Source organism: uncultured Limimaricola sp., assembly GCF_964022235.1.
GTDB lineage: Bacteria > Pseudomonadota > Alphaproteobacteria > Rhodobacterales > Rhodobacteraceae > Limimaricola.
In genome coordinates, this window is the sequence record NZ_CAXHZL010000001.1 from 109781 (window position 1) to 164029 (window position 54249).

General features: G+C 67.4%; 59 protein-coding genes and 1 tRNA gene (2 of these 60 only partly in view). 38 read left to right on the forward strand and 22 right to left on the reverse strand.

From position 1 onward, the window contains the following. From lspA to AADJ02_RS00650, 14 genes are all read left to right on the forward strand, one after another. Positions 1-500: the 3' portion of a signal peptidase II gene (lspA, locus tag AADJ02_RS00585; RefSeq protein WP_341211059.1), read on the forward strand. The gene continues 25 nt to the left of window position 1, outside the view; 500 of the gene's 525 nt are visible here — the last part of the coding sequence; its start codon lies beyond the left edge, outside the window; it ends in the stop codon at positions 498-500. A gap of 56 nt (positions 501-556) precedes the next feature. After that, positions 557-793, forward strand: coding sequence for a DUF3035 domain-containing protein (locus tag AADJ02_RS00590; protein WP_341211060.1), 237 nt, complete (start codon positions 557-559; stop codon positions 791-793). Between the two features lie 85 nt (positions 794-878). After that, positions 879-2258, forward strand: coding sequence for a pitrilysin family protein (locus AADJ02_RS00595; protein ID WP_341211061.1), 1380 nt, complete (start codon positions 879-881; stop codon positions 2256-2258). Beyond that, on the forward strand, positions 2255-3613 hold the full coding sequence (locus AADJ02_RS00600) for a pitrilysin family protein (protein WP_341211062.1): 1359 nt from the start codon (positions 2255-2257) through the stop codon (positions 3611-3613). The genes AADJ02_RS00595 and AADJ02_RS00600 overlap by 4 nt, the downstream gene beginning before the upstream one ends. A 41-nt stretch (positions 3614-3654) precedes the next feature. After that, positions 3655-5598 carry a DNA mismatch repair endonuclease MutL gene (mutL, locus tag AADJ02_RS00605; protein ID WP_341211063.1) on the forward strand — a complete coding sequence of 648 codons (1944 nt, stop codon included), beginning with the start codon at positions 3655-3657 and terminating at the stop codon, positions 5596-5598. Between the two features lie 99 nt (positions 5599-5697). Next, positions 5698-6189, forward strand: a complete 492-nt coding sequence (locus tag AADJ02_RS00610) for a hypothetical protein (protein ID WP_341211064.1) — start codon at positions 5698-5700, stop codon at positions 6187-6189. Positions 6190-6373: 184 nt separating this feature from the next. Beyond that, entirely contained in the window at positions 6374-6595 is a 222-nt protein-coding gene (locus tag AADJ02_RS00615) for a DUF6732 family protein (protein ID WP_341211065.1), read from the forward strand. Next, on the forward strand, positions 6592-7767 hold the full coding sequence (locus AADJ02_RS00620) for a sirohydrochlorin chelatase (protein WP_341211066.1): 1176 nt from the start codon (positions 6592-6594) through the stop codon (positions 7765-7767). Before AADJ02_RS00615 ends, AADJ02_RS00620 begins: the two co-directional genes overlap by 4 nt. Positions 7768-7828: 61 nt before the next feature. After that, on the forward strand, positions 7829-8464 hold the full coding sequence (locus AADJ02_RS00625) for a precorrin-8X methylmutase (RefSeq protein ID WP_341211067.1): 636 nt from the start codon (positions 7829-7831) through the stop codon (positions 8462-8464). Continuing rightward, positions 8461-9678 carry a precorrin-6y C5,15-methyltransferase (decarboxylating) subunit CbiE gene (cbiE, locus tag AADJ02_RS00630; RefSeq protein WP_341211068.1) on the forward strand — a complete coding sequence of 406 codons (1218 nt, stop codon included), beginning with the start codon at positions 8461-8463 and terminating at the stop codon, positions 9676-9678. The genes AADJ02_RS00625 and cbiE overlap by 4 nt, the downstream gene beginning before the upstream one ends. Beyond that, entirely contained in the window at positions 9675-10388 is a 714-nt protein-coding gene (cobI, locus tag AADJ02_RS00635) for a precorrin-2 C(20)-methyltransferase (protein WP_341211069.1), read from the forward strand. The genes cbiE and cobI overlap by 4 nt, the downstream gene beginning before the upstream one ends. After that, positions 10379-12178: a precorrin-3B C(17)-methyltransferase gene (gene cobJ / locus AADJ02_RS00640; protein ID WP_341211070.1), complete on the forward strand. Its 1800-nt coding sequence runs from the start codon at positions 10379-10381 to the stop codon at positions 12176-12178. Before cobI ends, cobJ begins: the two co-directional genes overlap by 10 nt. A 69-nt stretch (positions 12179-12247) precedes the next feature. Further along, positions 12248-13015, forward strand: coding sequence for a precorrin-4 C(11)-methyltransferase (cobM, locus tag AADJ02_RS00645; RefSeq protein ID WP_341211071.1), 768 nt, complete (start codon positions 12248-12250; stop codon positions 13013-13015). Between the two features lie 73 nt (positions 13016-13088). Further along, on the forward strand, positions 13089-13439 hold the full coding sequence (locus AADJ02_RS00650) for a hypothetical protein (protein WP_341211072.1): 351 nt from the start codon (positions 13089-13091) through the stop codon (positions 13437-13439). Positions 13440-13443: 4 nt separating this feature from the next. Here AADJ02_RS00650 and AADJ02_RS00655 read toward each other — a convergent pair whose 3' ends face one another. Further along, complete coding sequence (locus tag AADJ02_RS00655; RefSeq protein ID WP_341211073.1) at positions 13444-14637, reverse strand: PatB family C-S lyase; 1194 nt, start codon at positions 14635-14637, stop codon at positions 13444-13446. 102 nt (positions 14638-14739) lie between these two features. Here AADJ02_RS00655 and def (AADJ02_RS00660) point away from each other — a divergent pair, with 102 nt between their 5' ends. Genes def (AADJ02_RS00660) through fmt form a run of 4 tightly spaced genes read left to right on the forward strand, consistent with a single transcriptional unit; the run spans position 14740 to position 17118 of the window. After that, entirely contained in the window at positions 14740-15261 is a 522-nt protein-coding gene (gene def / locus AADJ02_RS00660) for a peptide deformylase (protein WP_341211074.1), read from the forward strand. Next, a complete protein-coding gene (def, locus tag AADJ02_RS00665; RefSeq protein WP_341211075.1) occupies positions 15261-15731 on the forward strand; it encodes a peptide deformylase in 471 nt (156 codons plus the stop codon). Before def (AADJ02_RS00660) ends, def (AADJ02_RS00665) begins: the two co-directional genes overlap by 1 nt. Next, positions 15728-16219, forward strand: coding sequence for a peptide deformylase (gene def, locus AADJ02_RS00670; protein WP_341211076.1), 492 nt, complete (start codon positions 15728-15730; stop codon positions 16217-16219). The genes def (AADJ02_RS00665) and def (AADJ02_RS00670) overlap by 4 nt, the downstream gene beginning before the upstream one ends. Continuing rightward, entirely contained in the window at positions 16219-17118 is a 900-nt protein-coding gene (gene fmt, locus AADJ02_RS00675) for a methionyl-tRNA formyltransferase (RefSeq protein ID WP_341211077.1), read from the forward strand. The genes def (AADJ02_RS00670) and fmt overlap by 1 nt, the downstream gene beginning before the upstream one ends. Positions 17119-17176: 58 nt before the next feature. On the opposite strand, the gene AADJ02_RS00680 is transcribed toward fmt, so the two are convergent. After that, entirely contained in the window at positions 17177-17674 is a 498-nt protein-coding gene (locus AADJ02_RS00680) for a L,D-transpeptidase family protein (RefSeq protein WP_341211078.1), read from the reverse strand. Next, the gene (gene ribA / locus AADJ02_RS00685; RefSeq protein ID WP_341211079.1) at positions 17671-18750 is read right to left on the reverse strand and encodes a GTP cyclohydrolase II; all 1080 of its coding nucleotides are present in this window, start codon (positions 18748-18750) and stop codon (positions 17671-17673) included. The genes AADJ02_RS00680 and ribA overlap by 4 nt, the downstream gene beginning before the upstream one ends. A 157-nt stretch (positions 18751-18907) precedes the next feature. Between ribA and AADJ02_RS00690 the strand changes: the two genes are divergently transcribed. The 6 genes from AADJ02_RS00690 (at position 18908) to AADJ02_RS00715 (ending at position 22952) form a co-directional block, all read left to right on the forward strand. Continuing rightward, positions 18908-19594 (forward strand): response regulator transcription factor, encoded by a 687-nt coding sequence (locus AADJ02_RS00690; protein WP_341211080.1) that lies wholly within the window; start codon positions 18908-18910, stop codon positions 19592-19594. A gap of 231 nt (positions 19595-19825) precedes the next feature. Then, positions 19826-20149, forward strand: a complete 324-nt coding sequence (locus tag AADJ02_RS00695) for a hypothetical protein (RefSeq protein WP_341211081.1) — start codon at positions 19826-19828, stop codon at positions 20147-20149. Positions 20150-20216: 67 nt separating this feature from the next. Further along, complete coding sequence (locus tag AADJ02_RS00700; RefSeq protein WP_341211082.1) at positions 20217-21005, forward strand: exodeoxyribonuclease III; 789 nt, start codon at positions 20217-20219, stop codon at positions 21003-21005. A gap of 85 nt (positions 21006-21090) precedes the next feature. Then, positions 21091-22017 carry a co-chaperone YbbN gene (locus tag AADJ02_RS00705; RefSeq protein WP_341211083.1) on the forward strand — a complete coding sequence of 309 codons (927 nt, stop codon included), beginning with the start codon at positions 21091-21093 and terminating at the stop codon, positions 22015-22017. A gap of 27 nt (positions 22018-22044) precedes the next feature. Next, positions 22045-22686, forward strand: coding sequence for an LON peptidase substrate-binding domain-containing protein (locus AADJ02_RS00710; RefSeq protein ID WP_341211084.1), 642 nt, complete (start codon positions 22045-22047; stop codon positions 22684-22686). Between the two features lie 113 nt (positions 22687-22799). Further along, entirely contained in the window at positions 22800-22952 is a 153-nt protein-coding gene (locus tag AADJ02_RS00715) for a Trm112 family protein (RefSeq protein WP_341211396.1), read from the forward strand. A gap of 25 nt (positions 22953-22977) precedes the next feature. On the opposite strand, the gene AADJ02_RS00720 is transcribed toward AADJ02_RS00715, so the two are convergent. After that, the gene (locus AADJ02_RS00720; RefSeq protein WP_341211085.1) at positions 22978-24189 is read right to left on the reverse strand and encodes a UbiH/UbiF/VisC/COQ6 family ubiquinone biosynthesis hydroxylase; all 1212 of its coding nucleotides are present in this window, start codon (positions 24187-24189) and stop codon (positions 22978-22980) included. 215 nt (positions 24190-24404) lie between these two features. Between AADJ02_RS00720 and AADJ02_RS00725 the strand changes: the two genes are divergently transcribed. The 3 genes from AADJ02_RS00725 to AADJ02_RS00735 all read left to right on the forward strand — a co-directional run bounded on the left by AADJ02_RS00725 (position 24405) and on the right by AADJ02_RS00735 (position 29944). Then, positions 24405-25583 carry an aminotransferase class I/II-fold pyridoxal phosphate-dependent enzyme gene (locus tag AADJ02_RS00725; protein ID WP_341211397.1) on the forward strand — a complete coding sequence of 393 codons (1179 nt, stop codon included), beginning with the start codon at positions 24405-24407 and terminating at the stop codon, positions 25581-25583. Between the two features lie 16 nt (positions 25584-25599). Next, complete coding sequence (locus AADJ02_RS00730) at positions 25600-29124, forward strand: DNA translocase FtsK (RefSeq protein WP_341211086.1); 3525 nt, start codon at positions 25600-25602, stop codon at positions 29122-29124. A gap of 214 nt (positions 29125-29338) precedes the next feature. Continuing rightward, on the forward strand, positions 29339-29944 hold the full coding sequence (locus tag AADJ02_RS00735; RefSeq protein WP_341211087.1) for an outer membrane lipoprotein carrier protein LolA: 606 nt from the start codon (positions 29339-29341) through the stop codon (positions 29942-29944). Positions 29945-30023: 79 nt separating this feature from the next. Here the strand turns inward: AADJ02_RS00735 and AADJ02_RS00740 are convergent, their stop codons facing one another. The 3 genes from AADJ02_RS00740 to AADJ02_RS00750 all read right to left on the reverse strand — a co-directional run bounded on the left by AADJ02_RS00740 (position 30024) and on the right by AADJ02_RS00750 (position 32183). Then, positions 30024-30506 (reverse strand): cupin domain-containing protein, encoded by a 483-nt coding sequence (locus AADJ02_RS00740; RefSeq protein ID WP_341211088.1) that lies wholly within the window; start codon positions 30504-30506, stop codon positions 30024-30026. Between the two features lie 134 nt (positions 30507-30640). After that, a complete protein-coding gene (locus tag AADJ02_RS00745; protein WP_341211089.1) occupies positions 30641-31225 on the reverse strand; it encodes a transglycosylase SLT domain-containing protein in 585 nt (194 codons plus the stop codon). Between the two features lie 73 nt (positions 31226-31298). Then, complete coding sequence (locus AADJ02_RS00750; protein ID WP_341211090.1) at positions 31299-32183, reverse strand: AEC family transporter; 885 nt, start codon at positions 32181-32183, stop codon at positions 31299-31301. Between the two features lie 83 nt (positions 32184-32266). Between AADJ02_RS00750 and hspQ the strand changes: the two genes are divergently transcribed. The 4 genes from hspQ to AADJ02_RS00770 all read left to right on the forward strand — a co-directional run bounded on the left by hspQ (position 32267) and on the right by AADJ02_RS00770 (position 34484). Further along, positions 32267-32593, forward strand: a complete 327-nt coding sequence (hspQ, locus tag AADJ02_RS00755; protein ID WP_341211091.1) for a heat shock protein HspQ — start codon at positions 32267-32269, stop codon at positions 32591-32593. A gap of 77 nt (positions 32594-32670) precedes the next feature. Next, positions 32671-33177: a GAF domain-containing protein gene (locus AADJ02_RS00760; RefSeq protein WP_341211092.1), complete on the forward strand. Its 507-nt coding sequence runs from the start codon at positions 32671-32673 to the stop codon at positions 33175-33177. Between the two features lie 43 nt (positions 33178-33220). Beyond that, a complete protein-coding gene (locus AADJ02_RS00765) occupies positions 33221-33799 on the forward strand; it encodes an XRE family transcriptional regulator (RefSeq protein ID WP_341211093.1) in 579 nt (192 codons plus the stop codon). A 61-nt stretch (positions 33800-33860) separates the two neighbouring features. Continuing rightward, the gene (locus AADJ02_RS00770; RefSeq protein ID WP_341211398.1) at positions 33861-34484 is read left to right on the forward strand and encodes an RluA family pseudouridine synthase; all 624 of its coding nucleotides are present in this window, start codon (positions 33861-33863) and stop codon (positions 34482-34484) included. Here the strand turns inward: AADJ02_RS00770 and AADJ02_RS00775 are convergent. The 3 genes from AADJ02_RS00775 to AADJ02_RS00785 form a co-directional block, all read right to left on the reverse strand. Beyond that, the gene (locus AADJ02_RS00775) at positions 34481-35074 is read right to left on the reverse strand and encodes an alpha/beta hydrolase (RefSeq protein ID WP_341211094.1); all 594 of its coding nucleotides are present in this window, start codon (positions 35072-35074) and stop codon (positions 34481-34483) included. The two genes, AADJ02_RS00770 and AADJ02_RS00775, sit on opposite strands and share 4 nt — an antisense overlap. Next, on the reverse strand, positions 35071-36009 hold the full coding sequence (locus tag AADJ02_RS00780; protein ID WP_341211095.1) for a ring-cleaving dioxygenase: 939 nt from the start codon (positions 36007-36009) through the stop codon (positions 35071-35073). The genes AADJ02_RS00775 and AADJ02_RS00780 overlap by 4 nt, the downstream gene beginning before the upstream one ends. A gap of 174 nt (positions 36010-36183) precedes the next feature. Beyond that, a complete protein-coding gene (locus AADJ02_RS00785) occupies positions 36184-37632 on the reverse strand; it encodes an aldehyde dehydrogenase family protein (protein ID WP_341211096.1) in 1449 nt (482 codons plus the stop codon). A gap of 117 nt (positions 37633-37749) precedes the next feature. Between AADJ02_RS00785 and AADJ02_RS00790 the strand changes: the two genes are divergently transcribed. Further along, positions 37750-38403 carry a peroxiredoxin gene (locus AADJ02_RS00790; protein ID WP_341211097.1) on the forward strand — a complete coding sequence of 218 codons (654 nt, stop codon included), beginning with the start codon at positions 37750-37752 and terminating at the stop codon, positions 38401-38403. 48 nt (positions 38404-38451) lie between these two features. Here the strand turns inward: AADJ02_RS00790 and AADJ02_RS00795 are convergent, their stop codons facing one another. The 9 genes from AADJ02_RS00795 to AADJ02_RS00835 form a co-directional block, all read right to left on the reverse strand. After that, positions 38452-39015, reverse strand: coding sequence for a L,D-transpeptidase (locus AADJ02_RS00795; RefSeq protein WP_341211098.1), 564 nt, complete (start codon positions 39013-39015; stop codon positions 38452-38454). Between the two features lie 143 nt (positions 39016-39158). Then, positions 39159-39815: a hypothetical protein gene (locus AADJ02_RS00800; protein ID WP_341211099.1), complete on the reverse strand. Its 657-nt coding sequence runs from the start codon at positions 39813-39815 to the stop codon at positions 39159-39161. A 179-nt stretch (positions 39816-39994) separates the two neighbouring features. Further along, positions 39995-42127 carry a polyribonucleotide nucleotidyltransferase gene (gene pnp / locus AADJ02_RS00805; protein ID WP_341211399.1) on the reverse strand — a complete coding sequence of 711 codons (2133 nt, stop codon included), beginning with the start codon at positions 42125-42127 and terminating at the stop codon, positions 39995-39997. Positions 42128-42314: 187 nt separating this feature from the next. Further along, a complete protein-coding gene (gene rpsO, locus AADJ02_RS00810; protein WP_341211100.1) occupies positions 42315-42584 on the reverse strand; it encodes a 30S ribosomal protein S15 in 270 nt (89 codons plus the stop codon). Positions 42585-42745: 161 nt separating this feature from the next. Then, positions 42746-43753: a calcium-binding protein gene (locus AADJ02_RS00815; protein WP_341211101.1), complete on the reverse strand. Its 1008-nt coding sequence runs from the start codon at positions 43751-43753 to the stop codon at positions 42746-42748. Between the two features lie 90 nt (positions 43754-43843). Continuing rightward, positions 43844-44416 carry a cob(I)yrinic acid a,c-diamide adenosyltransferase gene (locus AADJ02_RS00820; RefSeq protein ID WP_341211102.1) on the reverse strand — a complete coding sequence of 191 codons (573 nt, stop codon included), beginning with the start codon at positions 44414-44416 and terminating at the stop codon, positions 43844-43846. Beyond that, entirely contained in the window at positions 44416-44619 is a 204-nt protein-coding gene (locus AADJ02_RS00825) for a twin transmembrane helix small protein (RefSeq protein ID WP_341211103.1), read from the reverse strand. The genes AADJ02_RS00820 and AADJ02_RS00825 overlap by 1 nt, the downstream gene beginning before the upstream one ends. Positions 44620-44711: 92 nt before the next feature. Then, positions 44712-45542 carry an SDR family oxidoreductase gene (locus tag AADJ02_RS00830; RefSeq protein ID WP_341211104.1) on the reverse strand — a complete coding sequence of 277 codons (831 nt, stop codon included), beginning with the start codon at positions 45540-45542 and terminating at the stop codon, positions 44712-44714. 102 nt (positions 45543-45644) lie between these two features. Further along, on the reverse strand, positions 45645-46148 hold the full coding sequence (locus AADJ02_RS00835) for an SH3 domain-containing protein (RefSeq protein WP_341211105.1): 504 nt from the start codon (positions 46146-46148) through the stop codon (positions 45645-45647). A 141-nt stretch (positions 46149-46289) separates the two neighbouring features. On the opposite strand from AADJ02_RS00835, the gene parC reads away from it, so the two are divergent. Continuing rightward, positions 46290-48617, forward strand: coding sequence for a DNA topoisomerase IV subunit A (gene parC, locus AADJ02_RS00840; RefSeq protein ID WP_341211106.1), 2328 nt, complete (start codon positions 46290-46292; stop codon positions 48615-48617). Between the two features lie 63 nt (positions 48618-48680). Here the strand turns inward: parC and AADJ02_RS00845 are convergent, their stop codons facing one another. After that, complete coding sequence (locus AADJ02_RS00845) at positions 48681-49337, reverse strand: Fe2+-dependent dioxygenase (protein ID WP_341211107.1); 657 nt, start codon at positions 49335-49337, stop codon at positions 48681-48683. Further along, entirely contained in the window at positions 49337-50179 is an 843-nt protein-coding gene (locus tag AADJ02_RS00850) for a hypothetical protein (RefSeq protein ID WP_341211108.1), read from the reverse strand. The genes AADJ02_RS00845 and AADJ02_RS00850 overlap by 1 nt, the downstream gene beginning before the upstream one ends. A gap of 204 nt (positions 50180-50383) precedes the next feature. On the opposite strand from AADJ02_RS00850, the gene tuf reads away from it, so the two are divergent. Further along, positions 50384-51559, forward strand: coding sequence for an elongation factor Tu (gene tuf / locus AADJ02_RS00855; RefSeq protein ID WP_341211109.1), 1176 nt, complete (start codon positions 50384-50386; stop codon positions 51557-51559). 89 nt (positions 51560-51648) lie between these two features. Here tuf and AADJ02_RS00860 read toward each other — a convergent pair whose 3' ends face one another. Beyond that, positions 51649-52338 (reverse strand): hypothetical protein, encoded by a 690-nt coding sequence (locus AADJ02_RS00860; RefSeq protein WP_341211110.1) that lies wholly within the window; start codon positions 52336-52338, stop codon positions 51649-51651. Between the two features lie 142 nt (positions 52339-52480). Between AADJ02_RS00860 and AADJ02_RS00865 the strand changes: the two genes are divergently transcribed. From AADJ02_RS00865 to AADJ02_RS00880, 4 genes are all read left to right on the forward strand, one after another. Beyond that, positions 52481-52556: transfer RNA gene (locus AADJ02_RS00865), tRNA-Trp, on the forward strand. A gap of 79 nt (positions 52557-52635) precedes the next feature. Continuing rightward, positions 52636-52836, forward strand: coding sequence for a preprotein translocase subunit SecE (secE, locus tag AADJ02_RS00870; RefSeq protein WP_341211111.1), 201 nt, complete (start codon positions 52636-52638; stop codon positions 52834-52836). Between the two features lie 190 nt (positions 52837-53026). Further along, positions 53027-53560 carry a transcription termination/antitermination protein NusG gene (gene nusG, locus AADJ02_RS00875; protein ID WP_017929995.1) on the forward strand — a complete coding sequence of 178 codons (534 nt, stop codon included), beginning with the start codon at positions 53027-53029 and terminating at the stop codon, positions 53558-53560. 70 nt (positions 53561-53630) lie between these two features. Next, positions 53631-54249, forward strand: partial view of a glycosyltransferase family 4 protein gene (locus AADJ02_RS00880; protein ID WP_341211112.1) — the start only. Its footprint extends 647 nt past the window's final position; 619 of the gene's 1266 nt are visible here — the first part of the coding sequence; it begins with the start codon at positions 53631-53633; its stop codon lies off the right edge, out of view.

Genomic DNA, 54249 nt, shown 5'->3' on the forward strand with positions numbered 1-54249 from the left:
TTTGGGTGTTTCTCGCCGATCAGGCGACGAAATACCTCGTGGTGCACGCGCTCGGGCTGATGGAGCGCCTTCAGATGGAGGTGATCCCCGGCATCCTGAGCTTTCGCATGGCGTGGAACAGAGGTGTCAACTTCGGACTTTTCGCGGGCTTCGACATGCGCTGGGTGCTGGTGGGGCTGGCGCTCGCCATCTCGGCGGCGGTCCTCGTCTGGATCGCCCGCGACGGCGGCGGGCGCATGGCGCGGATCTCGGCGGGGCTCTTGGTGGGCGGTGCGCTGGGCAACGTCATCGACCGGGTGCTCTATGGCGCGGTGGCCGACTTCCTCAACGTCAGCTGCTGCGGCATCGAAAACCCCTATGCCTTCAACATCGCCGACATTGCGATCTTTCTGGGCGCGGTGGGGCTGGTGCTGTTCGGCGGCGACAAACCTCAGTCCGACCGGCGGCCCGGCCCGGGCGGGGTGTCACCGCGCCGCAAGCGCGGCACAAAGAGCCCGTGACCCGGCGCATGACCTGCGATAGTCAGGGGGTCGGACAAGACCGACGGGGACGACACATGCGACTGGCACTGGCCGCGGGGCTGACCGCGCTGATACTCGCGGGCTGCAGCCGGGGCGATGGTCCCGCGGGCCCCGATCCGGCCCTCGTGGTGCCCCAGCAGCCGCTCACGATCCCGGCGCGCCTCGATCTGCCGCCACCCGCGCCGGGCACGGTGAACCGCGCCGATCCCGATCCGAGCGAGGTCGCCCTGCGTACCCGTTCGCGCCAGACCGCGCTGCAGCCGCCTTTCTGATCGCTCGCGGCCCCTCACGAAGCCGTGGCGGCGCTTGCGGCGGCGGCGCGGCACCGTAGGTTGGGCGCAGCGAAGGAGGCACTTCATGCTGCGCAGACTGGCCCTGGCCACCCCCGTCATCCTTGCCTTGCCCGTGCTGGCATCGACCGTGTCGGCCCAAGAGGCCGCCCCGGTGATCGCCACGGGTGACGCGGTGACGACCTACACGCTCGACAACGGCCTCGAGGTGGTGGTGATCGAGGATCACCGCGCCCCCGTGGTCACCCAGATGCTGTGGTACCGCGTGGGCTCCGCCGACGAGCCCGAAGGCGCCTCTGGCGTCGCGCATTTCCTCGAACACCTGCTGTTCAAGGCCACCGACGATCTGGAGGCGGGCGAGTTCTCGGCCACGGTCGCGGCCAATGGCGGCTCGGACAACGCCTTCACCTCGACCGACTACACCGCCTATTTCCAGCGCGTCGCCGCCGACCGCCTGCCGCTCATGATGCAGATGGAAGCCGAGCGGATGAACGATCTCGCGCTCACCGACGAGGACATCGAGACCGAGCGGCAGGTGATCGTCGAGGAGCGGAACCAGCGCACCGAGAGCAACCCCGGCGCTCTGGCGCGCGAGCAGATGGTCGCCGCGCAATACATCAACCACCCCTATGGCCGTCCGGTGATCGGCTGGATGCACGAGATCGAGGGCTTGGGCCGCAAGGAAGTGCGCGACTTCTACGAGACCTATTATTCGCCCAACGACGCGATTCTCGTGGTGGCGGGCGACGTGCTCCCCGAGGAGGTGCTGGCGCTCGCCGAAGAGCATTATGGCCCGATCCCGGCCGAACCCGACCTGCCCGAGCGCATCCGCCCGCAAGAGCCGCCGCAGCGCGCAGCGCGCCATCTCGTTTACGTCGATGAGCGCGTCTCCCAGCCCTATGTCACCCGCAGCTACCTCGCGCCCGAGCGCGATTCGGGCGATCAGGAGACGGCGGCGGCGCTGACCTATCTGGCCGAGATCCTTGGCGGTTCGTCCTTTACCTCGGTGTTGGGCGAGGAGCTGGTGTTCGAGCGCGACATCGCGCTGCACGCAGGTGCGGGCTACGACGGCATGTCGCTCGACGACGCGACCTTCTCGCTTTCGATCGTGCCCAAGCCCGGCGTGACGCTCGACGCCGCCGAAGCGGCGCTCGATGAGGTGGTGGCAGGGTTTCTCGACACCGGCCCCACGCCCGAGCAGATGGAGCGCATCCGCACCCAGCTTCGGGCCTCCGAAATCTATGCCCGCGATTCGGTCGAAGCTCTGGCGCGGCGATATGGTGCTGCTTTGAGCCAGGGACTGACGGTGGAGGACGTGGGCGCGTGGCCCGAGATCCTGCAATCCGTCACCGCCGAGCAGGTGGTCGAGGCCGCCCGTGCGGTGTTCGACCCCGACCAGAGCGTGACGCTGCACGTTGCCCCGACCCGCGAGGAGGAGCCGAAATGATCCGCACCCTGAGCCTGACCCTCGCCTTCTGCGCCGGATTTGCCGGTGTCGCCCGGGCCGAGATCGAGATCGAGGAAGTGACCTCGCCCGGCGGTATCGAAGCTTGGCTGGTCGAGGACCATACCATTCCCTTCACCGCGCTGGAGCTGCGCTTCGAAGGCGGTACCGGTCTCGACGATCCCGAGCGGCTGGGCGCGGTGAATCTGATGACCGGCCTTCTCGAGGAAGGGGCAGGCGAGATGGACGCCCGCGCCTTCCAAGCCGCGCGAGAGGATCTCGCGGCGAGCTTTTCCTTCGACGTCGGCACCGACACGCTTCGGGTGTCGGCCCGAATGCTGAGCGAGAACCGCGACGCGGCGGCGGATCTGCTGCGCGCCGCATTGGCCGCGCCGCGCTTTGATCCCGTGGCGATCGAGCGGGTGCGCGGGCAGGTGCAGTCGATCCTGGCACAGGACGAACAGAACCCGCGTCGCCTCGCCAGCCGGGCCTTTTACGAGGCGGCCTTTGGCGATCACCCCTATGGGCGCCCCGACAACGGCACGCCCGAAAGCGTGGCGGCGCTGACCCGTGAGGATCTGCTCGAGGCGCATGAGGCGGCGTTGACCCGCGACCGCGTGCATGTGGCTGCCGTGGGCGACATCACGCCCGAAAAGCTGGGCGCGCTCATCGACGAGCTGTTGGGCGATCTGCCGCAGACCGGCCCGGACCTCCCCGATCATGTGGATTTCGGACTGACCGGCGGCATCGATGTGATCGATTATCCAACCCCGCAATCCACCGCCCTGTTCGGCCAGCCCGGTCTCAAGCGCGACGACCCGGATTTCTTCGCGGCCTATGTGCTCAACCACATTCTCGGCGGCGGCGGCTTCGAGAGCCGCCTGATGACCGAGGTGCGCGAGAAGCGCGGTCTAACCTACGGCGTCAGCACCGATCTGGTGCCTTTGGAAAACGCCGAGTTCTGGATTGGCTCGCTGGCCTCGGCCAATGACAAGATGGCCCAAGCGATCGAGGTCATCCGCGACCAGTGGGCGCGCATTGCCAGCGAGGGCGTTACGCAGCAGGAGCTGGACGCGGCCAAGACCTATCTCACTGGGGAGTATCCGCTGCGCTTTGACGGCAACGGGCCGATCGCCGACATTCTTGTCGGCATGCAGCTCACCGGCCTGCCCAAGAGCTATGTGACCGAACGCAACGCCTTCATCGAAGCGGTAACGCTGGAGGAGGTGAACCGGGTCGCCGCCGAGCGCGTGGACCCGCAGGCGTTGCACTTCGTGGTGGTGGGTCGCCCCGAGGGGCTGGAGCCCGACACGGCCCCGCGAATCACCCTGCCGGAGGTGGTGCCGCCCGCCGAGTGAGGCCTCGCGCCGAGGTCGCGGGGCGTGCTAGTCTCGCGCCCATGACGCTGCACACCCCTGCCGACCCCGCCCCGCGCCCCGTGATCCGCCAACTCGACGAGGCGGCGATCAACCGCATCGCCGCGGGCGAGGTGGTCGAGCGTCCGGCATCGGCGGTCAAGGAACTGGTGGAGAACGCGCTCGACGCAGGGGCGCGGCGCATCGAAGTGACCATCTCCAACGGCGGCAAGAGCCTGATCCGGGTGCGCGACGACGGCTGCGGCATGACGGCGGAAGAGCTGCCTCTGGCACTGGCGCGCCACGCCACCTCCAAAATCGACGGCTCGGACCTGTTGGAGATCCACAGCTTCGGCTTTCGCGGCGAGGCGCTGGCCTCCTTGGGGGCGGTGGGGCGGCTGACGCTCACCTCGCGGGTGGCGGGGCAGGAGGCGGCGACGATTTCGGTCACCGGCGGGCGCCTGGGGGCGGTGGCACCCGCCGCGCTCGACCGGGGCACGGTGGTCGAGCTGCGCGACCTGTTTCACGCGACACCGGCCCGGCTCAAGTTCATGCGCACCGACCGCGCTGAGGCGCAGGCGCTGGCCGAGGCGCTGCGCCGGCTTGCCATGGCCGAGCCGCATGTCGCCTTCGTGTTGCGCGACATCACTGACGGGCGCGAGCGCGAGATCTTTCGCGTCGATGCCGAGGCGGGCGATCCGGTCACCGCGTTGGGCAACCGCCTTGCCGCCATCCTTGGCCGCGAGTTCCATGACAACGCGCTGCCTGTCGACGGCAGCCGCGAGGGGCTGCATCTCACCGGCTTTGCGGCGCTGCCGACCTATTCGCGCGGCGCGGGTGTGAGCCAGCACGTCTTCGTCAACGGCCGTCCGGTGACCGACCGGCAACTTACCGGAGCCCTGCGCGCGGCCTATATGGATTTTCTGTCGCGCGACCGGTTTCCCGCCGCCGCGCTCTTCGTCGAATGCGCGCCGCAGCTCGTCGACGTCAACGTGCACCCGGCCAAATCCGAGGTGCGGTTTCGCGACGCCCAAGCGGTGCGCGGGTTGATCGTCTCGACCCTGCGCGCGGCGCTGTCTGAGGCAGGGCACCGCGCCTCGACCACCGTGGCGTCGGAGACATTGTCGATGATGCGCCCCGGCCCGGCGGCGCGTTCAGGCGATGCGGGCGGGCTGATCGACGAGGAGGACCGCCCCGCGCGGGGGGCTTCCGGTGCCCCGGCCCGCATCTACCAGATGGACCGCCCTTCGATGCGCGCGATGAGTGTGGCCCGCGTCGCTCAGGCGCCGGGCATGGCCGAATCGAGCTTCGGCTTCGAAACCGCGCACGGCCTGCCGGATGCGCGTCTGTCGGGCACCGATCTGCCCTCGGCACGCGTCGAGGAGGCGGGCCGGCAGCCGGGGGCCGAAGCGCTGCCGCTGGGCGCGGCGCGCGCGCAGCTTCACGGCAACTGGATCGTGGCCCAGACCGAAACCGGCATGGTGCTGGTGGATCAGCACGCCGCGCATGAGCGGCTGGTCTACGAGCGATTGAAGCGGCAGATGGCCGAAACCGGTGTCGCGGCGCAGGCGCTGCTGGTGCCCGAGATCGTCGATCTCGGGGCCGGCGCGGAGCGGCTGCTGGAGGTGGCCGAGGACCTGTCGAAGCTTGGCCTGAGCATCGAGGCCTTCGGCCCGGGCACGGTCGCGGTGCGCGAGACACCCGCGATGCTGGGCCGGATCGACGCGGGCGCGCTGCTGCGCGACATTCTCGATGAGTTGGAGGATCTCGACGCCAGCACGGCGCTTCCGGCGCGGCTCGACGCGATCCTGAGCCGCGTCGCCTGCCATGGCTCGGTGCGATCGGGTCGACAGATGCGCGCCGAAGAAATGAACGCGCTGCTGCGCGAGATGGAAGCCACACCGGGATCGGGGCAGTGCAACCATGGCCGGCCCACCTATGTCGAATTGAAGTTAACGGATATAGAGAAGCTGTTCGGGAGACGCTAAGAGCGATTGTCGAACGGGGCTTCACGGCTATTTGATCAGTATACTGCGAGTATGAGGAGTGGCGCGATGCGAACGGGTATGAACACGGGAGCTGCCGTGATGGCCTTGTTCCTGGCAGGCTGCGGCGAGGTCGAGCCTCTGGTGATGCCGCTGCTGGAATCAGTGGCGCTGCCACCGGTCATGCCGCCTGTGGCTCATGTCCGGATGTTGCCCGATCCCGCACCCTTCGAGCCGGAATACGCTGAACGGCCTTTCCAGATGGGGCCGATGTCCGTGATCGCCCCGGGCCGGGATGGTCACATGGCAACTTGGCGGTTGATCCCCTGCCAAGAAGGCCGCGCAATCTGCGTCAATGGCCACGCCGGGCGGCTTTCGGTTGCGGGTGACACCTATGTGGTAAGCGGCGTGCACGGCATGAGCTTTCATCTGGAAACCGGCGGCGGCGGCTTCGTGACCCGCAGCGGTGGCGGCAAGTTCGCCGATCTGCAGGCCCCGCTGGCCTGGGAGCATTTCCCCGAGGTCGAAGTGGCGACGCTGGCCCGTGCTGAGGCACTGGCCGTGAACCCGGGTCGCCCCATGCCCATGAAGTGACGCATCGGGGGGTTTCGTCGGATCGTGGCGACCGATAAGGAAGGGGCCGACGAAGCCCGAAGTGGCCGGAACGGTTGGTGGTGCGGCGGTCGACCCAGACAGGGGATCTGAGCATCACGTCGTCCTCGACCCGTCCGCATGATGCGGAGGGGCCGCCGGCCATTGCCAGATCGAGAGGTCCGCGATGCGCCACATTCTCCTGCCGACCACCGCCCTCATGGCCGCACCCGGCACGGTTCTTGCCCACACCGGCCACGTGGCCGATCTTGCCGGTCACGACCACTGGGTCGCCGGTGCCGCCATCGGCCTTGCCATCGCGCTGGGCCTGTGGGGCGCGCTCAAGGGCGGGCGCAAGGACGATGAGACCGAGGCGGCCGAACCGCAGGGCGACGAGGCGCAGGCATGAGCGTCTCCGCCCCCGCCTCGTCCTTTGCCTCCGGCCCCAAGACCGGCGTGATGATCTGCGGCCATGGCTCGCGCAGCCAATCGGCGGTCGATGAATTCGCGATTCTCGCCGAAAAGCTGCCCGCGCTTTTGCCGCCCGACTGGCCGGTGGAATACGGCTATCTCGAATTCGCCAACCCGGTGATCCGCGACGGTCTCGACCGGCTGCGCGAACAGGGCTGCACCCGCATCCTCGCGGTGCCCGGCATGTTGTTTGCCGCGATGCATGCCAAGAACGACATTCCCACCGTGCTCAACACCTATGCCGCCAAGCACGGCATCGAGATCATCTATGGCCGCGAGCTCGGGGTCGATCCGCGCATGGTCGCCGCCGCCGCCGACCGCATCCGAAGCGCGCTCGACGCCAATCCCTCCGACGTGCCGATGCACGAGACCTGCCTCGTGGTGATCGGGCGTGGCGCGTCTGATCCCGACGCCAACGGCAACGTTGCCAAGATCGCGCGGCTGCTCTGGGAGGGCATGGGTTTCGGCTGGTGCGAGACGGGCTATTCCGGTGTCACCTTTCCGCTGGTCGAGCCTTGCCTCGAACACGTGGCCAAGCTGGGCTACCGCCGGGTCGTGGTGTTCCCGTATTTCCTGTTTTCGGGCATCCTGATCGACCGGATCTACGGCTTCACCGACCGGGTGGCCGAAGCGCATCCCGAGCTGGAGGTCGTGAAGGCGCCCTATCTGGGCGACCATGGCGAGGTGCTCGCCACCTTTGCCGAGCGCGTGACCGAGCTTGTGGGCGAGGTGGTGCCGCCGACCTGCGGCATGTGCAAATACCGCACGCAGGTCTTGGGTTTCGAGGCCGAGGTGGGTGCGGTGCAGGAGAGCCATCACCACCACGTCGAGGGGCAGGGGGCGAATGCGCCCGGCTCCAACGTGGCCGATTGCGCGCTGTGCGAGGACTTCTGCACCGGCCTGTGCCGTCTGGACGCCGCCGACCGCCATGCCCATGCCCATGCGCACGGCCTGCCGCATGACCACACGCATGATCATGCGCATGACCATCATCACGGCCATCACCACCACGACCATAGCCATGGCCATGATCACGATCACCAGCACGCGGTTTACCCGCAGGCCGACCATCCCCTTGGCCCGCTCAGCGTGTTGAAGTCGCGCAAGTGAGCCACTTTACTCCTCAAATACTCAAATCCCCCGGCCAGCGCCGCGTGGGACGGAGGCCGTGATGCGCCCCTACGAGACCGACCCCTCCAAGATATACGCCCAGAGCTTTGCGACGGTGCGCGCCGAGGCCAAGCTCGACCGTTTTCCCGAGGATCTGCGTCCGATGGTGATCCGCCTGATCCACGCCTGCGGCATGGTCGAGATCGCGGATCGTCTAGCGTTCTCTCCAGCCGCGATGTCTGCAGGCCGCGCGGCGCTGGCGTCGGGCGCGCCCGTGCTGTGTGATTGCGAGATGGTGGCGGCGGGGATCATCCGGCGGCATCTGCCAGGTACCGAGGTTCTGGTAACGCTGAACGACGCGCGTGTGCCGGGTATGGCGACGGATCTGTCGACCACGCGCTCGGCGGCGGCGGTGGAGCTGTGGCGCGAGCACATCGAGGGCGCGGTGGTGGCGGTAGGCAACGCGCCCACTGCGCTGTTCCACCTGCTGGAGCGGCTCGATGCAGGTTGGCCGAAACCGGCGCTGATCCTCGGCTTCCCGGTGGGTTTCGTCGGCGCGGCGGAGTCCAAGGCGGAGCTTGCGAGTAATGCGCGCGGCTGCGAGTTCGTGGCGCTCAGGGGCCGCAAGGGCGGCTCGGCCATGGCGTCGGCGGCGGTGAACGCGCTAGCCAATGGCATTTCGGAGGAACGGGGATGAACGCGGTCGCAGCTCAAGAGCCATGGCTCCACGTCGTCGGCATCGGCGAGGACGGCATGGAGGGCCTGCTGCCCGCGACCCGCGCCGTGGTCGAGGCGGCCGAGATCATCGTCGGCGGAGATCGGCATCACGAGCTTGCCGGTGCGGTAGGAGCCGAGCGCGTGGCCTGGCCCAGCCCCTTCGACGCGCTGATCGACCAGCTCGAGGGTTACAAGGGCCGCCGCGTCGTGGTTCTGGCAACGGGCGATCCGCTGTGGTTCTCGGTCGGTGCGCGGATCGGCCGGGCGATCCCGGCGTCCGAGATCGTATTCCACCCGCAGCTTTCGGCGTTCCAGCTGGCTTCCGCCCGCATGGGCTGGAGCCTCGCGGATGTCGAGACGCTGACCGTGCATGGCCGCCCCGTGGAGCAGATGATCGCCTTCATCCAACCGCAGGCGCGGCTGTTGATCCTGACCACCGGATCGGACACGCCCGGCCAGATCGCGCGGTTCCTGACCGAGCGTGGCTTTGGGCGCAGCCCAATGACGGTGCTGGCTAACATGGGCGGCGAGGCCGAGGCCCGTTTTGACGGCCTGGCGGAGGCGTGGGACCACGAGGTGCCCGCCTTCAACACGCTGGCCGTCGACTGCGTGGCCGCCCCCGATGCCGCGCTGATCCCACGCGTGCCGGGGCTCGACGACAGCCTCTTCGTCTCGGACGGCACGATGACAAAGCGCGAGCTGCGCGCGGCGACGCTGGCCAAGCTGATGCCGATGCGCGGCGCGCTGCTCTGGGACATCGGCACCGGCTCAGGCTCGGTCGCGATCGAATGGATGCGGGCGGCCCGCTATGCCAATGCTATCGGCATCGAGCCGCGCGCCGACCGTCGGGCGATGGCCGCGGCCAATGCGCTGGCGCTTGGCACGCCGCGGCTGCGGCTGGTCGAGGGCGAGGCGCCGGGCGCGCTGACCGGCCTGCCCGCCCCGGACGCGATCTTCATCGGCGGCGGGCTGTCGGCCGAAGTGTTCGAGGCGGCTTGGGCCGCGCTGCGCCCGCTGGGGCGGCTGGTGGCCAACGCGGTGACCCTTGAAAGCGAGGCGGCGCTGATCGGGTTGCACAAGGCGCATGGCGGGTCGCTGGTGCGTATCTCGGTGCAACGGGCCGAACCGGTGGGGCGGCTGACCGGCTGGCGTCCGGCAATGCCGGTGATGCAATGGAGCCTGATCAAGCGATGACCACTCCCGCATCGGGCACGCTCTACGGCGTCGGTCTCGGCCCGGGCGCGCCGGATCTCATCACCCTGCGCGCCGCGCGGCTGATCGAGGGGGCCCGCGTCGTCGCCTATCCGACCCTTGCAGGGGGCGCGAGTTTCGCGCGCGCCATCGCCGCCGATCTCATCGCGCCGACTGCGCGCGAGATCGTCATGGACGTGCCGATGACGGTCGAGCGCGGCCCGGCGCAGGCCGCTTATGACGCAGGAGCCGCGCAGATCGCCCAAGCCTTGGAGGCGGGCGAGGACGTGGTGTGTCTCTGCGAGGGCGACCCGTTCTTCTACGGCTCCTTCATGTATCTTTTTGCGCGGCTCGAGGCGCATCACCGCGTCGAGATCGTGCCCGGCGTTACCTCGCTCACCGCCGCCGCCGCCGCCGCACGTCGTCCACTGGCCGCCCGTAACGAGCGTTTGACCGTTTTGCCGGGGCCGCTCCCCGAGGCGGAGCTGCGCGCCCGGATCGAGGGCGCCGAGAGCGTGGCGATCATGAAACTGGGCCGCCATTTTCCGAAGGTCCGCGCCGTGATCGAAGATCTCGGCCTCACCGCCCATGCCACTTACGTCGAGCGTGCCACGCTGGAGGCCGAAGTGGTTCGCCCGCTGGCCGATGCGCCCGATACCGCCCCTTATTTTTCGATGATCATTCTCACGAAGGGAGCCGATCCTTGGCTGTGACCCCCGTTGTCCTCGCGCTGTCGCGCTCTGGCGAAACCGTGGCCCGCCGCGTGGCCGAAGCCTTGGGCGCCCCCCTGCATGGCCGCGAGGGCCGGGTCGAGGCCGCCGATGCCTTCTTTGCCGATGCGCTGGAGCACGCGCGCGATCTATTCGCCGCCGGAACGCCCATCGTCGGCGTCTGCGCGAGTGGCATCCTGATCCGCGCGGTGGCCCCGATGCTCTCGGACAAGCGCGGCGAGCCGCCCGTCATCTCCGTCTCCGACGACGGCCGTGTCGTCGTCCCCTTGCTCGGCGGCCATCGCGGCGCGAACCGGCTGGCCAAGCGCATCGCCGAGGCCTTGGGCGCCACCGCGGCCGTCACCACCGCAGGCGACGTCTCGCTCGGCGTGGCGCTCGATGAGCCGCCCTTGGGCTACCGCCTCGTGAACCCCCACGACGCCAAGGGCGCGATGGCGGCGCTGCTCTCGGGCGGCGGCGCGACTGTGACCGGCGAGGCCCCGTGGCTGGCCGATCTGCCGCAGGGTGACGCGCTGAGGATCACCGTAGCGGAGGCCCCGCAGCAGGGCCTCGGCCCCGACCACCTGCATTTCGCGCCGCAGCGCGCGGTGCTGGGTCTTGGCTGCGCCCGCAATTGCCCGCCCGAGGAGCTCGCAGCCCTCGTCCGCGAGACCCTCGCCGAGGCGGGCATCGCGCCCGAGGCGGTGCAGGCCGTGGCCTCGATCGACCTCAAGGCTGACGAGCCCGCGATCCTGAATGTTTCACGTGCAATCGGCGTGCCACTGCGCCTGTTCACCGCCGCCGAGCTTGAGGCCGAGGCACCGCGTCTTGCCACCCCGTCGGAGGTCGTCTTTGCCGAGGTCGGCTGCCACGGTGTGTCGGAAGGGGCGGCGCTGGCCCAAGGTGGGCCCGAGGCCACGCTTGCCGTGACCAAGCGCAAGACCGCCAACGCCACCTGCGCGCTGGCCATGACGCCGCAGCCTGCCACCGAATTGCGCGGACGCAGGCGGGGCCGCCTTTCGGTCGTGGGTATCGGCCCGGGCCAATCCGGCTGGCGCACGCCCGAGGCGTCGCGCCTCATCGCCGAGGCCGAGGAACTGGTGGGCTACGGGCTCTATATCGACCTGCTGGGGCCGCTGGCTGCCGGAAAACCGCGCGCCGACTTCCCGCTCGGTGGCGAGGAAGATCGCTGCCGCTACGCGCTGGAGCGCGCCGCCGAAGGGCGCGACGTGGCGCTGATCTGCTCGGGCGATGCGGGCATCTACGCCATGGGCGCGCTGGTGTTCGAGCTGCTGGGCCGCGATGCGGCCAATGGTGGCGTCTCGGACGCCGCGCGCCGCATCGAGGTCACCTGCACACCCGGCGTCTCGGCTCTGCAGGCCGCCGCCTCGCGCGCCGGAGCCCCTCTGGGTCACGACTTCTGCGCCATCTCGCTGTCGGACCTGCTCACCCCGCGTGAGGATATCGTGAAGCGGCTGCACGCCGCCGCCCAAGGCGATTTCGTCATCGCCTTCTACAACCCGGTGTCCAAACGCCGCCGCACGCTGCTGGCCGAGGCGCGCGAGATCCTTCTGCAGCACCGTCCGGCCGACACGCCGGTGCTGCTCGCCTCCTCTCTGGGCCGTCCCGAGGAAGAGATCCGTTACCGCCGCCTCGACGAGCTGCAGGTCGACGAGGTCGATATGCTGACCGTCGTGCTCGTCGGCTCCTCGCAGTCGAAGCTGGTGCAACTTGGGGAAGGGCCGCGCATGGTCACCCCGCGCGGTTATGCCAAGAAGATCGATGCGCGCTGATCAAGGCGGCGGGCGGGTGGCCGCTGGCCGCCGTGAGTATTTGAAGAGCAAAGTCGCAAGGAGCGCGCCATGACCGTCTATTTCATCGGGGCCGGGCCGGGCGATCCGGAGCTTTTGACCCTCAAGGGCGCGCGCCTCATCGCAGCTTGCCCCGTCTGCCTCTATGCCGGGTCCCTGGTGCCCTCGGAGGTCGTGGCTGGCGCGCCCAAGGGCGCGCGGGTGCTCGACACCGCGCCGATGACGCTCGACGAGACCCATGCCGAGATCGTCGCCGCCCATGCGCGGGGGCAGGACGTGGCACGGGTCCATTCCGGCGATCCCTCGCTCTACGGTGCCATCGCCGAGCAGATCCGCAGGCTCAAGGCGGATGGCATTGCCTATGAGATCATCCCCGGCGTGCCCGCCTATACCGCCGCCGCCGCCGCCCTTGGGCAGGAGTTGACGATCCCCGAACTGGCGCAGTCCATCGTTCTCACCCGCATGTCGATGAAATCCACCGCCATGCCGGCGGGCGAGACGCTCGAGAACTTCGCCGCCACGGGCACCACATTGGCCATTCACCTCGGGATTCGTGCACTGCGCGACATCGAGCGGCGACTGACGCCCTTTTACGGGGCCGACTGCCCCGTCGCCGTGGTCTACCGCGCCAGCTGGCCCGATCAGCAGGTGATCCGTGGCACGCTGGCGGACATCCATGCCAAAGTCCGCACCGCCAAGCTCACCCGCACCGCGCTGATCCTCGTCGGCCCGGCGCTGGGGCGCGATCAGGGGTTCCCTGACAGCGCTTTGTACGATCCCGCACAGCCGCACGTCCTGCGCCCCAAAGCGCGCGCCTGAGAGGAATTTTTCGGGAACGTAGCTTGAATTTCATATTCTTCTGCGCAGGATGGAAGGCAGGGGAGGATGCGCGATGACCGATTACCTGACCAAGGACCTCGAAGATGCCATGGAGGCCGCGCGCCGCGCTGCCCAGCGCCGTTCGGCGCGGCTGTGCGTGCATGACGGGGAGGACGTCCATCCGGTGCTGCGCATGTGGGAAACGGGCTTTGCCCTCGCCGCCAAGGACGCGCCGATCCTTCATGGCTTCGTCGACCTCTACGACGGTCCGCGTCATCTCTACCAATGCCTCGTCATGACCTCTCGCGTCGAGGACGGCGAGCGGGTCTACGAGTTCAAGCGCCACAGCCGCGTCGCCGACACCGCCCCCGTCGATTTCGAGCGGACCGAGGCAGAGCCGGCGCTGCGTCTGCCCCGGCACTAAGGCATCACTGCAGGTCCGAAAACGCCTCCTGCAGCCGGGTCACCGCCTCGGCCACCCGCGCGCGGGGCGTGGCGATGTTGAACCGTTGGTAGCTCTCGCCCCCCAGTCCGAAACTGGTGCCGTGGTTCACCGCGATCTTCGCATCGCCCTCAATCCGCCGCAGCACCTCTTCGCGGGTCATGCCGGTGCCCGAGAAATCGACCCATTCGAGATAGGTGGATTCGAGCGTCATCGGCGTCACGCCGGGGATCTGCGCCACGCCCGCCTCGAACAATCGCCGGTTGCCGTCGAGATAGCCGCGCAGCGCCTCCAGCCAGTCCATTCCCTCGGGCGACATCGCCGCTGTCGCCATGGCAAGGCCAAAGCTATTAGGTGACAGGCCCAGCGCCGACATACGCGCTGAAAACCGCGCCTTGAGCGCCGGGTCCGATACGATGACGTTGCCGATATGCGCGCCCGCGATGTTGAAGGTCTTGGTCGTCGCGGTCAGCATCACCAACCGGTCGGCCACGCCTTCGATCCGCGTCATCGCCGTATGCGTAACGCCCGGCATGGTCAGGTCGCAGTGGATCTCGTCGGAGATGAGGATCAGATCGTGCCGCCGCGCGAACGCGGCCCATCCCTCGAGCTCGGCCCGGCTCCAGACCCGACCGCCGGGGTTCTGGGGCGAGCACAAGATCATCATCTTTTCGCGGCCCGTCATCATCGCGTCCCACGCGTCGAAATCGGGCACGTAGCGGCCATGGTCCAGCGCAAGCGGGCATTCGACCACCTCGCGCCCGGCGGCGCGGATCACCCGCGCGAAGGCATGGTAGACTGGAGTGAACAGCACCACGCCGTCGCCCGGATCGGTAAAGGCGTCGACGCAGACGCCGGTGGCGTTGACGAGACCATGCGTGGTGAAGATGTCGCCCGCATCGGGCCGCCAGCCATGGCGGCGGTCCATCCACCAGCCGATCGCCTCGCGCTGGGCGTCGTCGGTGGCGGCGTAGCCATAGATGCCATGCGCGGCCATCTCCTCGACCGCGCGCTGCACACAGGCGGGGGGGCGGAAATCCATGTCCGCGACCCACATGGCGATCCCCTCGCGGGGGCTGACGCCATAGACCTTCTCCATGCTGTCCCACTTGGAACAATTGGTGCCGCGCCGGTCGATGATCTCGTCGAAGTCGGGGGCGGCGGGGCGGTCGAGGCTCATGGCGGTCTCCTGTTGGTCGCGCCCCAGAGGCTGCACGGGCCGGGTAGGGCGTGCAAGGGCCCGCGTGTTGCCTTGCGCGTCGCTTGGCCCTAGATCGGCGCCATGACATTGCGCCCCATCCTCATTCACCCCGACCCGCGTCTCAAGACCGTGGCCGATCCGGTGCCCGCCATCACCGACGAGATCCGCCGTCTCGCCGACGATATGCTCGAGACCATGTACGACGCGCCGGGCATCGGCCTCGCCGCGCCGCAGATCGGCCAGATGAGCCGGTTGCTCGTCATGGACGCCGCCAAGGAAGACGAGGAGACCGCCCGCCCGATGGTGCTGGTGAACCCGAGCGTCACCTGGGCCTCCGAGAGCCGCTCGGTCTACGAGGAAGGCTGCCTTTCGATCCCCGAGCAGTTCGCCGAAGTCGAGCGCCCGGCCGAGGTCGAAGTGCAGTGGCTTGGCCTCGATGGCAAGACCCACACCGAACGCTTCGACGGGCTCTGGGCCACCTGCGTGCAGCACGAGATCGACCATCTCGATGGCCGGCTCTTCATCGATTATCTCAAACCGATGAAGCGGCAGATGATCACCCGCAAGATGGTCAAGCTTAAGCGCGAGCGGGCGCGCGGCTGATGGCCGTGCTCGACATCGTCCTGCATCCCGCCCCGGTGCTGCGCGCCAAGGCGCAGCCCGTCGCGCTGTTCGACGCGACGCTCTCCAAGCTCGCCGCCGACATGATCGAGACGATGTACGACGCCCCCGGTCGCGGGTTGGCCGCGCCGCAGGTCGGGCTACCGATGCGAATCTTCGTCACGGATGTCGACTGGCGCGAGGGCGACCCAGCGCCCAAGGTCTTCGTGAACCCCGAGATCACGCAGGCCTCCCAAGACACCGTGCTGCGCGAGGAGGGTTGCTTGTCGATCCCCGACACGCCTTGCCGCGTCCGCCGCCCGGCCCGCGTGACGCTGAAATGGCAGGATCTGACGGGTCTTGGCCACGAGGCCGCGTTTGAGGGCATCGAGGCCACCTGCATCCAGCACGAGCTCGATCATCTGGACGGCATCCTGTGCATTGACCGCCATGAAGAGGAAGACCTCGAATGACCCGCCCCATCCTGCGCTGGCCGCACCCCGTGCTGCGCCGTCCCGCCGCCCCGGTCGAGGCGATCACGGACGAAATCCGTGGCCTCTGGGACGAGATGATCGAGGCCATGGACGCCATGCCCGGCGTCGGCCTCGCCGCGCCGCAGATCGGCGTGGGCCTGCGTCTTGCGGTGGTCGATGCCTCGGACGGGCGCGGAAAGGCGGTGCGCATGGCCAACCCCGAAGTGCTGCATGCCAGCGCGCAGCTGCGCGAGCATGAAGAAGCCTCGCCCAACCTGCCCGGCGTCTCCGCCGTCATCTCGCGCCCCCGCGCCGTCACCGCGCGGTTTCTCAATGCGGCGGGCGAGATCGAGGAGCGCGACTTTGTCGGTCTCTGGGCGACCTCGCTGCAGCACCAGATCGACCATCTGGACGGGCGCATGTATTTTGACCGGCTGAGCCGGCTCAAGCGTGACCGTCTGGTCGCCAAGGCAAGGAAGCTCTCCTGATGCGCGTCGTCTTCATGGGCACCCCGGAGTTCTCGGTCGTGGCGCTTAATGCGCTCGTGCGCGCGGATCATGAGATCGTCTGCGTCTACACCCAGCCCCCGCGCCCGGCGGGGCGCGGCAAGAAGCCCCGACCCTCGGCCGTACAGGCCCGCGCCGAGGATCTGGGGATCGAAGTGCGGCATCCGGTCTCGCTCAAGAGCGCCGAGGCGCAGGCCGAATTCGCAGCACTGGGCGCCGATATCGCCGTGGTCGTGGCCTACGGGCTGATCCTGCCGCAGCCGGTGCTCGATGCACCAACGCGGGGCTGTCTCAACATCCACGCCTCGCTGCTGCCGCGCTGGCGCGGCGCCGCGCCGATCCAGCGTGCGATCATGGAGGGCGACAACGAGACCGGTGTGTGCATCATGCGGATGGAGGCCGGGCTCGACACCGGGCCGGTGCTCTTGCGCGAGGCGACGCCGATCGGCGCGACCGACACCGCATCCGACCTGCACGACCGGCTGGCGCGGATGGGCGGCAGGCTCGTGGTCGAGGCATTGCGCGAGATCGACACGCTGCGGCCCGAGACGCAGTCTGATGCGGGCGTCACCTATGCCGCCAAGATCGACAAGGCCGAGGCCCGCATCGACTGGAGCCGCACCGCCGCCCATGTCGCGCGGCACGTCAACGCGCTGTCGCCGTTTCCCGGCGCGTGGTGCATGGCGGGCGAGGAGCGGCTGAAGATCCTGCGCGCCGTCTCGGGACCGGGCGACGCTGCGCCGGGCGCGGTGATCGGCCCCGCCACCATCGCCTGTGGCGGCGGGGCGGTGGAGCTTCTGGAGATCCAGCGCGAAGGCAAGAAACCGATGCAGGCCGAGGCGGCGCTGCGCGGGCTGAGCCTGCCCGAGACGCTCAACTGACCAGCGGCCTGATATCGGGGCCAGTGGCGGGTGTTGAGTATTTGAAGAGTAAAGTGGCCTAGCGCACGATCAGCCGCGCGCCGGGCACGATATGCCGGGCAAGCCAGATCAGGTCGGAGCGCGCGAAGGCCACGCATCCTTCGGTCGGATAGCCTGCGCGGCGACGCTGGTGCAGAAAGATCGCCGAGCCGCGCCCGGTCGCGCCCTCCTCGTTCCAATCGGTGATCAGCACGATGTCATAGAGCGGATCGGCCCGGCGCATCACCTCGTGACTGGCGGGGTAGGGGGCGCGCACGAGGCTGTTGTAGGCCGTATGGCCAGAGGCATCCGACCACAGGTCGCCGGGCCGGATCGGTCTCGCCCAGGGGCGCGGTACGGGCAGGCGGTCGGGGCGGTAGAACATGCCGGTGATGCGATGCTCACCCACGGGCGTGGCACCGTCTCCTTCGCGCTTGTCGGCGCGGATGCCGCCCTTGCCGATCGAGCAGGGCAAGATGCGTCCCAAGACCCGCAGGCCGCGACGGGTAAGAACGAGATCGGCGGCGGAATGGATCATAGCAGATGCCCCGACTTGGCCGCCTTGGTGGCGAGGTAATGGTGGTTGTGCACGCCCTTGCCCACCTTGAGCGGGACCCGTTCCTCGACCGCGATCCCGGCCTCGGCCATGCGCGCGACCTTGTTGGGGTTGTTGGTGAGCAGGCGGATGCGGGCAAAGCCCAGCCGCTTCAGGATCTCGGCGCCGATACGGAAATCGCGCTCGTCATCCTCAAAGCCAAGGCGGTGGTTCGCCTCGACCGTGTCGAACCCCTGATCCTGCAAGGAATAGGCGCGCATCTTGTTGGCCAGCCCGATGCCGCGGCCCTCTTGGTTGAGATACAGCAGCACCCCTTCGCCAGCCTCGCCCATTTGGTCGAGCGCCGCGTGAAGCTGCGGGCCGCAATCGCATTTGAGCGAGCCCAGCACGTCGCCGGTGAAGCAGGCCGAATGCAGCCGCACCAAAGGCGCGGAATCCCGCGCGGGCTTGCCGATCTCGACCGCATAATGCTCTTCGCCACCGTCGCCGGGCCGAAACACGTGCAGCCGTCCCCGCTCTGCCGCCGCCATCGGCAGCCGGGCGGCGGCCACCGGCGCATAGGCGGGCGTCACGGCGGGGGGCAGGGGCAGATCCAGACGGGTCAGCTCATGCGTGCTCGCAAAGCCCGCGGCGTCATCCAGCGGAAGCACAAGTGCCGCAGGGAGCAAGCGCGCCGCCTTGACCAGCGCGATCGCGGCGCGGTGCGTCTCGGCCCCGCCCTCGCGCAAAGTCCGCAGCGGCCCCTTCATCGGCGTGTTCAGATCGCCCGCCGGGTCGGCCACGGCCCGCACCCAGGCGCAATCGGCACCCTCGGGCAGAACCACCCGCGCGATGTCTCCATCATAGGCCCGCGCGCGCAGCGTCGCTGCCCGCCGCCCCGTGATCGCCAGCACCGGCGCGCCGCCCATGGCGCGCAATGCGGCAAGCCGATCGGGGCCGGCCGTCTCGGCGGCCAGCACCAGCGCGCCCGAGGCCCCGCCCAGCACCACCGGCACCCCGAGCCGCAGATCGGCCAGCGCACGGGCGCGGCGCTCGACGGGATCGGGGCGAAAGGGCATCGGCGCATCCTTGTGGCAGGCCGGAGCACCCCGGCGCGGGAGGCGACTGTAACATTTCCGCGGACGGCGACAACTCGACGTGAGAGATCGACACGAAACTTGAGGCACACGAGATCGTTACACATCTGTAGAGCCGGTAGGTCATGGAGGCGTCGAGATGGCACAAGTGAAGAAGATCCTTTTGGTGGACGACGAGGACGACCTGCGCGAGGCGCTGAGCGAACAGCTTGTCATGACCGAGGATTTCGATGTCTTCGAGGCGGGCAACGGCCACGAGGCCATGGCGCAGGCCAAGGCCGGGCTGTTCGATCTGGTAATCCTCGATGTCGGCCTGCCCGACACCGATGGGCGAGAGCTGTGTCGGGTGATGCGCAAGCAGGGCGTGAAATGCCCGATCATCATGCTCACCGGCCACGACAGCGACAGCGACACCATCCTCGGCCTCGACGCGGGCGCCAACGACTACATCACCAAGCCGTTCAAGTTTCCGGTGCTGCTCGCTCGCATCCGGGCGCAGCTGCGCACGCACGAGCAATCCGAGGATGCGGTGTTCCAGCTTGGGCCATACAGCTTTCGGCCTGCGCAAAAACTCCTCGTCACCGAGGACGACCGCAAGATCCGCCTGACCGAAAAGGAAACCAACATCCTCAAGTACCTCTACCGCGCCTCCGAGGGCGTGGTGGCGCGCGATGTGCTGTTGCACGAGGTGTGGGGGTATAATGCGGGCGTTACCACGCATACGCTGGAGACGCACATCTATAGGTTGCGTCAAAAGATCGAACCCGATCCCTCGAACGCGCGGCTGCTGGTGACCGAATCCGGCGGGTATCGGCTCGTTGCCTGAACGGAGTGGAACCGGGGCGAGGACCGCGCGTTGCCCTGCCGAAGCCCCGTGGCAGGGTCACGCCATAACCTCTGACTGTTGACCTGGCCGGGCCCCGCGCCCGGCTTTTCTTTGTCTTGCAGCCCGGATGTCGACAGGTCCCCGGTCGCGAGCCCGTGAGCGGGGGCAAACGCCTCTGGGGTTGCATGGCGCGCAGAGGTAGGCTGGGGGGATAGCCAACAGGAGATCCCGATGCCCGCGTTCCGCTTTCTCGCCCTCGCCGCCACGCTGCTCCCGCTGTTCGGGACCACCGCCTTGGCCGAGACCGAGACCTTGCGCGTGCGCAATCGCTCTGGAGTCGATCTCGTGCGCATGTTCGCGTCGCCGGTGACGGACGAATACTGGCGCGACGACCTGCTGGGCGATTACGTGGTGCCCTCGGGGCGCAACGCCGATGTCACCATCCGCAACGTCAACGAATGCCTCTATGATTTGCTGATGCTGTTCTCCGACGGCGCGATGGTGCCCGACCGGGTCGATGTCTGCGTCTCCGAGAGCTATACGATCCAGCCCTGAGACCCGCGGGTGGCCATCGAGGGCGCGAGAGGCTAGGCAGGCCCGGCCCGACAGCCGGAGACCGCGCATGCCTTTTTCGCTCTGCACTTGGAACATCAACTCGGTCCGCCTGCGCGAAACGCTGGTAAGCCGCCTTCTGCAGGAGGAAGGGCCGGACGTGCTCTGCCTGCAGGAGTGCAAGAGCCCGGTCGAGAAGATCCCGCTCGAGGCCTTTCGGGCGTTGGGCTACGATTACATGATCGCGCGCGGGCAAAAGGGCTACAACGGGGTAGCGATCCTGTCGCGGCTGCCGATCGAGGAGGTCTGCGCGCATGACCATGCGAACCTCGGCCACGCCCGGCATATCTGCGGAAGATTGGAAAACGGCGTTACGATCCACAACTTCTATGTCCCGGCGGGCGGTGACGAGCCGGACCGCGAGAAGAACGTGAAGTTCGGCCAGAAGCTCGACTACCTCACCCATATGCGCGACGATTTTCACGGCCAGAAGCCCGAGCGCGCGATCCTTGTCGGCGATCTCAACATCGCCCCGCGCGAGGACGACGTCTGGAATCACAAGCAGCTCACCAAGATCGTCAGCCATACGCCGATCGAGATCGAGCACCTCGCGCAGGTGCAGGAGTCGGGCGACTGGGTCGATGTGACCCGGCAGGACATCCCCGAGGGGCAGCTCTATTCGTGGTGGTCCTACCGCGCCAAAGATTGGGAAAGCGCCGACCGGGGCCGCAGGCTCGACCACGTTTGGGCCACCTCCGACATCGCCAATGCGGCGCATGGCAGCCGGGTGCTGAAATCGGCGCGCGGCTGGGAGAAACCCTCCGACCATGCCCCGGTCTTCGCCAGCTTCGACCTCTAGGGCTTGGCGCGCCTGCATCGGGCGCACATATACTCGCTTTGGAACACCGCCCGCACAGGGCCGCACATTACAGCAGGAGCCATTCATGCTCGGTCTCAACGACAGCGCCTCCGCCGCCCCCGCAGCCTCCAAGGACGATCTGATCCGCGAGGGCTCTGACGCCAGCTTCATGCAGGACGTGGTCGAAACCTCCAAGACCGTTCCGGTGATCGTCGATTTCTGGGCGCCGTGGTGCGGGCCGTGCAAAACGCTGGGCCCGGCGCTCGAAGCGGCCGTCACCAAGGCCGGTGGCGAGGTGAAGATGGTCAAGATCGACGTCGACCGGAATCAGGCCTACGCGGGCCAGCTTCAGGTGCAGTCGATCCCCACGGTCTATGCCTTCTGGCAAGGCCAGCCAGTCGACGGGTTTCAAGGCGCGCTGCCCGGCTCGGAGATCGACGCCTTCGTCAGCAAGCTGGTGGCGCTGGGCGGCGGTGAGGAAGACGGCGGTCTGGCCGAGGCCATCGAGGCCGCCGAGGCCATGCTCGAGGAGGGTGACGCCGTAGGCGCAGCCGAGGTTTTTGGCGCGATCCTGCAAGAGGACGACAAGACCGCAAGCGCCTATGCGGGCCTCGTGCGCGCGCATCTGGCGCTGGACCAGGTCGATCAGGCCGAGGCGATCCTCAACGGGGCCCCCGCTGAGATCGCCCGCACGCCCGAGCTCGATGCCGCGCATGCGCAGATCGCGCTGGCCCGTCAGGCCAGCAACGCCGGTCCCGTGGCCGAGCTGCGCGCCAAGGTCGAAGCCGATCCGGCCGACTTACAAGCCCGCTACGACCTCGCGACGGCGCTGCATGCCAAGGGCGAGACCGCCGAGGCGGTGGACCAGCTGCTAGAGATCTTCCGCCGCGACCGCAAGTGGAACGACGGCGCCGCCAAGACCCAGATGTTCACCATTTTCGAGGCGCTGCCCGCCAAGGACCCGATCGCGCTCGCCGGTCGGCGTAAGCTGTCGTCGATGATATTTGCCTGAGCGGTACGGCAGGCTAGGTCGCCCCGCATGATGACAGGCGTCGATCTCCCCGACACGATCCCGGTCTTCCCGCTACCGGGGGCCTTGCTGTTGCCGCGTGCGCGTCTGCCGCTGCACATCTTCGAGCCGCGCTACCTCGCGCTGATCGAGGATGTGATGAAGACGCCGCACCGGCTGATGGGCATGATCCAGCCCTACGATTCGGCCACGGGCGAGACGCGGCTGCACGATATCGGCTGCGCCGGGCGGCTCACCGCCTTTTCCGAGACCGAGGACGGGCGCTACATGATCACCCTGTCGGGCATCTCGCGCTTCAGGGTCCGCCACGAGGTCGAGGGGTTCACCCCCTACCGGCGCTGCGAGGTGAACTGGGCCGGGTTCGAGCGCGACCGCGGCGCGGTCGAGACCGATCCGGGGCTGCAGCGCGAAAGTTTCCTGAAGCTTCTGGGCCGGTTCTTCGAGGAACGGGGGCTGTCGACCGACTGGGAGAGCCTCGACGAGGCCGAGGACGAGCTTTTGATTAACTCGCTGTCGATGCTCTGCCCATTTGAGTGCGAGGAGCGTCAGGCGCTCTTGGAATCGCCGACGCTCGTTGAACGGCGTGAGACGTTGGTGACGCTGATCGAGTTCGCCCTGCACGGCGGCTCGGGAGAGGAGACGATGCAATGAGCGATGATCCGAACCTGCCGGGCGATCTGCCGCCCTCTCCGGTGCCGCCGGTGGACCCGATCCCCGACCCCGGTCCCAACCCGCGCGCGGGCCGGGCCGCCTTTGACCGGCGCATGCTCGAAGCGCTTGTCTGCCCGCAGACCCAAGGCCCGTTGAGCTATGATGCCGACCGCCAGGAGCTGGTCAGCCGCGCCGCCAACCTCGCCTATCCGATCCGGGGCGGCATCCCGGTGATGCTTGCCGACGAGGCGCGCGCGCTAGAGTGAGCCGCGTGCGAGGGCAGGGACAAGCCTAGCGCATCAATTCGGGCAGTTCGCCGGTCAGCCCCGCGGCCTCGCGGATCATCGCGCGCCGCAGCGGCGCGATCGCGTTGATCGCGCCCATCCCGGCATCGCGCGCCAGTCGCAACAGCGGGTTGTCGTTGGAGAACAGTCGCGTCGTGAGGTCGGTCGTCGCCGCCAGCGTTGCCGTGTCGAACCGCCGCCAGCGCGCGTAGCGCTCCAGCACCTGCGCGCTGCCTGTGTCCTCGCCGCGCTGCCGTGCCTCGCGCAGCACCTGCGCCAGCGCGGCCACGTCGCGCAGCCCGGCGTTGAGCCCCTGACCCGCGACCGGGTGCAGCCCGTGCGCCGCGTCGCCCACCAGCGCCACCCGCGGCCCGGTGAGGCGTTCGGCAAGGCTCAGCCCCAGTGGAAACAGCCCGCGCGCACCGACGAGGTCAATCTCGCCCAGAAACCCGCCGAAGGCCGGGCGCAGCGCCGCAAGAAAACCCGCATCATCCAACGCCGCGATCCGCTCGGCGCGCTCCGTGCGCTCGCTCCAGACAAGCGAGCTTCGGTTGCCGGTCAGCGGCAGGATTGCCAGCGGGCCGCCGGGCATGAAGAACTGATGCGCGATGCCGTGATGTGGCAGGGCATGCTCTACCGCGCAGGTGATCGCGGTCTGCCCATAGCCCCAACCGTGCCGACGAATGCCCGCGCGCGCCGCGGTGCCGCTGGCACGGCCATCGCAGCCCACCAGAAGCCCGGCGCGCAGCACCTCGCCCGAGCCGAGCGTCACCGAGACGCCGCCCGGCGTCACCTCTTGGGCCACCACCGTCTCGGGCGCGCGGCGTGTCACATCCTCGGCCGCCTCCAGCGCTGCGTCCAAGGCGGCGCGCAGATGCCGGTCTTCGACCATGTGGCCCATTGGGCCGTCCTCGATCTCGGCCGAATCGAAATGCAGCCACCACGGCGCGGGGCCGTCGCCCGCGCGTCCGTCGGTGACCTTGATCTCGGTCATCGCCTGCGCTTTGGCCGCGAGCGGTGCCCAGAGGCCAAGCCGTGCCAGCATTCGCCGCGAGCCTGCGGCGATGGCATAGGCCCGACCGTCGAAGTCGCCCGCGTCCTTTGTCGGCGGGGTGGCGTCCACGAGGGTAACCGAAAAGCCCGCATGGGCCAGTGCGAGCGCCAGAACCGGGCCGTTAAGGCCGCCGCCCGCGATGAGGATGTCGCTGTCATGGGTCATGGCGCTGACTATGGGGCGGGGGCCGGGTTTGTCCATGCGGCGCGGCATTGCCGGAGGGCGGGCAGGGGCGTTTGGTCGGTGGCCGCGGCGACACCGACTTGGCCGGAAAGACACATGAGGGGCGGGGAGGGGGCGAATGCTGGACATCGTGCTGCCCGGGCGGGTAGTTTCGTGCCAAGAGGGGCACTGGCATGACCCCCGTTCATGAGGCAGCAATGGATTTCCCCGATCGGTTCTCGGACCTACCGGACTATGCGTTTCCGCGTCTGCGGAGCCTGCTTGATTCGCACAAGCCGGGCGGCGCGCCGCTTGCCATGACCATCGGCGAGCCGCAGCACCCCTATCCCGACTGGGTCGGCCCGACCATCGCCGCGGCTGCGGCGGGCTTTGGCAAATATCCCGTGAACGAAGGCTCGGAGATGCTTCTGGGCGCGATCTCGGGCTGGATTTCGCGCCGCTATGGCATCGCCGTGTCGCCCGACCGCCTGCTGGCGCTCAACGGCACGCGCGAAGGTCTCTACAACGCCGCCATGGCGCTGTGCCCCGAGGCCAAGGCCGGGCAGCGCCCCTTGGTGCTGATCCCCAACCCCTTCTATCAGGTCTATGCCGTGGCCGCGCTCTCGGTCGGGGCGGAGCCGCGATACCTGCCCGCCACCTCGGCCACGGGCTTTCTGCCCGATCTCGATGCGATCGCGCCCGAGACGCTGGACGGCGCGGCGATCTTCTACCTTTGCTCGCCCTCGAACCCGCAGGGCGCCGTAGCGTCCGAGAGCTATCTCAAGCGTTTGATGGAGCTGGCCGAGCGCCATGATTTCCGCGTCTTTGCCGACGAATGCTACTCCGAGATCTGGCGCGACACCCCGCCGCCGGGCGCTCTGGCCGTGGCCAAGGCCATGGGGGCCGACCCCGAGCGGCTGGTGGTGTTCAACTCGCTGTCCAAGCGCTCGAACCTGCCTGGCCTGCGCGCGGGCTTTGCCGCGGGCGGCCCCGAATCGATCCGCCGGATGCGCCAGCTCAGGAACTATGCCGGAGCACCGCTGCCGCTGCCCTTGCAGGCGGTGGCCGGCAAGGCGTGGTCGGACGAGGACCACGTGGTGGAGAATCGCGCGCTCTATGCCGCGAAATACGACATCGCCGACGCGGTGTTGGGCGATGTGCCGGGCTACGCCGCCCCGGAGGCCGGGTTCTTCCTGTGGCTTCCGGTCGAGGACGGCGAGGCGGCGGCGCTGAGACTGTGGCGCGAGACGGGGGTGCGGGTGCTTCCCGGTGCCTATCTGGGGCGCGACGTGAACGGAGAAAATCCCGGCAAGGGATATGTCAGGGTCGCCATGGTGGCCCCGGCGGATGAGATGCAGCGCGGGTTGGAGACACTCCGCGCCTGCCTCTACGACTGACGAGAGGACGAGCGACATGGCGTATCAGACGAGGGGGCGCGAGCCCCTGCTCGACAGCAACACGCAGGCGGCGCTGGAAAAGCGCGGCAAGGAGCTGCTCGGTCTCGCGCTGATCGCCATCGGGCTGATGATCGCGATGATGATCGGCTCCTATTCTCCGGACGATCCCAACTGGATGCTGGCCTCCGACGCGCCGGTGCAGAACTGGCTCGGGCGCTTCGGCGCTTCGCTGGCGCAGCCCATCGTGATGATCGTCGGACGCGGCGCGTGGATGCTGCCTTTGGTGTTCCTCTTGTGGGGCACGCGGCTGACGCTGCACCGTGGCGAAGAGCGGGCGATGTCGCGGCTGACCTTCGCGCCGATCGTCGTGGCGCTGGCCTCGGTCTTTGCCGCGACGCTGACGCCGCCCGACGGCTGGAGCCACAACTTCGGCCTCGGTGGTCTGTTTGGCGACACGGTGCTGGGGCTGTTGCTCACGGTGCTGCCCTTCGGGGCAGGGTTTGGCGTGAACCTGCTGGCGCTGCTTCTGGGGGCGGGCACGCTTGCCGCCGGGGCTTTTGTCACCGGTTTTACGCGCGAGGAGACGCAAGGGCTGTGGCGGCTCCTGCTGCTGGGACTGGTGTTGGCCTATGCGCTCGGCCTGCGGCTGATGGGGCGCGGGGCCACGGTGTCGATGCGTGCCGCCGAGGTGCTGCGTGGACGCATTGGCGACGAGATCGAGGCCCGGCGCGAGCAGATGCGCCGTGATGCCGCCGTCGCCGCCGAGGAAGAGGCCGCCGCCCGCGCCGTGCCCGAGCCGAGCCAGACACAGCGCGTTTCGGCGGTGGTGCGCGCCCATGCGGCCAAGCGTATGGCCACGACGAGCGTCGAGGCAGCGCCCGGACCCCACGCCCCCGCCGTAACCGACGAGGCCGACGGCTGGGACGAGGAGGCGTTGATCGAGGGGCCCACCGCGCCGCGCATGCCGCCCGCGATCAGCCGTGTGATGCCCCGCGCCCAAACGGCGATGCCCGCGCGTGCGCCGGTGCCGCCCGCGCCGCCGCTCGAGAGCTGGGACGCGCAGGACGAGGGTGCGTTCGAGGAGCCGGCAGCGCCCGCGCGCCGTCTGCCGCCCGCACCGCCGGGCACGCTTGCCGCGCCGCCGCGTCCGCAGCGCAGCGACGAGCCAGCGGGCGGGCTGCTGTCGCGCATGCCGCAGCTGCTGCGCCGTGGTGAGGCCCGCGAGACGCCCGCCACCGAGCCGGTCGAGCCGCCGCTGACCGCTGCGCCGCGCGGAGGCGACGATGATCGCATTCGTTCGCGCATCTCCGACGCGATCCGGGCGCGCACCGGTCAGACGAGCATGCCGCCATTCCAGAACGGGCGGATCGAACCGGCGCTGACGCGGGGCCGTGGCCCGCAACCTCTCGTAATCACCAACAGCCCGCGCGCCGCCGCGAGCGCGGCGGCAGGCGCCGGTCTGGCCGCCGTGGCCCATGCGATCGCCGCGCCCGCGCGTGCCGCACAGGCCGCCGCCGCCGCACCGGCAGCCCCACGGGTCGAGCCGCCGCTGGCGCGCCGGGCCGCCGACCCGGACATCTTCGGTGTGACGCCTGAGCCCGAGGCCGAGCTGCTCGAGACCGATGGATACGAGACGCCATCCGATGACGCGTCGGCGGGATGGGACGCAGGCTGGTCGCAGGACCGCACCGACCAGGGGGATGCGCGCGAGGCCGAAGACAGCACCGCCGACGGGGCCATCGACGACATCGACGATTTCGCCGCCGATCCTGAACCCGTGCCTGAGGCGGCCCCCGTGGTGCCGCGCGCCGCCGAACCGCCGCTGGCGGCGCGGCGCGAGTCTGTAGCGCCGGCCGCAAGCCCCGCGCTGTCCGCGCAGCGGGCCGCCCCGGCGGCGCCCACCGTCGCCGCACGCACGATGGGGCCGGCCGCCGAGATCGCCCGCGCCGCGCCGCAGCCCGCCCCGGTGCCGCCGCCCAGCCAGCCCGCCGCGCCGCAGGTGGCCTATCCCGACTATGAATACCCGCCGCTTGATCTGCTGATGGATCCTTCGGCCATCGAACGGCACCATCTGCCGGACGCGCAGCTCGAGGAAAACGCACGCATGCTCGAAAGCGTGCTCGAGGATTACGGCGTGAAGGGCGAGATCGTCTCTGTCCGCCCCGGACCCGTGGTCACCATGTACGAGCTTGAGCCCGCGCCGGGCCTCAAAGCCAGCCGCGTCATCGGTCTGGCTGACGACATCGCGCGCTCGATGTCCGCGCTATCGGCGCGGGTCTCGACCGTGCCGGGCCGCTCGGTCATCGGCATCGAACTGCCCAACATCAAGCGCGAGATGGTGGCCCTGCGCGAGATCCTCACCGCGCGCGACTATGGCGACAACCAGATGAAGCTGCCGCTGGCTTTGGGCAAGGACATCGGCGGTGAGCCGGTGATCGCCAACCTCGCCAAGATGCCACACCTGCTGATCGCGGGCACCACCGGATCGGGCAAGTCGGTCGCGATCAACACGATGATCCTGTCGCTGCTCTACAAGCTCTCGCCCGAGGAATGCCGGTTGATCATGATCGACCCAAAGATGCTGGAACTCAGCGTCTATGACGGCATCCCGCATCTGCTGTCGCCGGTTGTCACCGACCCCAAGAAGGCGGTCGTTGCCCTGAAATGGGTCGTGGGCGAGATGGAGGAGCGCTACCGCAAGATGTCGAAGATGGGCGTGCGCAACATCGACGGCTACAACGGCCGGGTGAAGGACGCGCTGTCCAAGGGCGAGATGTTCTCGCGCACGGTGCAGACCGGCTTTGACGAGGAGACCGGCGATCCGATCTTCGAGACCGACGAGTTCCAGCCCGAGGTGCTGCCCTATATCGTCGTCATCGTCGACGAGATGGCCGACCTGATGATGGTTGCGGGCAAGGAGATCGAGGCCTGCATCCAGCGCCTCGCGCAGATGGCGCGGGCCTCCGGCATCCACCTGATCATGGCGACGCAGCGGCCGTCCGTGGATGTCATCACCGGCACCATCAAGGCCAACTTCCCGACCCGGATCTCCTTCTCGGTCACCTCGAAGATCGACAGCCGCACGATCCTTGGCGAACAAGGCGCCGAGCAGCTTCTGGGCATGGGCGACATGCTCTACATGGCCGGCGGCTCCAAGATCACCCGCGTGCACGGGCCGTTCTGCTCGGACGAGGAAGTCGAGGAGATCGTGACCTACCTCAAGGGCTTCGGCCCGCCCGATTACGTCGGCGGCGTGGTCGAGGGCCCGGACGAGGACAAGAGCTCGGACATCGACGCGGTGCTAGGCCTCGCGGGCGGCGGCTCTTCGACGGGCGGTTCGGACAGCGAGGACGCGCTCTACGATCAGGCGGTGCAGATCGTCGCGCGGGACCGCAAATGCTCGACCTCTTACATCCAGCGCAAGCTCGCCATCGGCTACAACAAAGCCGCGCGCCTCGTGGAGCAGATGGAGGATCAGGGCGTGGTGTCGGCGGCGAACCATGTCGGCAAGCGCGAAGTGCTGGTGCCCGAAGTGCACTGACATCGGCGCGAGCCCCCCGTGATCATGGGAAGGCTCCAGATATATCAATCAGTTAAGCCCCCTACCCCGCCGGGTGGGGGGCTTTTTCGTGGCTCGGTCATCGGCTGGCGAAGCGCGCGATATCGCCTAGCGGCGGACATTCGGGCAGACCGGACCTATATCGAGGACCAAGACGCCCCACGATCGGGGCCACGACATGAAGGACCACGAGAGCATGACCATGATCCGACGCAGCTTTCTTGCCTCTCTCGCCGCCGCCTCTCTGGCGGTCGCCGCCGGGCCAGCCTTTGCGCGCCAGCTTTCGCTGAGCGAGATTTCGGGCTATCTCAACCAGCTTCAGTCCGCGACCTCGGGCTTTACCCAGATCAACGGCGACGGCTCGATCCAGACCGGCACGATGTACATCAAGCGTCCGGGCCGGATCCGCTTCGAGTATGCGGGCGACAAATCCATGATGATCGCCGGTGGCGGTCAGGTGGCGGTGTTCGACGCACGCTCCAACGCCGGACCCGAGCGCTATCCGCTGAACCAGACGCCGCTCAACATCATTCTCGAGCGCAACGTCGACCTTGGGCGGGCCGGCATGGTGACGGGCCACACCTCCGACGGCACCAAGACCACAGTGACGGCGCAGGACCCGGCGCATCCCGACTACGGCTCGATCCAGATGGTGTTCACCTCCGACCCGGTGGAACTGCGCCAGTGGATCGTCACCGACAACGCCGGGCAGAAGACCACGGTAGTGGTGAATGACCTCGTTCCCGGTGCCGGGATCTCGGATTCGAAGTTCAACATCCGCTCCGAGATGTCGAAGTGGTGATCCACTTTCCGGTGTAATCAGGGGGGCCATCGGCAACATGCCGGTGGCCCCTTTTGCTTTGGCTTGCCCCAGGCTCGCGCTACTGGTTCCTCGGGTCGTCGGCCGGGTCGAGATAGCTGACCTCGAACGGCCCCTCGCTGTGGATCTGGATCACCGTTTCACCCTGCGCCTCGGCCCTGTGCGGATGACCGGCCGGGATCATGATGAAACCGCCCGCGGCGATGTCCTGCGTCTCGGCACTGGCGGGGTCTTCGCCATGCGCAAACAGGATGGTGCCGGAGATCACCGTCACGTTCTCGGTCGTCGGATGGGTATGGGGTGGCACGCTGTAGCCATCGGGAAAGCGCAGCCGCACCACGAAGGCACCCCCTTCCATCGGATTGCCGCTCAGAACCGCGAGTTCGGCGCCCTCGGGCAGGGTGGGCGGACCCGCGCCCCATTCCATCATATTGGGCGGCATCGGCTGCGCCATGTCGTCCTGCGCCCACGCGAAGGTGGCGCTCAGCGCGACGAGAAGGGCGAGGGCCGTGCCGCTGCATTCACGAAAAACCTGTCGGGACATGTCGAAATACTCCCACTGTCGACCGCCATGCGGTCCGGGCCAACAGGGTGCGCCGCTCGTGCCCCGATGCCCAGCAGATCGTTGGGCTAGGGTCGCAACGAGAAAGGGCGGTCCCGAGGACCGCCCTTCATGACTCAGCGCTTGCCGCAGGCGCGCAGCTGGCTGTCGTAGAGCAGGGTCCGGCGGGCCAGTGCGTCCGACACGTTGATCAGCCACCCCTTGGATTTCCAGGTGCCGCGCCGATAGCCCGCGCGACCGTCGTGATAGGCGAGGTACTGGTTGCGCGTGTCGTAAAGCGGGATCCCCAACTCGCGCGTGGTGCCGGTCATGTACCAACCCATGAAGTTGGTCGCATGGCCGATGTCGTCGCGCTTGTGGCGGGAGCCGCCCTCCTGCTGCATGTACTCGTCCCAAGTGCCGTCGAGCGCTTGGCTGTAACCATAGGCCGAGGACTGACGGCCCACGGGGATCACTCCGAGCTTCCACTGGAACGGCGTGCGCGCGTTGCCGATGAATTTGCTCTCTTGGTAGATGATCGCCATCTGCACCGGGACCGGAACGCCCCATTTGCGCTCGGTCGCCTTGAAGGCACGGAGATAGTCGGGATGCTGGCGCACGATGCTGCAGGCGTCGTCCAACTCGCGCGGCGCGGCAAAATCGCGTGGGCCGCAACCGGCCAGGACGGCCAACAGAATCATGGCGCGAAAGAGTCTGCTCATCTGCCCCTCGCAAGCGTTCGTTTTTTTTTGAGCCTAACCGAAGCCGGCAGGCGGCGAAACAGGGGAGGTAGCCCTAGACGATCACGATTGCCAATATGAGCGGCAAAGCGATCACTGAGAGCAGCGTCGAGGTGACCACGAGCCCCGCCACCGCCTGCGCATCCGAGCCGTATTTTTCGGCCAAGAGGTAGGAGGTGACCGCCACCGGGGTCGAGATCTGCAGCACCAGCACCGCGAAAGCCACGGAAGGCAGGCCGAACCACAGGCCGAGAGCCACCGCGACGCCCGCGCATAGCGCGATCTTGGCGGCCGAAAGCAAGGTCGAGAGCGCCAGCGTGCCGGGCCGAAGGCGCGCCACCGCCACGCCCAGCGTTATCAGCATCAGCGGAATCGCCATCTGGCCCGTCAGCTCCAGCGTGTTGGTCACGACCTGCGGTGTCCGCCAGCCCTGCCACAGGAACAGCGCGCCCAGCACCGTGCCCCAGACCAGTGGTTCGCGCAGCACCCGGCCCAACGAACCGCGCCCGGCCACCAGCCAGATCCCGAAGGTGAACGAGCCGATCGCCATCACCGCGAAGACCACCACCGCGTAGCCCAGACCTTCTTGACCGAAGGCGAACAGCGCCAAAGGCAGGCCGACGTTGCCGGTGTTGCCGAAAATGAGCGGCGCAAGGTAGGTGGGCACGTCGAGCCGCAGGACCATGACCACCGCCGCGAAGATGGCCGCCAGAACCGCGTAGCTCGCGAAGGCGGCGAGCGAGAGGGTGGCCAGCGCCGAGGGGTCGATCTCGGTCTGCATCAAGGCCACGAAAATCAAACAGGGCACCGAGATGGTCATCGCCATGCGGCTGACGAAGGGCACGTCATACGCCAGCCCCAGCCGTACCCAGACAAAACCGATCAGCGCGAGAGCAAAGACCGGCGCGGTGATCTCCAGCACTGTCAGGATCAGGTTCACGGACTGTTTCTCCCCTACTTGACCACCTCGCATGGACCTGTGAGGGGCTTTGCGGGTAATACTGGTGGAAAGGACGGTCTGCCATGCTGAAGTCGCGCGCGAAATATTCTCTGGGACAGGTGGTACGCCATCGCAAGCATCCGTTCCGCGGTGTCGTGTTCGACGTGGATGCGATCTTTTCGAATTCCGAGGAATGGTATCTCGCGATCCCCGAGGACAGCCGTCCCGCCAAGGGTCAGCCCTACTACCACCTGCTCGCCGAGAATGCGCAGAGCTACTACGTCGCCTATGTAAGCGAGCAGAACCTCGTTGCCGATTACTCCGGTGAACCGGTCGATCACCCCGATCTCGACGATCTTTTCGGACCTTTCGAGGATGGTCATTATCCGCTGCAGGTCGATCTGAACTGACCCTATGCTTCCGATAGGTTGCGCGATGTGATCCCGCCGGTGCAGTGTTCTGTATTGACGCGATGCGGAGCCAACCCATGACGATGACGATGCCATTTGACGAATTGCGCGATCGCATCCTTGCCCTGACCGAGGGTGAGACCGACGAGATCGCCCTCATGGCGACGATCGTCTGCGAATTGCACCATGCCGACGACCGCTTCGATTGGACCGGCTTTTACCGGGTGACCGAACCCGGCCTTCTCAAGATCGGCCCCTATCAGGGCGGGCACGGTTGCCTGACCATTCCGTTCGAGCGGGGGGTCTGCGGCGCCGCCGCGCGCACCGGCACCACCCAGATCGTGGCGGATGTCGACGCTTTTCCCGGCCATATCGCCTGCGCCGCTTCGACCCGTTCCGAGCTGGTGATTCCCCTGCGGGACGCGTCCGGTCAGGTATTCGCGGTGTTCGACATCGATAGTGATCAACCGGAGGCATTTGATGCAAAAGACGCCGAACGGCTCGAATCGCTGCTCGAAACTGTGTTCTCCGCGCAATCTGAGGTTGAAATTGGGCGAATTGGTTTGCCAAGCAATCCTTCGTGAGCCACATGTTGGCGGTGGCCTGTACTAAAAGACAGGTTTGTTTATGAGTGACGCCTCGCCTCAGTGCGGCAGTTTAGGGCAGGACCTGCGCCGCTTGCGGATTTCGCGGGGCCTGAGGATCGCAGATCTCGCGGCCCTCGTGAACCGCTCCACCGGCTGGATCAGCCAGGTGGAGCGGGACCGCTCTCAACCCGGCTACGCAGATCTCGCGGCCCTCGCGCGTGCTTTCGACATGCCGATCTCGCAGTTGTTCCGACAAGGTGTTCAGGCCGGCGCGGAGACACGCGACGTGCTGCGTCGCAGGCAACGGCGTGAAATCACGGGCGACAATACCGGCGCATTGGATGATTTGCTGGTGCCGGTCATCGGCGGGATCGAGTTCTATCGCAGCGTCCTGCTCGCGCAATCCGCCTCCGAACTTCCCGGGCGGAAAGGCAGGCTCGAGATGGGGACCGTGCTCGAAGGCGAGTTCGAGATTTGGATCGGTGGACGGCATCACGTGGTCGGGGCAGGCGACAGTTTCTGGTCTCGCGGGGAGCCGCTGTCTTGGCTCAATCCGCATGATACCCCTTGCGTGGTGATCTGGGTGGTGGCACCGCTGCCCCATGACCCCGACGCCTGACACCCCGCCAGAGCCCGACCCGGACCGCGCGCCCGACTTCGGCACCGCCTATGACCCGCCGATGGACCCGCTCGAGGTGATCCACGAGGACCACGAGGTGCTGATCCTGTGCAAACCGGCGGGGCTGTTGTCCGTGCCGGGCAAGGGCGAACACCTGTCGGATTGCCTGCTGGCCCGCGCGCAGGAGGCTTATCCGATGGCGCTTTTGGTGCATCGGCTCGATCGGGACACTTCGGGCGTCATGGTCTTTGCCCTGACGCCGCATGCCCAGCGCCACCTCGGGCTGCAGTTCGAGAAGCGCCAGACCAAGAAGACCTATGTGGCGCGGGTGCAGGGACGTCTGGAGCCCGCGACAGGTACCGTCGATCTGCCGCTGATCGTCGACTGGCCGAACCGTCCGCGCCAGATGGTGGATCACGAGAACGGGCGGCAGGCGGTGACCGACTGGCGCGTGCTGCGTGCCAGCGATGCCGAAAGCCGGGTGCGGCTCAGCCCGAAGACCGGTCGTAGCCATCAGCTGCGCGTGCACATGCTGGCCCTCGGGCACCCCATCTTGGGCGATCCGTTCTATGCCGAAGGCGAGGCGCGGGATCACCCGCGCCTGATGTTGCACTCCGAGACGCTGCAATTTCGTCACCCCGACGGCGGGCGCGGCATGCGCTTTACCGCCAAGGCGCCGTTCTAGGCGAAGAAGGCCTTCAACGCGTCGAACTCCATGGGCCGGATCTCATGGCCGCTGGGGTGCCAGGCTTGGGTGACCCGCGCGCCTTGCGCCTCCAGATAGGCAATGAAGGCCCGGGTCTGCGGCTCAGGGCATATCGGGTCGCGCTCGCCCGCGGTGACGAGGATGCGCCGACCCGCCAGCCCCGGCTGCGGGGCCTGGGTCCAGGGGATCAGCGGGTGAAGCAGCACCATCTCGTCAAAGACGTCGGGCCGCTCCAGTGCCATGGCGGCGAGGATGTTCGCCCCGTTGGAATAGCCGATGCCGACGATGCGCTTGGAGCCGGTGCGGGCGATCTCGGCCTCGATGAAGCGGATCAGCTCGTCGCGCCGCCGCGCGAGGTCGTCCATGTCGTAGACGCCCTCGGCGCTGCGACGGAAGTAACGCAGCGCACCGCCCTCGTTCACCTCGCCGCGCGGCGAGACGACATGCGCGCCCCGGATCAGCTGCGTTCCGAGGCGGTGGAACTGGTGCTCGTCACCCCCCGTGCCGTGGAAGGTGAACACCATCGGCGCGCCAGGTTGGCCTTGAGTGCGGGCGGCATGGTAGTTCATGCGCCGTCACCAAGAGGCTCTAGCCGACGTTCCAGATCGGCGCGCAGGTGCTCGTGCTGCGACGGCAGCTTCAGCGCCTCGCCCAGATGCGCACGATCCTCGTCGCGGTCAAAGCCCGGCTCGTTCGTCGCCACCTCGAACAGTACGCCGCCGGGGCTGCGGAAGTAGATGGCATAGAAATAGTCGCGGTCGATCTGAGGTGTGGTGGGCCAGCCGTTCTCGGCCAGCTTCTTGGCCACCTCGGCCTGCGCCGCGCGGTTTTCGACCGCAAAGGCGATGTGATGCACCGAGCCCGCGCCTTGGGCCGCGCGCGGGGCCGCGGGGTCGACCCGGATGTCTATGGTGTGCGCCGGGTTGCCACCCGCGATCTCGTAGCGGGTCACGGCGCCCTCGCGGGCCGCCTCGCGGTAGCCCATGAACTGGAGCAGCTCCACCGTCGCGGCTTTGTCGCGCAGCAGCATCTCGATGGAATGAAAGCCCCGGATCGCGATGTCTCGGGCCACGCCGCCGCCGGTCCAAGGCGCGCGGTCGTCGCCCTTGGCTTCGATGAGCGCCAGACGCTCGCCGTCCGGTCCGTCGAACAGCACGCGCGGCGCACCGAAGACGGTGTCGCGGGTAAGGCCATCGACATGGCGTTCGCGCAGGCGGTTCTCCCAAGCCTCGGCGGCCCCTTCGGGGATGGCGAAAGAGGTGATCGCCACCTCACCCGCGCCGCGACGGCCCCGGCCCGCTTGCGGAAAGGGGAAATAGGTCATCACCGTGCCCGGCGTGCCGATCTCGTCCGCGTAATAGAGGTGATAGACGTCCGGCGCGTCGAAGTTCACCGTCTTCTTGACCCGGCGCAGCCCTAGGGTGTCGGTGAAGAAGGCATTGTTGGCGCGGGCCCCCGATGCCATCGAGGTGACGTGGTGCAGGCCCCGGATCTGGTTCAACATGGCTTGGCTCCTATGGTGCTATTTCACAAGATAGCGCGCCCGCGCCCGCGCACTATCCCCGGCGCAAGCGCGAAGATCGTGCAGGGCCGCACAGCACGGATCTTGCGCCCGGTGGACCCCAAGGGGCTCGCGGAGAGGGGCGGGACGCAACAGGGCGTGCGTCCCGCGTCGGTCTCATTCGGCGGCGTCGAGTCCCCAGCCGGAGATCGCCTTCACCTCGAGGAACTCCTCGATGCCCCAGATGCCCCCCTCGCGCGCGCGGCCCGACTGGCCCACGCCGCCGAAGGGTGCGCCAGCACCTCGCGATTTGCCGTTCATCTCGACCATGCCCGAATGCAGGGCAAGGGCGAGCCGGTTGCGCCGCGCTGGGTCGGTGGACTGTACGTAGTTGGTCAGGCCGTAAGGCGTGTCATTGGCGATCTCGATCGCCTGCGCCTCGTCCTCGAACGGCATGATCGACAGAACGGGGCCAAAGATCTCCTCGTTCGCGATGGTCATGTCGCGGGTCACGTCGGCAAAGACCGTTGGCCGCACGAAGAAGCCACGATTGACGCCTTCGGGCAGGCCGGGGCCACCCGCGACGAGGCGCGCGCCCTCCTTGATGCCGGTCTCGATCAAGCCCTGCACCTTGTCCCACTGCGCCTTGTTGACGAGTGGGCCGATGTGGCGACCGGGCTGGCTTGCCGGGCCGACGGCGGTCTCCTGCGCAGTGCGGGCGGCGATCTCGACCGCCTCGTCATAAAAGCCGCGCTCGACCAGCATCCGGGTGGGCGCATTGCATGACTGGCCGGTGTTTTGCATGCAGTGCCGCACGCCGCGCACCACCGCGTCTTTGCCCGCGTCCGCAAAGACGAGGTTCGCGCCCTTGCCGCCAAGCTCCAGCGTCACCCGCTTGAGGGTTTCGGCGGCGGCCTTGGAAATGGCGCGGCCCGCGCGGGTCGAGCCGGTGAAGGAGATCATCTGCACGTCCGCGTGGGTCGACAGCTGCGTGCCGACGCCCGCGCCATCGCCGTTGACGAGGTTGAACACCCCCGGCGGCACACCGGCCGCGTCGAGCATCTCGGCGAAGACGATGGACGACAGCGGTGCCTCCTCGGAGGGCTTGAGCACCACGGTGCAACCCGCGAGCAGCGCCGGGATCACCTTGAGCGTGACCTGGTTCATCGGCCAGTTCCATGGCGTGATCAGGCCCACCACGCCGATCGGCTCGAGCGAGATCATCGTGTCGGGGGCATGCGCGCCCAGGGGGCGCAGCCATTCGACCTCGTCGAAGGCGCGCAGGAAGTTCTTGAGATGCCAGGGCAGGGCGGTCGCCTGGCTGGAGCGGGCAAAGTCGATCGGTGCGCCCATCTCGAGGCTCATAGCCTGGGCCAGATCCTCCTCGCGCGCTTCATATTGCTTCAGGATGCGCTCGACCAAAGCGCGTCGCTCGGCGGGGGGCGTCGCGCGCCAGCCGGGGCCCGCGTGTTTTGCGGCGGCGACAGCGGCGTCGGTATCGGCCTGATCGCCCAGCGAAATCACCGCGCAGGCCTCCTCGGTCGAAGGATCGATGACGGCGCAGTCGCGGGCCGCCGCAGGCGCACGCCATTGGCCGTCGATGTAAAAGTCGCGTTTCTCGATCATGGGATCTCCTCCGTATCGCGGCGCAGAGTGTCACCGCCCCGGTTGCCCCGCAAGCTATGGCGAGCGGAGGGCAGGCTTCCTATGTAGGCCGGGTAAACAGTGAAATTGGAGGCGAACATGGCCCTGCGCATCAATGACGAGATCCCGAACCTCACCGTGACCACGGATCAGGGCAGCTTTGCGCTGCACGACTGGATCGGCGACGACTGGGCGATCATTTTCAGCCACCCCAAGGATTTCACGCCCGTCTGCACCACCGAGTTCGGGGCCGTGGCCCGACTCGATGCCGAGTGGAAGAAGCGCGGCACCAAGGTGCTGGGCGTCTCCGTGGACGGCGTGGAGGAGCACAAACGCTGGAAGAAGGACATCGAGACCGCCGGTGGCGCCGCGCCGCAGTTCCCGATCATCGCGGATGACGGGCTGGAGATCTCCAAGGCCTTCGACATGCTGCCCGCCGAGGCCTATCTCCCCGATGGCCGCACCCCCAACGACAGCGCCACCGTGCGCGCGGTGTTCATCATCGGCCCTGACAAAATGCTCAAGCTGTCGATGACTTATCCGATGACGGTGGGTCGCAACTTTGGCGAGGTGCTGCGCGCGCTCGACGCGCTGCAGCTCTCGACCGGCAAGGGTGTGGCGACACCCGCCGACTGGCAGGTGGGTCAGGACGTGGTGATTCCGGCTACGCTCTCGGACGAGGACGCCAAGGCCAAGTTCGGCGAGTTCGAGACCGTGCTGCCCTATCTGCGGATGACCAAGGCCCCACAGTAAGGCCGCCAAGGTGACCGAGGGCGCCCCGTCGAGGGCGCCCTTTGCGTGTCAGGCGACCACTACGGTCGTGCCGACCGGCACGCGGGCATAGAGATCCTCGACATGCTCGTTGATCAGCCGCACACAGCCCGAGGAGAATTTGCGCCCCATGGTCCAGGGCTGGGGGGTGCCGTGGATCCGGTAATACGTGTCGCGCCCGTTCTGATAGAGGTAGAGCGCGCGCGAACCCAATGGATTGCGCGCGTGTCCGCCCGGCAGACCGCCGGAGTAGGGGCCATAAACGGCCGGTTCCTGGCGGATCATGTTGGCGGTGGGGGTCCAGGATGGCCACTCGGCCTTGCGCGCCACCTGCGCCGTGCCCGCGAAATTGCGCCCCGCCGCGCCGAGGGCCACGACATAGCGGATCGCGCGCCCTTCGCCCAAGGTCCAGTAGAGCTTGTTCTGGGCGATGCGCACATGGACCTGCCCCGCGGGCAGAGCCTTGTTCACGCTGATCTCGGTAGGAAGCCATTCGCGCGGGATCGTGACCACACGTGGGGGGGCCGCCAGCACCGGGCCGGTTGTCACCGTCGCGGCCGCGGCCGCGAGTACGCCTCGTCTCGTCAGTTTCATGCCTGCTCCTGTCCGGGCTCTTTGGCCCGTTCTGCCTCTCGACCCGAACAGGTTAACACCGATTCGCCTCCACGGGGTTAATCCAAAGGTACGAAAAAGGGCGGCCCGACCGGACCGCCCTCACGTCATGCCTCGCCAGAGCCTTAGAAGCGGTAGCTGACACCGAGCGACAGCCATGGATAGACGGCCAGCATGTCGCCCATTTCCTGAGCGTCGGCTTCCATCTCTCGCAGATCTTCCTGAAACTCCTGATCGACGGTCGGATCTCCGCTCGTGCCCTCAAGCGTGACATTGACGCCGCCGATGCCGATAAGGCCGATTTCGCTTTCGAAACCCCAACCACGTTCGCCGCCGGTGACATAGCCGATCGCCAGCATGGGAGCGATCTCTTCCTCGAAGCGCAAGGAGCCGTCGATGCGCGCGTCATCGTAGCTCATGCCGTCTTCGGCCGTGAAGCCCTGGCCGCTGCCGTCGAGGCTGCTGTTCGAGAAGAACAGGCCGCCCGAAACCCGAAAGCCGCCGGCATAGGGGTAGTAGTCGGCCAGAGCCGCGACACCGCCGAAGTTGCCATCGAAGGTGATGTCGCTGCCGGTCTCTTCACCATCGTCTTCGTATTCGAAGCTGGGAAAGCCGGTGACGAGACCGCGCAGGCGTAGCTTGGGCATCACCTCGTAGGAGGCGGAGGCATAGGCGCCGAAGCTTGAAAGGCCGAACCCAACGGCAGCACCGTCGATATCCTGTGCGGATGCGGTGCCCGCGAGGAGAAAAAGAGCGCTGCTCAGGGTGATGGAACGAAGCATTAGGGAGAAATCCTTGTCGCTGGAATGCTCGCCCTTCTGATCCGTGCAAAGATGGAGGTTCAACCTTTAGGCGTATTGACCTAAAATTGTCACAATTTCGTGTGGTATTGATGTCGCGCCGGGGCCGGCTACGAAAAAGGGGCCCGAAGGCCCCTTTCCCTGTCTCGAATGCGTCGGCCTTACTCGGCCTGCGCGTCTTCCTTGGCTTCTTCGCCGGTCTCCTGGTTCACGACCTTCATCGACAGGCGTACCTTGCCGCGATCGTCGAAGCCCAGAAGCTTGACCCAGACCTCCTGGCCTTCCTTCAGCACATCCGACGGATGGTTCAGGCGGCGGTTCTCGATCTGGCTGACGTGCACGAGGCCGTCGCGCTTGCCGAAGAAGTTCACGAAGGCGCCGAAATCGACAAGCTTCACGACCGTGCCCTTGTAGACCTTGCCCTCTTCGGGCTCGGCCACGATCGAGTAGATCATGTCGTAGGCCTTCTGGATCGCCTCGCCATTGGCGGAGGCGATCTTGATCACGCCGTCGTCGTTGATGTCGACCTTGGCGCCAGACACCTCGACGATCTCACGGATCACCTTGCCGCCCGAGCCGATCACTTCACGGATCTTGTCGGTCGGGATCTGCATCGTCTCGATACGCGGCGCGTGGACCGAGAACTCACCGACGCCCGAGAGCGCCTTGTTCATCTCGCCCAGGATGTGCAAACGGCCGGTCTTGGCCTGCGCCAGCGCCTTCTTCATGATCTCTGGCGTGATGCCAGCGACCTTGATGTCCATCTGCAGCGAGGTGATGCCCGCTTCGGTGCCAGCGACCTTGAAGTCCATATCGCCCAAGTGATCCTCGTCACCGAGGATGTCGGTCAGCACCGCGTAGGAGCCGTCCTCTTCGAGCACGAGGCCCATCGCCACACCGGCCACCGCCGATTTCAGCGGCACGCCCGCATCCATCATCGCCAGAGAGCCGCCGCAGACCGACGCCATCGACGAGGAGCCGTTCGATTCGGTGATCTCGGACACCAGACGGATGGTGTAGGGGAAGTCGGTCGCCGCGGGGAGAACCGCCTGCAGCGCGCGCCATGCCAGCTTGCCATGGCCGATCTCGCGACGGCCCGGCCCGCTGACGCGGCCCACTTCGCCCACCGAGTAGGGGGGGAAGTTGTAGTGCAGCAGGAAGTTGGATTTGAAGTTGCCGTGCAGCGCGTCGATGAACTGCTCGTCATCGCCGGTGCCCAGCGTGGTCACGACCAGCGCCTGCGTCTCGCCGCGGGTGAACAGCGCCGAGCCATGGGTGCGCGGCAGCATGCCGGTCTCGGCCACGATGTCGCGCACGGTGTCGAGGTTGCGACCGTCGATGCGGTTGCCCTTCTTCACGACGTCGCCGCGCAGCACCGAGGATTCGAGCTTCTTGAAGGCGGAACCGAGGTTCGCGTCCTCGAGCTGCTCTTCCGAAAGCTGGGCCTTGATGTCGTCACGCGCCTTGGAGACGGCGGTGGTGCGCTCTTGCTTGTCGGTGATCGCGAAAGCGGCACGCATCTTGTCTTCACCGGCGGCTTTCACGGCGTCATAGAGCGCCGAATAGTCCGGGGGGGTGAAGTCGAAGGGCTCTTTCGCGCAATCCTCGGCCAGATCGATGATCAGATCGATGACGGGCTGGATCTGCTCATGGGCGAAGGTCACGGCGCCGAGCATCTCTTCCTCGGTCAGCTCGTAGGCCTCGGACTCGACCATCATGACGGCGTCCTTGGTGCCGGCGACGATCAGGTCGAGGCGCTGCTCGGGGTTCGAGCGCAGGTTCTGCATGTCGTCGACGGTCGGGTTCAGCACGTATTGGCCATCGACGAAGCCGACGCGGGCGCCGGCGATCGGGCCCATGAACGGCGCGCCCGAGATCGTCAGCGCGGCAGAGGCGGCGATCATCGCGACGACGTCGGGGTCGTTGACGAGGTCATGGCTGAGAACGGTGCACATCACGAGCACTTCGTTCTTGAAGCCGGGGACGAAGAGCGGGCGGATCGGACGGTCGATCAGGCGCGCGGTCAGCGTCTCCTTCTCGGTCGGACGCGCCTCGCGCTTGAAGAAGCCGCCCGGGATCTTGCCGGCGGCATAGTATTTTTCCTGGTAGTGAACGGTCAGGGGGAAGAAGTCCTGACCCGGCTTCGGCGCCTTGGCAAAAGTGACGTTGGCCATCACCGAGGTCTCGCCCAGCGTGGCGATGACCGAGCCGTCGGCCTGGCGCGCGACCTTGCCGGATTCCAGCGTCAGCGTCTCTTCGCCCCACTGGATCGATTTTTTCACATCGTGAAACATCGTGTTTTCCATTCTGGCCCGACCTTCGGGCCCTTGTGCCCCCCTAATGCGTGAACAGTCCCTGGGGGCGGGTTGCGGAGGGGCCGGATGCCCCTGGCTCTCGAAGTGTCCGTGGCGCGGGTCGAGCCCGGTCCGCGCCATCCCGGATAGCAAAGGGACCGCGCCCGAAAGGCGCGGTCCCGAAACCTTAGCGGCGGATGCCGAGGCGGCCGATCAGGGCCTGGTAACGCTCGACGTCCTTGCTCTTGACGTAGTCAAGCAGCTTACGACGACGGGCGACCATCTTGAGAAGGCCACGGCGACCGTGGTTGTCCTTCTTGTGGGTCTTGAAGTGCTCGGTCAGGGTCGCGATGCGCGAGGTCAGGATCGCGACCTGCACCTCGGGCGAACCGGTGTCGCCTTCTTTGGTGGCGAATTCGCTGACGACCTTGGCTTTGTCTTCGACGGTGATCGACATCGGGATCTCCTTTTTGGGATGAGGGTGATGGCACAAGCCGGGATGTCGTCCAGCAGGGCCCATGGAGCTCTGCCCCCGATATGGGGAGGCAGATGCGTGCCCATAGGCGAAATCACCCAAAAAGGAAAGCGGAATGCTGCGTCTTGGAGCGGTGCCGCGCGTCAGGCTGCCTGATCGGTGAGGAACACGACCGTGCCCTCGCCCAAGGCGCTCAACCCGTCGAGCCGTGCCAGCGCTGCTCCGTTGGCACGCAGCAGCAGCCCCTCAGGCACCGTCTCGACCGTCAGCTCCGGTGCCGCGCCCACAGGGTGCAGCACCATGATCTGATCCTGCGTGGCATCGAAATCGACGATCACTGCCGCATCGCCCGCCTCGACGCTGCGCAGTGCAAAGAGATCGCCACCCGTGCCGCCATGTGCCATGTCGCCGGCGCCGATGTGGATCTCGTCTTCGCCGTCGCCACCGTTGAGCCAGTCGCCGACCCCGTCGCCCGCGCCGTAGAGGCGATCGTTGCCCGCCCCGCCGTGCAGCACGTCGCGCCCCGTGCCACCGTCGAGCCTGTCGTCGCCCAGATCGCCCGACAGCGCGTCGTCGCCCGCGCCCCCCCAGAGCGCATCGGCCCCATCGCCACCGCGCAGCTTATCCGCGCCATCGTCGCCCCGGATCACGTCGTCGCCGACATGGCCCCAAAGCGCGTCGTCGCCCGCCCCGCCAGACAGCCGGTCGTCGCCGCGCCCGCCGTGCATCTCGTCGTTCTCCGCGCCGCCCTCGGCCCGATCGTCACCATCGCGCAGGTCGACATGGTCCGCACCGGCGCCCGCCTGCACGCTGTCCTCCGCCTCGCTGCCGAAGATGACGTCAAGCGCGTCGGTACCCACACTCGAAAGCCGCTGCGGTGGGTCGGACGACGGCGCGAGCTGCGTCTCATCCGCTGCAGCGTCGTCGTCGGTCGGATCTGGTGCTGAATGTGCATGGTCCTCGACCGCTGCGTCCGGAGCTGCTTCAGAAGCAGCCTCGTTCGCATATCCAAGCGCGGTGTCGAGCGATACGGTCTCGCTGGCCTGCGTCTCGTCGCCTTCGGGAAGGTCGGGCTCGGCCTCCACGACGTCGGGTGGCAGCAGCGCCGCCCCGGCCAGAGCAAGTCCGAGCAGTCCGATAAGCGCGATCATGGCGGTCTCCGCAGCGAGGGCAGAGATCCGTGTAGCACGGGCGCGCCTCGACGCGGCGCGAAACCGGGGTGCAGGGTTAACCTTTGGTGTTCAGCGATTGGCCCCGGGCTGCCACAGCACATCGGCGCGACCACCGTCGTTGGCAACGCGGGAGGCCACGAAGAACCAGTCCGAGAGGCGATTGAGATAGCGCGTCGCGTCGGCGTTCACCGGCTCGGCCCGGCTCAGCGCCACGGCCAGCCGCTCGGCTCGGCGCGATACGGTGCGGCACAGGTGCAGATGCGCGGCCAGCGCCTCGCCCCCCGGCAACACAAAGCTGCGCAGCGGCTCCAGATCGGCGTTCATCGCGTCGATCTCACGCTCCAGCCGGTCTGTCTGCTCCGCGACCATGCGCAGCACCGGATGCTTGGCCTCGGCGTCGCGCGAGGGGTCGGGGCGGCACAGGTCGGCGCCCAGATCGAACAGGTCGTTCTGAATCCGGCCCAGTGCTGCGTCCATCTCGCCGGTCGCGTGCAGCCGCGCCAGACCGACCGTGGCGTTGGTCTCGTCGACCGTGCCGTAGGCTTCGACCCGCAGGTCGTCCTTGGCCACGCGGCTGCCGTCGCCCAAGCCGGTGTCGCCCTTGTCGCCGGTGCGGGTGTAGATGCGATTCAGAACGACCATCAGCTCGTCCCCCTCAGAAAGACATAGAGCAGAATCAGCAGCACCGCGACGAACTGTGCGCCGATGCGCCAGCGCATGATGCGGTTGGCGTGCTTGCGGTTGAAATCGCCGCCCTTGCCGAAGGTACCGACCCCGAACATCAGGATTCCGGCGACGATCAGAACGGCGAGGATGACGAGAACGAGGAGCGGATCTTGTAGCATGGCGGGCCTTTCGCGGTTGTCTCACCATCTAGGGGGCAGGGCGGCCGAGGCAAAGCGGACGCGGTGTCGCGGACCGGTCGGCTTCAATGCCGTCAGCCTCGGGCCACCACCCAGTCGAGCGCGCGGGTCGGCAACAGCCGCCGCAGCGTGCCCGACAGATAGGTGGGCGTGGTGACATAATAGCGCGGGCGTGGATGCTTGGCCTCCAGCGCATGTGCGAGCTTCTCGGCCACCGCCTCTGGCGGCAGCTCGAACCGGTCCGGGCCGCGCTCGGCATAGAGACGGTGCAGCAGCCCCTCGTATTCGTCGCGCCGGGCCGAGGCCTTCCAATCCACCCATCGTTCGAAATGCGGGATCGAATTTGCGCGAATGCGCGAGGTGACGGGGCCGGGCTCGATCAGGCTGATATGAATGCCGCTGCCCGCCATCTCGAGGCGCAACACATCCGTCAATCCTTCCAGAGCGAACTTGGTCGCGACATAGGCGCCGCGCCATTTCACGCCGACCAGCCCCAGCACCGAGGAGCAGTTGACGATGCGCCCATGGCCCTGCGTCCGCATCACCGGGATCACACGGGTGGTCAGGTCGTGCCAGCCGAAGAGGTTGGTCTCGAAGATCTCGCGCAGCGCCTCGCGCGGCAGGTCCTCGACGGCGCCGGGGCAGGCGAAGGCACCGTTGTTGTACAGAGCATCGAGCCGCCCGCCGGTGGCCTCGAGCACCTGCGCCAGCCCGGATGCGACGCTGTCCGGGTCGGCATAATCGAGACGGGGGGCCTCGAACCCCTCGGCGCGCAAGCGGGCGCAATCGTCCTCGGCGCGGCAGGAGGCGAAGACGCGCCAGCCGCGATCGCGCATGAAACGTGCCGCCGTGAAGCCGATGCCCGAGGACGAGCCGGTGACGAGAAGGGAGCGAGGTGTGTCCATGGACCACACATGGCTGCAGGCACGGGGTCCTGCAACGAAAAAGGCGCCCCGGATCGGGACGCCTTATCGGCAGGTCAGATCGAGAAGCTCGAATTCGGCAGGTCAGCCTTCGATGGGGGCCAAGAGGCGCTCGGACATCCAGCCGGTCTGGCCGGTGGAGGTGATCTCGATCTTGGCCCAGCCACCGGCGCTCTCGATCAGCTTGGCCTCGGTGCCGCGCGGCAGCGTGTCGAGCACGGCATGACCGGTGCCGGGGCCTTGGCGCATGTTGACCCAGTCGCCGCTGATCTGGCGCAGGTCGAACTGAGCGGTTTCGGCCACGGCGGGAGTGGCTGCGACCTCCTCGATGACGGCGGGTTTCGTCGACTTCGGCATGAAGGAGGCGGAGATCAGTTCGACGTTCTCGGGAAATTCGCGCATTGCGGTGACGGGAATGCCGGAGGCGGCACGCGCGATGTCGTTGCTGGCGATCGCCTCGGGCGAAGCCGTGCTGGCCTGCACCGCGCCGATCATTGTCTGCGGCTGGAACTCGGCACCGCCGGACATTTCGTAATAACCTACGCCAAGAAGGAGAAAGGTGGCACCGATACCAAAAACATGCTTCATGACGACCTCTTACATTCTGCTCATCGCGTGCCTTGAGCGGTCACTGTGGCGTGACGTCCGTGGCGGCGCGGGATCTCGCTGACCCGTTGCTCACACAACCGCGACTTTACGCCGATGGTTCCCGCCGATAGAGAGCTTTTCATGCCTGACCCCCTTGACGATGCCCTCCCGTCCACCGCTGCACAGGGCGTTGCGGACCTGACGGAGCCGCTACGCCGCGCCCTTGGCGAGCGCTATCTGAGCTACGCGCTCTCCACGATCATGAACCGCGCGCTGCCGGATGCGCGCGATGGCCTCAAACCGGTGCATCGCCGGATTCTCTTTGCCATGCGCGAGCTCAAGCTTTCGTCGACGGGCGGTTTCCGCAAGTCGGCCAAGATCTCGGGCGACGTGATGGGCAACTATCACCCGCACGGCGATGCCGCGATCTACGACGCGATGGCCCGCCTCGCGCAGGACTTTGCGGTGCGCTATCCGCTGGTCGACGGTCAGGGCAACTTTGGCAACATCGACGGCGACAACCCGGCCGCCGCGCGCTACACCGAAGCCCGCCTGACGGCCGCGGCCGAGGCGCTGATGGAAGGGCTGACCGAGAACGCGGTCGATTTCCGTCCGAACTACGATGGCACGCTCGAAGAGCCGGTCGTGATGCCCGCCGCCTTCCCAAACCTGCTGGCCAACGGCTCCTCGGGGATCGCGGTCGGCATGGCGACCAACATTCCGCCGCACAACCTGCACGAGCTGGTCGACGCCTGCCTCTACATGATCAAGACGCCAGGTGTGTCGGACGAAAAGCTGGTCGATCTCGTGCCGGGGCCGGATTTCCCGACGGGTGGCGTGCTGGTCGAGCCGCGCGAAAACATTCTCACCGCCTATCGCACCGGGCGCGGGAGCTTCCGGCTGCGCGCGCGTTGGGAGATCGAGGAGCTGGGACGCGGCCAGTGGCAGGTGATCGTCACCGAGATCCCCTATCAGGTGCAGAAGTCCAAGTTGATCGAACGCCTTGCCGAGTTGATCCAGACCCGCAAGATCCCGCTACTGGCCGATGTGCGCGACGAGAGCGCCGAGGACGTGCGTATCGTGCTCGAGCCGCGCGCGCGTTCGGTCGAGCCCGAGATGCTGATGGGGATGCTGTTCAAGAACAGCGATCTCGAGATCCGCTTCGGTCTCAACATGAACGTGCTGATCGACGGGCTGACGCCCAAGGTCTGCTCGCTGCGCGAGGTGCTGCGCGCCTTCCTCGACCACCGTCGCGAGGTGCTCACCCGCCGCTCGCAACACCGGCTGGAAAAGATCGACCACCGGCTCGAGGTGCTCGAAGGCTTCATCACGGCCTTTCTCAACCTCGACCGGGTGATCGACATCATCCGCTACGACGATCAGCCCAAACAGGCGCTGATGGCTGAGGATTGGGACCGCGACCACGTCCGCGCCGTCTCCGAGCGAGACTATCGCTCGCCCCTGACCGAGGGGCACGGCGGCAGCGGTCTCACCGAGGTTCAGGCCGAGGCGATCCTCAACATGCGGCTGCGCAGTCTGCGCCGACTCGAGGAGCTGGAGCTTCTCAAGGAGCAGGATGCTTTGATGCAGGAGCGGGCCGGGCTCGAGGACCTGCTGGCCTCCGAGGAACTGCAGTGGAAGTCGATCTCCGAGCAACTGCGCGAGACCCGCAAGCTGATGGGCCATTCGGCCCCTGGCGGACGGCGGCGTACCGGCTTTGCCGAAGGCACCGAGATCCCTGACGTGCCGATCGAGGCGATGATCGAGCGCGAGCCGATCACCATCGTCTGCTCGGAAATGGGCTGGATCCGCGCGATGAAGGGCCACATCGCGCTCGACAGCGAGCTGAAGTTCAAGGACGGCGACAAGGGCCGTTTCGTGCTGCATGCCGAGACCACCGACCGGCTTTTGGTGTTCGGCTCGAACGGTCGCTTCTACACCGTCTCTGCCACCAACCTGCCCGGCGGGCGCGGCATGGGCGAGCCGTTGCGCCTGATGGTCGATCTGCCGAACGAGGCGCAGATCGTGGCGCTGCATCTCTACCGCCCTGAGCGGCGGCTTCTGGTGGCGTCTTCGGCCGGTGACGGCTTCATCGTCAACGAAGACGAAGTGTTGGCGCAGACCCGGAGCGGCAAGCAGGTGCTCAACGTCAAGGACGACGTAGTAGCCAAGATCTGCAAGCCGGTGACCGGCGACGCGGTGGCGGTGGTGGGCGACAACCGAAAGGTGCTCGTCTTCCCGCTCGACGAACTGCCCGAGATGACCCGTGGCAAGGGCGTGCGCCTGCAAAAGTACAAGGACGGCGGGCTGTCGGATGCGGCCACCTTCGTGCTGGAGGCAGGGCTGACGTGGAAGGATCCGGCAGGCCGGACCCGGACGGAAAGCGACCTCGCCGACTGGACCGCCAAGCGCGCCACGGCCGGGCGCATGGCACCCCGCGGCTTTCCGCGCGACAATATGTTCAACTGACGCCAAAAGGCCCTCCCGAACCGGGAGGGCCTTTTGGTTTTAGGGTCTGGCGATGTCGTGGCCTCAGTCGGCCCACATCCTGAGCAGGTTTGAGCGGCTTTTCGCAAGCAGGTCGAACAGCTCCGACTTGCCCTCGCGACCATGCACCTCGCGCACCGCGCGTTCGAGATCGAACAGCATCTCGCGCTGGGCGGCCTCGCGCACCCGGCTCTGTACCCAACCGACCACCGCCAGCCGTTCGCCGCGCGTCACCGGGGCGACCCGGTGCAGCGTCGTTGAGGGGTACAGCATCAGGCCCCCCGCCGGCAGCTTTACCGCGCGCGCCTCGAAGCCGTCCTCGATCACCAGTTCTCCGCCGTCGTAGCTTTCGGGATCGGACAGAAAGAGCGTGAAGGAGATGTCGGTGCGCAGCCCTTGCATCAGCGCGTCATCGACGTGCAGCCCATAGGTCTGCCCCTGCCGGTAGCGCGACAGGATCAGCGGCGTCATCGCGCGGGGGCGGGCGGCAAGGGTGAACAGCTCGTTGCCCTGCAGCGCCTTGGTAACCTTGGCCAGAACCGCGTTGCGGGCGGGGGAGGGGGCGGCCTGGTCGTTGGCTTTGACCTCACGGGCATAGCGCCCGGCGCTGGCCTTGCCGTCGGCAAAGTCGAGCGTATCGGCCGAGGCGCGCAGCGCCCCGGCCTCGGCCGCCGACAGAAGGCTGTCGATGGCGAGCAGCATCACTCGGCCTGCAGCGCGGCCAGCTCGATGCGGGCGGCGGCGGCGTGCAGCAGCGACGCCTTGGCCTCGGCGCCCAGCGCGCCCTCCGGCACGAAGCCTGCGGCGAAGGCCGGGGCCGTCGCGTCGAGCGCCTCGATCACGGCCGCGCCTGTCTTGGCATGCGCGGCATCGTCGCCACTCGCCAATTCCTCGGCGCGGACGCGGGCCATCTCGGTGAAGCCCATGGCGTCCTGATACTCGTGCAGGTTCGAGATTTCGCCTTCGATGACGCCGATCTCGTATTCGTCGCCGGCGATGCGCAGCACCTGCTCGAGGCTCTCGAGGATGGCGCCGGGTTCGCTTACCATGGTGCGGGCGGCGGCGATGCGTTCGAGCAGCGTGTCGAAGGCCGCCTGCGCATCCTCGACCGGCGCGCCCGATGTCACCGCGTCGGCCAGCGCCGAAAGCTCGGCGGAAAAGGCTTCGGCACCGCGCTCTTCGAGCTCGGGCGCGAGGTCGGCATAGATCTCGTCTTCGGGATGCTTCATGTGCGTCGCGGCGAGATCGGCATGCCCGTCACGGTAGAGCGCGATACCGGCGCGCAGATGGCCTTCGATCAGCCCCAGATTGGTCAGGTAGGCCGCATCCAAGTCTTCGATCGACATTTCCGCCGAACCGCCTTCGCCCCCTTCGCCGCCCTCACCGCCTTCGCCAGCGGCGAGCCAGAGGGTCTCCGGGCCATGGCCGAAACCGGCAGTGTCGGCCTGTGCTCCGGTCGCGGCGAGGCCGCCCACGGCCCCTGCGAGAGCGAGGCTCGTCCAAAGGCGGGCTTGGGTGGGGCGGGGGGTGTCGTGCTGGGCCATGATGGCCTCCTGTCATTACCTTACTCTTTTACTCGGTAATGCGATCCGGAGGGGGGCGTCAAGCGGATCCTGCGAGATGGTGTGCGCCGCGTGCAGCGATCCTTGGCGGGAGCCGCTTGATTTCCCCGTCGATTGCAAATACATCGCCCGCGATGTCGAACCGGGCCATACGGAGGCCCCCGAACACGCGAGGCGCCAGCGCAGATGGCAAAGGCTAAATTCGAACGCAACAAACCGCACGTGAACATCGGGACCATCGGTCACGTGGACCACGGCAAGACCACCCTGACCGCCGCGATCACCAAGTACTTCGGTGACTTCCGCGCCTACGACCAGATCGACGGCGCGCCCGAAGAGAAGGCCCGCGGCATCACCATCTCGACCGCGCACGTCGAGTACGAGACCGAGAGCCGTCACTACGCCCACGTCGACTGCCCCGGCCACGCCGACTACGTCAAGAACATGATCACCGGTGCCGCCCAGATGGACGGCGCGATCCTCGTGGTGAACGCCGCCGACGGCCCGATGCCTCAGACGCGCGAGCATATCCTGCTCGGCCGCCAGGTGGGCATCCCCTACATGGTCGTCTACATGAACAAGGTCGACCAGGTGGATGACGAGGAGCTGCTCGAGCTCGTCGAGATGGAAATCCGCGAGCTGCTGTCGTCCTACGACTACCCGGGCGACGACATCCCGATCGTCAAGGGCTCGGCCCTGCACGCGATGAACGGCACCCAGCCGGAAATCGGCGAAGAGTCGATCAAGGCGCTGATGGCGGCCGTGGACGAGTACATCCCGACCCCGGCCCGCGCCGTGGACCTGCCGTTCCTGATGCCGATCGAGGACGTGTTCTCGATCTCCGGCCGTGGCACGGTGGTGACCGGTCGCGTCGAGCGCGGCGTGATCAACGTCGGCGACGAGATCGAGATCGTCGGCATCCGCGACACCAAGAAGTCGACCTGCACCGGCGTCGAGATGTTCCGCAAGCTGCTCGACCGCGGTGAAGCCGGCGACAACGTCGGCGTGCTGCTGCGCGGCATCGACCGCGAAGGCGTCGAGCGCGGCCAGGTGCTGTGCAAGCCCAAGTCGGTTCTGCCGCACACCAAGTTCGAGGCCGAGGCCTACATCCTCACCAAGGAAGAAGGCGGTCGTCACACCCCGTTCTTCGCGAACTACCGTCCGCAGTTCTACTTCCGCACCACCGACGTCACCGGCACCGTTGTCCTCCCCGAGGGCACCGAGATGGTGATGCCCGGCGACAACCTGAAGTTCAACGTCGAGCTGATCGCCCCCATCGCCATGGAAGACGGCCTGCGCTTCGCCATCCGTGAAGGCGGCCGCACCGTCGGCGCCGGCGTGGTGTCGAAAATCGTCGAGTGATCGGATCCTCCGGGCGGTCCTGCCGCCCGGATGTCACGATCTGAAAGGGCCGCCCCTTGGGGCGGCCCTTTTGCTTGGTGTCGTGAGGGTCAGGGGCCGGGCGGCAGGCCCAGCATCGCATCCGCCTCGGCCGTGGTGGCGTCGAGCGCTGCTTTCATCGAGGCGCGAAGCCGCGCGCGTTCCTGCGCATCCGTTCGGCGCGGCATCGTGTCGTCCCAGGGTCGGAACACCACTGCACCGCGCCCGCCTGGGCGGGGCAGCAGCAGCCTGTCCCAGCTTTTCGCCCGGCTCTGTCTCTCGGTGGCATAGGCATAGAAGAACACCGGCGCGCCGGTGATCCGCGCCCAGTCGAGCGGCGGATCGTTGATCTCGCCCATCGGGCCCAGCGGGCCGTCCGCGGTGATGCCGATGCTGGCGCCCGCACGCATCCGGTCCATCACCATCCGCGACATCGCCAGATTCGACAGCCGCGCCGACATGGCGACGGGGGTAAGACCGCAGCGGCGATGCGTGTCGCCCGCGATTCGTGCGATGGGGGAGGTGTCGTGCAGGCTCGACAGATCGGCGGCGTCTCGCGGCCAGTGGAACGGCCCCAACATCAGTCGCGAATGACGCAGCACCAAGAGCACCGGTCCTTGGGCCAGCGCCGCGCGCAACGCGTCCTCGCCGCGCACTTCCCAACTGGTTCGGCGCTGGCAGCGCGCCAACCAGCCATGCGCGATCCTGCCGAGGCTTCGGATCACGGCGGGGCTCTTGGCCAGTCTCTTGCCGAGCGACATGCGGCTCTCCTCCGGGCTGTGCGGCGCATCTTGCAAGCACCCGCCGCGAGGGCAAGGGCAGGGGAGTGCGAGATTGCCGTTCGATTGCCCCTCGGGGGGCCTTGATCCCGGCGTGGATTGCGACTACTCGGAGGGCGGTCTTAGGGGTATAGCTCAGTTGGTAGAGCATCGGTCTCCAAAACCGAGGGTCGTGGGTTCGAGTCCCCCTGCCCCTGCCAAGACCACCGCGGCGGGCCCGCTTGCAGATCGCGCGGCGTCCGCGTATGTCCCGCATCGATCCCTCGAAAGGTGAAGATGATGGCCAGAACCAACCCCGTCCAGTTCGCGCAGCAGACCCGCGCCGAGATCGCCAAGGTGGTCTGGCCGACCCGCCGCGAGGTGGTGCTGACCACGGTGATGATCTTCATCCTCGCTGCCGTTGCGGCGCTGTTCTTCAGCCTCGTGGATCTTGGCATCCGTTCCGGGCTTCAGGCGGTGCTGGAAGGCCTGGCGGGCTGAGCGCAGCGGCTTGTGGCTTCGGCCCCGTGGGGCTTGATCTGCGCCGCGCCGGGCGCTACTGACCGGCGGACTTGGACAAACGGCGCGCGATGCGCGCCGCTTTGCCGTTTGAGCGACCCCGCAACACGGGTCGGAGAAATTCAACGAGGCACCGGCGTCCCGCCGGTTGCGACGGAAGGTGTCGGGCAACATGGCGAAACGCTGGTATTCGGTTTCCGTGCTCTCGAACTTCGAGAAGAAGATCGCCGAGCAGATCAGGACCAAGGTCGCCGAGCAGCAGCTCGAAGACGTCATCGACGAGGTGCTGGTTCCCACCGAGGAAGTGATCGAGGTCCGCCGCGGCAAGAAGGTTTCGACCGAGCGCCGCTTCATGCCCGGCTATGTGCTGGTGCATATGGAGATGTCCGACAAGGGCTATCATCTCGTCACCTCGATCAACCGCGTCACCGGCTTCCTTGGCCCGCAGGGCCGACCGATGCCGATGCGCGATGCCGAGGTGGAGGCGATTCTGGGCCGTGTTCAGGAAGGCGAGGAAAGCCCGCGCACCCTGATCCGCTTCGAGATCGGTGAGAAGGTGAAGGTCAAGGACGGCCCCTTCGAGGATTTCGACGGCATGGTCGAAGAGGTCGACGAGGACAACCAGCGGCTCAAGGTCACTGTTTCCATTTTCGGTCGCGCCACCCCGGTCGAGCTCGAATTCACCCAAGTGGCCAAACAAGGCTGATCCCGCGCTTGACCGGCCCGGTCGCTGCGGCCACGCTGCCGGGGCCCTGACGCGCCCCGGAGCCTGCCCCATGAAGATCGTCCTCGTTTCCTCCAATGCCGGCACCGACATGGGCGGCGAGGCGATCAAGGCGCACCAGTACTTCGGCTACCTGCTGCGGCATGGCTTCGACGCCGTGCTGGTGACCCACGCCCGGGGCCGGGTCGGGCTATTGCGCGACTTTCCGGCCGAGCGGATGATCTTCGTCGAGGACGACGCGCTGCAAAAGGCGCTGTGGCACAGCCGGATCGGCGGGCCGCTGGTGTCGACCTGCTTTCATCTGCTGGCGGCCCGGCTGATCCGGGACCGCTTCGACCCTGCGGACACGCTCGTGCATTACCTGTGTCCAGTCTCGCCGGTCGAACCGCGGTTTCCACCGCGTGGCTTTCGGACCCTGATGGGCCCTTTCACCGGCAACATCCATTATCCCCCCGCCTTTGCCGCCCGCGAGGCACCGCGCCGCAGGCTCGGCGCGTGGCTGCATCGCCCGGTTCAGCGGCTCTTGTCGGTGCTGGCCCCGGACAAGCGCCGCGCCTCCCACGTGCTCGTCTCGGGCTATGACCGCACGCGGGACTCGCTGGGCTGGGCCGGCGTGCCGCAGTCGCGGATGACCGACGTGGTCGATTCGGGCGTGGCCGAGGTCATTGCCG

Coding starts and splice junctions, on each gene's coding strand:
- AADJ02_RS00820 (WP_341211102.1), bottom strand. CDS start 44,416: ATGGTCGTTCTGAATCGCATCTACACCCGCACCGGCGACAAGGGCGAC.
- AADJ02_RS00785 (WP_341211096.1), bottom strand. CDS start 37,632: ATGATCGAGAAACGCGACTTTTACATCGACGGCCAATGGCGTGCGCCT.
- AADJ02_RS00700 (WP_341211082.1), top strand. CDS start 20,217: ATGCCTTTTTCGCTCTGCACTTGGAACATCAACTCGGTCCGCCTGCGC.
- AADJ02_RS00730 (WP_341211086.1), top strand. CDS start 25,600: ATGGCGTATCAGACGAGGGGGCGCGAGCCCCTGCTCGACAGCAACACG.
- nusG (WP_017929995.1), top strand. CDS start 53,027: ATGGCGAAACGCTGGTATTCGGTTTCCGTGCTCTCGAACTTCGAGAAG.
- AADJ02_RS00790 (WP_341211097.1), top strand. CDS start 37,750: ATGGCCCTGCGCATCAATGACGAGATCCCGAACCTCACCGTGACCACG.
- AADJ02_RS00725 (WP_341211397.1), top strand. CDS start 24,405: ATGGATTTCCCCGATCGGTTCTCGGACCTACCGGACTATGCGTTTCCG.
- parC (WP_341211106.1), top strand. CDS start 46,290: ATGCCTGACCCCCTTGACGATGCCCTCCCGTCCACCGCTGCACAGGGC.
- AADJ02_RS00745 (WP_341211089.1), bottom strand. CDS start 31,225: ATGAGCAGACTCTTTCGCGCCATGATTCTGTTGGCCGTCCTGGCCGGT.
- AADJ02_RS00625 (WP_341211067.1), top strand. CDS start 7,829: ATGCGCCCCTACGAGACCGACCCCTCCAAGATATACGCCCAGAGCTTT.
- AADJ02_RS00860 (WP_341211110.1), bottom strand. CDS start 52,338: ATGTCGCTCGGCAAGAGACTGGCCAAGAGCCCCGCCGTGATCCGAAGC.
- cbiE (WP_341211068.1), top strand. CDS start 8,461: ATGAACGCGGTCGCAGCTCAAGAGCCATGGCTCCACGTCGTCGGCATC.
- AADJ02_RS00695 (WP_341211081.1), top strand. CDS start 19,826: ATGCCCGCGTTCCGCTTTCTCGCCCTCGCCGCCACGCTGCTCCCGCTG.
- AADJ02_RS00655 (WP_341211073.1), bottom strand. CDS start 14,637: ATGAGCCTCGACCGCCCCGCCGCCCCCGACTTCGACGAGATCATCGAC.
- mutL (WP_341211063.1), top strand. CDS start 3,655: ATGACGCTGCACACCCCTGCCGACCCCGCCCCGCGCCCCGTGATCCGC.
- AADJ02_RS00620 (WP_341211066.1), top strand. CDS start 6,592: ATGAGCGTCTCCGCCCCCGCCTCGTCCTTTGCCTCCGGCCCCAAGACC.
- rpsO (WP_341211100.1), bottom strand. CDS start 42,584: ATGTCGATCACCGTCGAAGACAAAGCCAAGGTCGTCAGCGAATTCGCC.
- AADJ02_RS00720 (WP_341211085.1), bottom strand. CDS start 24,189: ATGACCCATGACAGCGACATCCTCATCGCGGGCGGCGGCCTTAACGGC.
- AADJ02_RS00800 (WP_341211099.1), bottom strand. CDS start 39,815: ATGCTTCGTTCCATCACCCTGAGCAGCGCTCTTTTTCTCCTCGCGGGC.
- hspQ (WP_341211091.1), top strand. CDS start 32,267: ATGCTGAAGTCGCGCGCGAAATATTCTCTGGGACAGGTGGTACGCCAT.
- AADJ02_RS00760 (WP_341211092.1), top strand. CDS start 32,671: ATGACGATGACGATGCCATTTGACGAATTGCGCGATCGCATCCTTGCC.
- AADJ02_RS00610 (WP_341211064.1), top strand. CDS start 5,698: ATGGCCTTGTTCCTGGCAGGCTGCGGCGAGGTCGAGCCTCTGGTGATG.
- cobI (WP_341211069.1), top strand. CDS start 9,675: ATGACCACTCCCGCATCGGGCACGCTCTACGGCGTCGGTCTCGGCCCG.
- AADJ02_RS00735 (WP_341211087.1), top strand. CDS start 29,339: ATGACCATGATCCGACGCAGCTTTCTTGCCTCTCTCGCCGCCGCCTCT.
- AADJ02_RS00850 (WP_341211108.1), bottom strand. CDS start 50,179: ATGGCCCAGCACGACACCCCCCGCCCCACCCAAGCCCGCCTTTGGACG.
- AADJ02_RS00765 (WP_341211093.1), top strand. CDS start 33,221: ATGAGTGACGCCTCGCCTCAGTGCGGCAGTTTAGGGCAGGACCTGCGC.
- def (WP_341211074.1), top strand. CDS start 14,740: ATGACATTGCGCCCCATCCTCATTCACCCCGACCCGCGTCTCAAGACC.
- tuf (WP_341211109.1), top strand. CDS start 50,384: ATGGCAAAGGCTAAATTCGAACGCAACAAACCGCACGTGAACATCGGG.
- secE (WP_341211111.1), top strand. CDS start 52,636: ATGGCCAGAACCAACCCCGTCCAGTTCGCGCAGCAGACCCGCGCCGAG.
- AADJ02_RS00830 (WP_341211104.1), bottom strand. CDS start 45,542: ATGGACACACCTCGCTCCCTTCTCGTCACCGGCTCGTCCTCGGGCATC.
- def (WP_341211075.1), top strand. CDS start 15,261: ATGGCCGTGCTCGACATCGTCCTGCATCCCGCCCCGGTGCTGCGCGCC.
- AADJ02_RS00780 (WP_341211095.1), bottom strand. CDS start 36,009: ATGTTGAACCAGATCCGGGGCCTGCACCACGTCACCTCGATGGCATCG.
- AADJ02_RS00590 (WP_341211060.1), top strand. CDS start 557: ATGCGACTGGCACTGGCCGCGGGGCTGACCGCGCTGATACTCGCGGGC.
- def (WP_341211076.1), top strand. CDS start 15,728: ATGACCCGCCCCATCCTGCGCTGGCCGCACCCCGTGCTGCGCCGTCCC.
- AADJ02_RS00835 (WP_341211105.1), bottom strand. CDS start 46,148: ATGAAGCATGTTTTTGGTATCGGTGCCACCTTTCTCCTTCTTGGCGTA.
- AADJ02_RS00600 (WP_341211062.1), top strand. CDS start 2,255: ATGATCCGCACCCTGAGCCTGACCCTCGCCTTCTGCGCCGGATTTGCC.
- AADJ02_RS00795 (WP_341211098.1), bottom strand. CDS start 39,015: ATGAAACTGACGAGACGAGGCGTACTCGCGGCCGCGGCCGCGACGGTG.
- AADJ02_RS00650 (WP_341211072.1), top strand. CDS start 13,089: ATGACCGATTACCTGACCAAGGACCTCGAAGATGCCATGGAGGCCGCG.
- pnp (WP_341211399.1), bottom strand. CDS start 42,127: ATGTTTCACGATGTGAAAAAATCGATCCAGTGGGGCGAAGAGACGCTG.
- AADJ02_RS00710 (WP_341211084.1), top strand. CDS start 22,045: ATGATGACAGGCGTCGATCTCCCCGACACGATCCCGGTCTTCCCGCTA.
- fmt (WP_341211077.1), top strand. CDS start 16,219: ATGCGCGTCGTCTTCATGGGCACCCCGGAGTTCTCGGTCGTGGCGCTT.
- ribA (WP_341211079.1), bottom strand. CDS start 18,750: ATGCCCTTTCGCCCCGATCCCGTCGAGCGCCGCGCCCGTGCGCTGGCC.
- AADJ02_RS00690 (WP_341211080.1), top strand. CDS start 18,908: ATGGCACAAGTGAAGAAGATCCTTTTGGTGGACGACGAGGACGACCTG.
- AADJ02_RS00715 (WP_341211396.1), top strand. CDS start 22,800: ATGCTCGAAGCGCTTGTCTGCCCGCAGACCCAAGGCCCGTTGAGCTAT.
- AADJ02_RS00705 (WP_341211083.1), top strand. CDS start 21,091: ATGCTCGGTCTCAACGACAGCGCCTCCGCCGCCCCCGCAGCCTCCAAG.
- AADJ02_RS00770 (WP_341211398.1), top strand. CDS start 33,861: ATGGACCCGCTCGAGGTGATCCACGAGGACCACGAGGTGCTGATCCTG.
- cobM (WP_341211071.1), top strand. CDS start 12,248: ATGACCGTCTATTTCATCGGGGCCGGGCCGGGCGATCCGGAGCTTTTG.
- AADJ02_RS00680 (WP_341211078.1), bottom strand. CDS start 17,674: ATGATCCATTCCGCCGCCGATCTCGTTCTTACCCGTCGCGGCCTGCGG.
- AADJ02_RS00615 (WP_341211065.1), top strand. CDS start 6,374: ATGCGCCACATTCTCCTGCCGACCACCGCCCTCATGGCCGCACCCGGC.
- AADJ02_RS00595 (WP_341211061.1), top strand. CDS start 879: ATGCTGCGCAGACTGGCCCTGGCCACCCCCGTCATCCTTGCCTTGCCC.
- AADJ02_RS00740 (WP_341211088.1), bottom strand. CDS start 30,506: ATGTCCCGACAGGTTTTTCGTGAATGCAGCGGCACGGCCCTCGCCCTT.
- AADJ02_RS00845 (WP_341211107.1), bottom strand. CDS start 49,337: ATGCTGCTCGCCATCGACAGCCTTCTGTCGGCGGCCGAGGCCGGGGCG.
- AADJ02_RS00825 (WP_341211103.1), bottom strand. CDS start 44,619: ATGCTACAAGATCCGCTCCTCGTTCTCGTCATCCTCGCCGTTCTGATC.
- AADJ02_RS00775 (WP_341211094.1), bottom strand. CDS start 35,074: ATGAACTACCATGCCGCCCGCACTCAAGGCCAACCTGGCGCGCCGATG.
- AADJ02_RS00815 (WP_341211101.1), bottom strand. CDS start 43,753: ATGATCGCGCTTATCGGACTGCTCGGACTTGCTCTGGCCGGGGCGGCG.